Source organism: bacterium, assembly GCA_023382385.1.
Classification (GTDB): domain Bacteria; phylum Electryoneota; class RPQS01; order RPQS01; family RPQS01; genus JABWCQ01.
Genome location: JAHDVH010000001.1, coordinates 487,282 through 544,952, shown reverse-complemented (window position 1 = coordinate 544,952; position 57,671 = coordinate 487,282). Strand labels below are relative to the sequence as shown.

The following is a 57,671-nucleotide window of genomic DNA, read 5'->3' as shown; positions in this document are numbered from 1 at the left end:
GTTAAGTCAAGTTGGTAAGCAAGAGTACTCATGCCGACGACCGATCCCATAGCTGATTTTCTGACGCGCGTCCGTAACGCGATTCGCGCGCGCAAAACGATGGTGGATATTCCCTACTCGCGGATGAAGGCCGACCTCGCCCGAGTTCTGATGGAAGCATATTATATCCGCGACTTTGTTCAGGTGGACGAAGGTCCGCAGGGATTTCTGCGTATCTACCTGAAATACACAAACGGCAAGCCCGCGATTCAAGGGTTGCGCCGTGTCTCAAGCCCGGGTCTGCGACGCTATGTGAACCGCAACCAAATTCCTCGTGTGATGAATGGATTGGGTACTGCGATTCTGACGACGCCGCAGGGATTGTTAACGGGTAATCAGGCGCAACGCGCCGGTGTGGGCGGCGAAATCGTCGCGGAAATCTGGTAAATCTGTAGCTGAACGGAGAAGATAGACGTGTCACGCGTAGGACGCGCCCCCATTAAAGTGCCGAAAGGTGTCGACGTAAAGATCAACGGCTCTGACGTTACTGTCAAAGGCCCGAAAGGTGAGCTTGCGCGCACGTTTCCTCAGGATATCGAGATTAAACTCGAAGACGGCACCCTGACCTGTCACCGTCCGAGCGACCGCAAGGATCATCGCGAAAAGCATGGTCTGGCGCGAGCTCTGCTCAACAACATGGTTGTGGGCGTCACGGACGGTTTCAAGAAAGAACTGCAAATCGTAGGCGTCGGTTTTAAGGCGGAAGCCAAGAAGCGCGGCGTGTTGCTCAACGTCGGCTACAGTCATCCGGTACTCATCGTCGCTCCTCCGGGCGTAAATACTGAAGTCACCGGACCGACGACCGTGTTAGTCAGCGGAACGGACAAGGAAATGGTCGGCCAAGTGGCCGCCACAATCCGTGCAGTTCGCAAGCCCGAACCTTACAAGGGCAAGGGTATCATGTATACCGGCGAGCGGATTCACCGCAAGGCCGGAAAGACTGGCAAGTAATCATTAAGCTGGCAAGATAGCCGTACCTTCCGTGTCCAGAAAAATCGCAATACGCAAACGCGCACGTGTACGCCGCAAGCTGCACATCCGCAAAGTCGTCAACGGCACCGCCGACCGCCCTCGTCTTGTTGTCTATCGCAGCGTCGCGCATATGTATGCGCAGCTGGTGGACGATGTGGCCGGCCGCACGCTGCTCGGTGTCTCGTCTCTATCACCAGAGTTGAAAGATCAACTGTCCGGCAAGAAGCCGTCGGAAGTTGCAGAGTTAGTAGGCGGGTTGTGCGCGAAGAAGGCGCGTGAGCACTCTATTGAAGCTGTCGTCTTCGACCGTAACGGCTTCCCGTATCATGGCCGAGTGAAGGCCATTGCCGAAGGCGCGCGCAAGGGCGGCTTGAAATTCTAAGCATAAGTACGAAATGAACGGAAACAATCCACGCCGCGGCCGTGACCGCGAAGATCGTCAGTCCGAGTACTCGGGCGGCGAGGCCTTGCTCGAAAAACTCGTCGCGGTCAATCGTGTAGCCAAAGTCGTCAAGGGTGGCCGCAACTTCTCGTTTAACGCGATCGTGATCGTCGGTGACGGTCATGGACGCGCAGGCTTCGGTCTGGGCAAAGCCAATGAAGTCTCTGACGCCATTCGCAAAGGCACCGAAGCGGCCAAGCGCGCAATGAAGCGCTATCCAATTTTAGGAACGACTCTGCCGCATTCCGTGCATGGTAAATTCGGAGCGGGCAAGGTTTTTCTACGCCCTGCGTCTGCAGGTACCGGAGTCATCGCGGGTGGTTCCGTGCGCATGATCATGGAGTGCCTGGGCGTGCGTGACGTATTGACTAAAGTCATGGGCACCAACAATCCGCACAACGTTGTCAAAGCCGTATTTCGCGCGCTGGAAGAGATGAGCGATGCCCGCATGGTCGCGGCCCGTCGCGGTATTACGGTTCAGGAAGTCTTTACACTCTAAGCAAGTCCGAAACGCACGAGAGTGCATTCTCGAATAGTGAGTCATGGCAAAGCTTGAAGTAACATTAACACGCAGTACTGCTTCCCGCCCGCACTTCCATCGTAAGATTGTCGAAGCGCTCGGGTTTCATCGCTTGCACGAAACACGCATTCTGCCCGATAACGCAGCGACGCGTGGCATGCTCGCGAAGATCCCGCACATGGTCACCTGGAAGCAGCATGACGAAGGAGCCAAGAGCTAATGGGTCTGGATCGTCTTACACCGGCAGCAGGTTCCACTCGTACCAAAAGACGCCTCGGTCGCGGCCCGGGTTCGGGCACCGGTGGAACGGCCGGACGAGGTGAAAAGGGCTACTACTCGCGTTCAGGGTCCGTGCATAAGCGCGGCTTTGAGGGTGGTCAGATGCCGCTTCACCGCCGTCTGCCCAAGCGCGGTTTCACCAACGTGTGGGCCGAAGGCAATGAAGTTGTCAACCTGCGCGATCTCAAGAAACTATCTGAGACGACCGTCACTCCGGAGACTCTGAAGGCTGCCGGGTTGATTCGTCACAGTCATTCATCGGTGAAAATTCTGGGTATGGGCGAAGCTGATCGCGCGTACGAGATCTCGATGTGTGCTGTGTCCGAATCTGCGGCGGCGAAGATTACCGCCGCCGGCGGCAAAGTGGTCTCCGCCTGATGCTCGATCGTTTCGCAAACATTTTCAAAATCCCTGAGCTTCGTGACAGAATTCTGTTTACGCTGCTCATTCTGTTCGTGTATCGCATCGGCGGTCACGTTCCGCTGGCCGGCATAAATGCCAGCGCCCTGGGCGAGTTCATGGATCAGAACCGAACAACCCTGTTCGGGATGTATGACATGTTCGTCGGCGGTGCCTTTGAGCGCGCTACGATCTTCGCTCTGGGAATCATGCCGTATATTTCGGCCTCCATTATCTTCCAGCTGATGGGATCGGTGGTACCTTACTTCCAGAAGCTCCAGAAGGAAGGTGAGGAGGGCCGCAAGAAGATTACGCAGTTGACCCGTTACGGAACCGTGATCCTCGCCGCGCTGCAGGCCGGTGGTGTGTCGGTGTTCCTGACCAGACTCGTCGCTGCTTCGGGAACTCCCGTTGTGCCGAACCCCGGATTGGGCTTCAACCTGCTGACGATGATCACACTTGCCGCAGGAACCACTTTCATCATGTGGTTGGGCGAGCAGATCACTGAGCGAGGAATCGGCAACGGTATTTCCCTGATTATTATGGTCGGCATCATCAACACGCTGCCGTCCGCAATCATCGAAGAATACACGATGGTATCAACCGGTACGCGGCACATCGTGATGGAAGCCGTGTTTGCCGTGATGCTGTTTGCGATTACGGCATTCGTCGTCGTGTTGACGCAGGGTGTCCGGAAGATTCCGGTTCAATACGCTAAGCGAAACGTCGGCAGAAAACAGTACGGCGGCGTGTCGACGCATATTCCGCTGCGTGTGAATTCCGCAGGCGTGATGCCGATCATCTTCGCGCAGTCGATTATGTTCATCCCATCGTCAGTCGCGACGTTCCTTCCCGAGGGCGGGTTCCGCGATGCGCTGACGCAAGCATTTGGAGTGGAGAGCTTCGTCTACTCGACGATGACCTTCCTGCTGATCGTCTTCTTCACGTACTTCTACACGGCCATTATTCTGAACCCGGTGGATCTGGCCGACAATATGAAGAAGAACGGCGGCTTCATTCCGGGAATTCGACCGGGCAAGCAGACGTCCGATTTCATTGACAACATCCTGTCGAAAGTGACTCTGCCGGGTGCCATTGCACTTGGCTTGATCGCCATGATGCCGACGATCGTGATTCGGCAATTCGGCGTGTCTTACAATGTTGCCCAGTTCTTTGGCGGAACCGGCCTGCTGATTATCGTCGGCGTCGCGCTGGATACGCTTCAACAGATTGAATCGCACCTTGTTATGCGGCACTATGACGGCTTGATGAAGTCAGGCCGAATTCGGGGCCGCCGCAGAATGTAAGCATTGTGTGTCCCGGACTCGCCGTAACCCGCTATTCGATCGTCCTGCTCGGCGCGGTGGGGGTAGGGAAGGGCACGCAGGCTAAGAAGCTTGCCGAGGCTCTGAAGATTCCGCAAATCAGTACCGGAGACATCCTGCGTGCCGAGATTGCGGCGGGAACGGAGTTAGGGAATCAGGTGCGGGAGACGATGGACAGGGGCGAGTTGGTCTCGGACGACTTGCTCATTGAATTGGTCCGCGGTAGGCTTGACAAACCAGATACGGCACGCGGGGCTGTCCTGGACGGATTTCCTCGAACGATCCCGCAGGCGGACGCACTGGAGAAGTTGCTGGCCGAGTTCGATTTGCCACCGCCATTGGTGATATCAATCGACGTTCCTGATGCGCTGATAGTAGAGCGCTTGGCTTCCCGGCGGGTTTGCACCACTTGCGGTGCGACGTTCAATCTCAATCTTGACAAGAACGCGCTCACGGCGCATCAATGTCCCGACGGCAAAACTCCGAATGTCGTGCTGCGGGAGGATGACCATCCCGAAACGGTACAGAGACGGTTAGCCATCTATCGCGAGAAGACTTCACCTCTTCTTGAGTACTATCGGCGGAAGCGCGCGTTGAAGACCGTTTCCGGCGTCGGTACAACCAATGAAGTTTATGCTCGGATCGCCATCGAGCTTGACAGCGCAACAGAATGATTCATATTAAGTCGGAAGCGGAACTGCGCTTGATGCGCAAGGCCGGAAAGATACTGGCTGGCGCATTTGAAGCTGCGGAACCGTTGATGCGCGAAGGGACGAATGCCGATGAGGTGGATCGTGTTGTCGAAGAGACGATTCGTTCGCAGGGTGCGATTCCCGCGTTCAAGAACCACCCCAATGCGGACGGAGCGCGATTTCCATACTCAGTTTGTTTCTCAATAGACGCGGAAATCGTTCACGGAATGCCGCGCGGACGTACGATTGAGAGCGGGCAGATTATCGGCCTCGATATCGGCGTGATTTATCAAGGGTATTATTCCGACAGTGCCCGCAGTTACGCAATTGGTAATGTTGAGCCGCGCGGACTGGAACTGGTTCGCATCACGCGCGAGTGTCTGGATCTGGCGATTGCCGAGGTGAAAGCCGGCGCGAGACTCTCCAACATAGGGCATGCGGTTCAGACGCACGCGGAGAAACACGGATTTTCGGTGATTCGTGAGCTTGTAGGTCACGGCATTGGAAAGAGCCTGTGGGAAGATCCGCAGGTTCCGAATTACGGTGCTCCGGGAAGAGGCCCGGTTCTCAGAAAGAACATGGTTTTGGCGATCGAACCGATGATCGCAATGGGCGGCCCGGAAGTGGATATGATTGGCGACTGGGATGTGCTGACTCGCGACCGCAAGCCGGCGGCACACTTTGAGCACACGCTGGTCGTGACCGACGGCACCGCTGAAGTATTGACAGTTTTATAGATCAGAGGTTTCGCATTTCTAAAGAACAATCCATTAAGGTTGACGGTGTGATTGAGGAATGCCTGCCCAACGCTACATTCCGTGTGGTATTGGAAAACGGGCACAAAGTTCTCTGTCACATTTCGGGCAAAATGCGCATGCATTTTATCAAGATTCTGCCCGGTGACAAGGTCAGCGTGGAATTGTCTCCTTATGATCTCAACCGCGGGCGAATCACGTACCGCTACAAATAACCCGGCGACAGATTCAATATCATGAAAGTCCGTACGTCCGTCAAGAAGATTTGCGAGCATTGCAAGATCGTCCGCCGTCGCGGCCGCATCTACGTCGTGTGCTCCCGTATTAAGAAACACAAGCAGCGTCAGGGCTAACGCCCGCGCCCTAACCCCGGAATTCGTTCATGGCTCGTTTTGCAGGCGTAGATGTCCCGCGCGACAAGCGCATCGAAATCGCCCTAACCTATGTTTTCGGTATCGGCCGGCCGACGGCGCAGCGTATTCTCACGCAGTGCAATGTTGACTGGAATAAGCGCACGCACCAGTTAAGCGACGATGAGCTCGCCGCAATTCGCGCGGTTATCGCCGAGCTTAAGCTGGAAGGTCCGCTGCGCTCGGAAATCCAGATGAGTATTAAGCGCCTGATGGACGTCGGCTGCTATCGCGGCCTGCGCCATCGCAAGGGCCTCCCTGTGCGCGGTCAGAATACGAAGAATAACTCGCGTACGCGCAAGGGCCGCAAGAAGAACCTGATGGTCAAGAAGAAGGGCAAGTAGGCCGCCCTCGTCCAGTCGAACTTAAGATTTCCTTACGGAGCATAAAGCTTGGCAACATCGAAGAAGAAGGGTAAGCGTAAGAAGGAACGTGTTGAAGACACGGGCGTCGTGCACGTCAAGTCTTCATTCAATAACACGCTGATTACGGTTACGGACAACTACGGCAACACGATTTCCTGGGCTTCGGCCGGCAAGATGGGCTTGCGCGGCTCGCGCAAGAACACGCCGTTTGCCGCGCAGCTTGCTACCGACAACGCGGTCAAAGCCGCGATGGCGCTCGGTCTAAAAAAGGTTTCTGTCGAAGTGCGCGGTCCGGGCGGTGGACGCGATGGTGCCGTCCGCGCGATCGCCGCATCGGGTTTATCCATTTCTACAATTCGCGACGTGACGCCGTTGCCGCATAACGGTTGTCGTCCGCCCAAGCGCCGCCGCGTATAATCGGTTGTTTTCAAATCTCTAAACTCATAAACTTTTCAATCTATGGCAAGAAATCGCGGTCCCACGGATAAGATCTGTCGCCGCGTTGGCGCGCAGTTGTATCTTAAGGGTCAACGTGTGCGCAACGGTAAGTCGGCGTTCGATAAGAAGGGCTATCCTCCCGGGATGCACGGTCGTAACCGTCGCGCAAAAATTTCGGAATACGGTCGGCAGTTGCTCGAAAAGCAGAAGATCCGTGAATCATACGGATTGCTTGAGCGGCAGTTCCACCGTTTCTTCACGGTTGCGCAACGGCAGAAAGGTGTTACCGGCGAAAACTTGATGGGAATGCTCGAAAGCAGACTCGACAATGTTGTCTACCGTCTGGGTTTCGCAGCGACGCGCCGTCAGGCTCGCCAGCTCGTGGTTCACGCACATTTTCAGGTGAATGGCAAGAAAGTCAATATTCCCTCGTACATCCTCAAGGCAAACGATCGCATCAAAGTACGTGAACGTTCCCGCAAGATGGAAGCGATTCACTCTGCGATGCAGCTCGCGGCACACGGCAAAATGATGCCGAATTTGGAAGTCGATCGCGCGAAAATGGAAGGTCTCTTCCTCGGTCCGCCGGCGCGCAACGACATTCCGTTCGAAGCCAACGAACAGTTGGTTGTCGAACTCTACTCGCGTTAATTTTTCCTCGAGGAGACCCATGAACGGTTTGAACTTCCAGATGCCGGAAGCGGTGGAGATTGATGAATCTACCCATACAGATACCTATGGCAAATTCATCGTCCAGCCTCTTGAGCGTGGCTATGGAGTCACGATTGGCAACAGCCTCCGTCGGGTTCTGATTTCATCATTGCAGGGTGCGGCTATCGTCACCCTTAAGATTGACGGCGTGCTGCACGAGTTTTCGACGATCCACGGCATTTCCGAGGACGTCACCGAGATGATTCTGAATCTGAAGGGTGTGCGCTTCAAGCTCCTGAACAAGAAGCCTGACAAGATTTTTGTTCATCTGAAGGGCCCAAAGGAGTTTTCGGCTCGCGACCTGCAGATCGGCAATAACGATTTCGAAATTCTGAATCCCGATCATCACATCGCCACACTGAACAGTGAAGCAGAGGTGAAGGTCGAGCTGACGATCAAGAAGGGTCGCGGCTACGTGCCCGCTGAAGAAAATCGCCCCTCCGACGCACCGATTGGAACGATTCCGCTCGACGCGATCTATTCGCCGATTCGGAACGTGACCTACACGATCGAAAATACGCGCGTCGGGCAGCGCACGGACTACGAGAAGCTGATCCTTGAAATCTGGACCGACGGTTCGATTACGCCGGAAGATGCGCTGTCGAGTGCTGGCCGCATCATGCGCGACCATATTCAACTCTTCATCAACTTCGACATGAAGCCTGAGAAGGACGACGACGAAGATATCGACGAAGAGACGTTGCAGATTCGGAAACTGCTCCGCAAGCCGGTTGAAGATCTTGAGCTTTCGGTGCGCAGTGCGAACTGTCTGAAGGAAGCGAAGATCCGCACGATTGCCGATCTTGTGCGTCGCGATGAAAATGAAATGCTGCGTTTCAAGAATTTCGGCCGCAAGTCGCTGATCGAATTGAACGAAATTTTGAAGACCAAGTCCCTGCACTTCGGCATGGACGTTGATAAGTATCTCTCTCCTGAACTCGAAAAGAAATGAGACATCTCAATAAGGGCCGTCAGCTCTCGCGTTCGTCCAGCCACAAGAAGGCGCTGCTGGGCAATTTGACGCAGGAGCTGTTTGAGCATAAACGAATCAAGACGACTTTGGGCAAGGCGCGGGAACTCCGGCCGTTTGCCGAGAAGTTGATTACCAAAGCCAAGTCGGGCACGCTGGCGGCGCGTCGTGACGTGGCACGCTTCTGCTCGCGGAAGTCTGCTATTTCGACGCTGTTTGACGATATCGCGCCGAAGATGGCGGATCGTCCGGGCGGCTACACGCGGATTATCAAGCTTGGGCCGCGTCTGGGTGATGCCGCACCGTTGGCCATCATTGAATTGGTGGGTTATGAAGGTGCAGTGACGGCTCCGGCTCCTGCTGCAGAAGAGAAGAAGCCAGCGAAGAAGTCTAAGAAGTCCGCTGCTTAATCTTTGGATTGATTGATTTTAAGGCCCCCGCCGCTCGGCGGGGGTTTTTTTCTAAGGAGCGCAGAGTTGACAGGAAGTGAAGAGAAGGGGTTGCCTTTCATCTTTGATTTTGGCTACTTGTGTGAGACACATTTGAGGAATGATCGATGCGATACGCTGTTCTTTTGTTAGTTGGAGCCATCTTGATCGGCTGTGCGGGGTCGAAGCCGTACGTCTATCACCGCCAGACGCATGAGTTGCTGCACAGCGTGCTGTGGATGCAGCGATCTGCTGAATACTATGCCGCATGCGAAACGGTCTATCTCGGGGCTTTGGACGCCCTTGAGCGGGCATTGGCTGATACGGGGTGGACGGCTTCGGCAGAACAGAAACCGCCGTTCGGGATGAAGCCGCCTGCAATCATCGTTGACTGCGATGAGACGGTGCTTGACAATTCTGCTTACGAGGCCAGGCTGATTCTCGACAAGAAAAGTTATCCGGACGGATGGGATGAGTGGTGCTTTGAGGAGAAGGCTGTGGCAATGCCGGGCGCGCTTGAGTACCTGCGAGAGGCGGACCGGCGGGGCGTGGCTGTGTTCTACGTGACGAATCGGGACGTTAAACTCGATGACTGTACGTGGAGGAATCTTAGAGCGCAGGGTTTTCCGCAAACCGCGACGGCCGAACAGGTGCTTTCCAAAGGTGAGCGCGAGGGGTGGGGTTCAGACAAGAGCGCACGCCGTGAATACATTGCTCGTACGCATCGGATCGTGCAGATGGCGGGCGACAATCTTGGCGACTTCATCGGATACCAAGAGACTCCGGATGAGCGTGAACGGCTGGCCAAGGACTATATGGCATGGTGGGGGACGCGGTGGCTGATGCTTCCAAATCCGGCCTACGGATCATGGGAACGAGCGCTCTTGAACTTTGATAACTCCCTAAGCGACAGCGCGGCGCTGAAGAAGAAGTATGATGCGCTGAAGCCGGCAAGATAACAATGCTCACACCTGAACAGAAGGCCGAGTTACGTACGCTGATTGAAGCTCAGCTCGTAGAAATTGAGCAGGAGATCGCGCGATTAGAAGAGTTGGTCAAGCCTATTCCATTGGAGAATTCGATTGGCCGGATTTCGCGCATGGAAGCGATAAATAGCAAGAGCATCAATGAAGCGGGGTTGAGGATGGCCAAAGAGCGTCAGATTGATTTGCGGAACGCGCTCTCGCGGATGGAAGAGGAGAACTTCGGGCTTTGCGTCAGATGTGGCAATCCAATTCCGTTCAAGCGGATTCTCTTGATGCCAGAGACGAGAAATTGCGTGCACTGCGCGGCGTAGCGAAGCACAATGACTTACGCGACGGCGGCGGGCCTGTGCCCGCCGTTTTTGTTGACTTCCGGATACTCAGAATCGGGTTCGGTTGTGGGGATAGTAGGCTTCATGAAGCTTTAGTCAGGGACATGGCAGAGAAAAGGATTGTTCTTAATGTCATTCAAGATTCAAATCAATGGCGTTAATATAATACTAAGAATACGAAAAGTCAAGGAATCTGTGCCTTTTTTGTGTAATTATAAACATTTGTTCAAACTGAAATTCTGCAAAAAGGGATGAAATTCAAGAGGCTTTGCAGTGGCACGCGAGCGTGTTTAGTGCAAGTTCGGTTCGGGGGGATCAGCCAAGTGCGAGCGGCCTTATACAAAGGTTGTTTTTTGTAGATTTACTGCATATATTCTTTACTGGTCGAAAGCTGTTTCGACAAATTCACGTTATGCTTAAGTAAAGAATTATCTTATGTTTGAGATACCAAGAACTCCAATTGGGACGAAACTGACCTGTAAGGGCTGGCTACAAGAGGCTGCCTATCGCATGCTTCTGAACAACCTTGATCCAGCAGTGGCAGAAGATCGTGAGCAGCTTATTGTCTACGGCGGAACGGGGAAGGCTGCGCGGAATCACGAAGCCCTGCGGCTCATTCTTGACGCGTTGACCAAGCTCGAAGCTGACGAAACTCTACTGGTGCAATCCGGCAAGCCCGTCGGGGTTGTCAAGACACATGCCGATGCGCCGCGCGTCTTGATCGCGAATTCGAATCTGGTGCCGCAATGGGCAACGTGGGAGTATTTCCACGAACTCGAGGCGAAAGGTCTGATCATGTACGGTCAGATGACGGCAGGTTCGTGGATTTACATCGGCACGCAAGGGATCTTGCAGGGCACCTACGAGACATTTGCTGCTGCGGCTCGGCAGCACTTTCATGGCACACTCGCGGGGACGTGGACGCTTACCGGCGGTCTGGGTGGTATGGGCGGCGCGCAGCCGCTTGCTGTGACGCTGAATGGCGGGGCGGTGCTGTGCGTGGAAGCGGATCCTGCGCGTTTGAAGCGGAGAGTCGAAATCGGCTATTGCGATCGATCCACAGACTCTTTGGATGAAGCGCTGGAGCTTGTGACCAATGCCGCGCAATATGAAGAGGCTTTGTCGGCCGGACTACTCGGCAACTGCGCAGACGTTCTTCCGGAGCTTCTGCGGCGAGACAACTTGCCGCACATCGTGACGGATCAAACGTCGGCTCACGACGAGCTTAATGGTTACATCCCGCACGGCATTTCATTTTCAGATGCTTTAAGCTTGCGCAAGAGCGACCCGAAGGACTATATCCGGCGTTCGATGCACTCGATGGCAGTACATTGTCGCGCCATGAAAGAGATGCAGGATCGCGGTGTGATTGCGTTCGACTACGGGAACAATTTGCGCGGACAGGCGCTCAAGGCTGGCTATGCCGAAGCCTTCGCGTATCCCGGATTTGTCCCCGCATACGTTCGTCCGCTGTTCTGCGAAGGAAAAGGGCCGTTCCGCTGGGCTGCGCTATCGGGCGATCCGGAAGACATCTACACGATTGATCGCAAGGCTCTTGAGTTGTTCCCTGACGATGCAGGTCTGCAACGATGGATCAAACACGCCACGCCAAAGATTCCGTTTCAAGGTCTGCCAGCTCGAATCTGCTGGCTGGGGCAAGGTGACCGCGCGAAACTGGGCCTCGCGATGAACGAACTGGTGTGTTCAGGGGCGGTCACGGCTCCGATTGTCATCGGTCGCGATCACCTCGATTGCGGTTCTGTCGCATCACCCAATCGTGAAACCGAAGCGATGCTTGACGGTTCCGATGCAATTTCCGATTGGCCGCTGCTCAATGCACTTGTCAATACGGCGAGTGGAGCAACATGGGTGAGTTTTCATCACGGCGGCGGAGTGGGAATCGGTGCATCGCAACATGCCGGACAGGTCATAGTGGCTGATGGAACACCTGAGGCCGCCGCGCGAATACAGCGGGTGTTGACCAACGATCCCGCGATGGGAGTCTTCCGCCACCATGACGCGGGTTACGAGTTGGCGACACTGACCGCGAAATCTAAGAACGTCCATATACCGGGTCTTAACTTCTAATTATGACTTACGAAAACATCCTGTGGGAAGTCGAAGGCAATGTCGGCATTCTCACGATCAATCGACCGAAGGCACTCAATGCACTCAATGGTGCGACGCTCAATGACATTGAGGCGTGCCTGAATAATGAACTGGGCGACAGCGTCCGCGCAATTGTGATGACCGGCGCGGGGGAGAAGAGTTTTGTCGCAGGAGCCGACATCTCCGAAATCCATGAATTAAACGAGAAAACCGGCCTTACCTTCACTGAGCGAGGCAATCGGCTGTTTTCGCGCATAGAAGCACTGCCGATAACGGTAATCGCCGCAGTGGGGGGATTTGCACTTGGCGGAGGCTGCGAGTTAGCGATGGCATGTCATCTGCGCATCGCATCGGAAAAGGCGAAGTTCGGTCAGCCGGAGATTAAGCTTGGCATCATTCCGGGATACGGCGGGACCCAACGGCTCGCGCGGCTTGTCGGCACCGGTCGCGCTCTTGACTTGCTGCTTTCGGGACGAATGATTGACGCAAACACGGCGCTGCAATGGGGACTTGCCAACGAAGTCACCGCACCGGAGCAAACACTCCCGCGCGCAAAGGAGCTTGCGGCCCAATTAGCGACTGCTGCGCCACTTGCACGAAAGGCGATACTGGAAGCAGTCTATCAGGGCGCGGGACTTCGGCTTGCAGACGGCCTGAAAGTGGAAGAGAAGCTATTCGCACAGTGCTGCGGCACGTACGACAAGAATGAAGGCACGTCTGCCTTTCTGGAGAAACGTGAAGCAAACTTCAAGGGGCAGTGACCTTGGATTCTCTGCTTTTGCACAGTGTCGGCAGGCTTGTGACGCCGTTAGGTGTGGATCGGAATGATGCTGCACGTCCGCTGTTTGAGTTAGCCGACGCGGCCGTTTGGATTGAAGATGGGAAGTTCAAGCAGATCGGGAAGACTCGAGACTTGGAGAAGTCAGTTCCCGCCTCTATCGAGCGTGTCTCGGCGGGAGGAAAACTCATGGTGCCTGGGTTCATTGACTGCCACACGCATCCCGTATTCATGGGAAATCGCGCGTCGGAGTTTTACCTACGGAACCAAGGAGCAAGCTATTTGGATATCGCCGCGGCGGGAGGAGGTATCCACGCTTCCGCAGAGAAGATTGCGAAGGCACGGGTGGATCAGATTGTTCGTGAGTCGTTGCCTCGATTACAGCGATCACTCGAGTGCGGAGTGACTACCATTGAATGCAAGTCCGGATATGGCCTCACGTGGGAAGGTGAAGAGAAGTTGCTGATTGCGCTCAGAGAGATAGAGAAAATCAATCCTCAGCACATGAATAAGACGCTTCTGATACATGCGGTTCCGGCAAGTTGGCAGGACAGACGCGAAGAGTATGTGCGATGTGTGACGGAAGAAATGATTCCCGAAGTGGCGGCGCGCAGTTTGGCAGACTGCGTTGACGTTTTCTGCGAACAGGGCGCGTTCACAGTAGACGAGTCAAGACGCGTACTGATCGCGGGACAGGAATCCGGATTGTCCGCGAGAATTCACGCCAATCAATTTGGGCATTCCGGCGGTGCGCTGCTCGCAGCAGAACTAAGAGTAAGAAGCGCAGACCATCTCGAGTACTTGAGCGACGAAGAAATCAGTGCCTTGCGCGATGCAGACGTGATCGGAGTCGGGCTTCCGGCTTGCGTCTACTTCCTTGGGACGATCCCCTACCCGCCGTTGCGTAAGATGATTGACAGCGGAATGCGGGTCGCCTTGGCAACCGATATGAATCCCGGCACTTCAATGACAGAGTCGATTCCTTTCTGCATGACGACTGCCGCGATATACGGGAAAATGAGCAGCAACGAGTTACTGTGGGCAGTGACACTGGATGCCGCTAGAGTGCTTGGACGCGAAGAAAACACAGGCTCAATCGAGCAGGGCAAAGCCGCTGATTTCTCCCTCTGGAACATGCCTGACGCGTTGTCAATAGCCTACTTCTTTGGTCAGGCTGGCGCAGACGAAGTGTGGATCGGCGGTGAACAAGTTTATGAAACTCAAGCTGTCGTACGCAGATACTGAGATCAATGAATGAGCGAGACGATGGAGTGCGCATGAAGTCAGTTTTCGCAACACTGAGAGAAGACGGGCTCTATTCGGAGCTGCGAATCGTTCGGCTTTCTGGTGCGGAACTGCAGACGCTCGAGAGAGTTTTCGAGCAGGCAGGGATTGTCACGAGTTCTGCAATTTCGGGACATGCAAGTGTGAGAGCGCACTATCTTCGGGATGAAGGACTTTCTGTGCTGATCGAGGCGGAACCAATCAGTCCATCGCTATTCACAATTGAAGGTGAGCGGTTCACTGTCGGTTTCTCGAAGAGTGACCGGATTGCCAACTGGATAGCACGCAACTCGGACGGAATCGGCGGCGTGTCGGTCAAAACGTTTGGTGCAATCAGTGCCATTCTTGAGGCGTATTGGAAGTCGTGGGATATTTCCTGTAAGAGCAGAGCATTGGAATCTGTGCAGAGCGATTCACGCTTTGATCGAGAAGGCGCCGACTTCTTTGATGCGATTGAAGTGAGACTGAGACAACTCTTCTCACCGGATTATCTTGAAATTGCTCCACTGAGTCCCGGGAACTTCTGGGCAGACCGGCCAGACGGCTGGTCATGGATTTCAGCGACTCGTTCCGACTTTCATTGGCCGGTGCCACTGACCTCGGAGTTTGAAGCTCGACTGCTGAGTAAACCATTGCCGCACTTCCTGCACAGATTGGACGACCAACGTCTGCTTTTGCCGCCTCCGGGAGGAAACACTGGACTCTGCTGCGGTGTGATTTTCCCACTCGTAGTTAAGAACAGACGGCACGGAGTGCTAAAGCTGTTATTCGCTCGCGAGGTTGTCCCGACTGATTCCGAGAATGCCGCGTTACAAGTCGTGCAGAACGGATTCTCTGTAATCTTTGATCAGACGAGTGAACATCTCCGAACTCAAAGAATGGCGATGGTGGATGGTCTGACGAATCTCTTCAATCATCGCTTCTTTCTGTCACAGCTTAGAACGGAGTTTCAGAGAGCACTTAGGTACGGCGGCACGCTGACGCTATTGATGATTGACGTCGACGGGTTTAAATCTTACAACGACACCTACGGTCACCAGGCAGGAAATCGCGTGTTGACCTGGGTCGCGAGTCAGATTCGCCGCACGGTTCGTGACATAGATGTCGTCGCACGCTACGGTGGCGAGGAGTTCGCGTTGATCCTCCCCGAAGTGAAAGCCGAACAGGGGTTAATCGTCGCCGAGAAAATCAGAAAGGCAATTTCGCAAGGGGAGGTGTTGACTGATGAAGGAGATCGTCTCGCGGCGATTACTGTTTCGTGTGGTGTGGCAGATAGTCGCGGTTGCAAGGGACCGGAAGAGATGATTGACCGCGCTGACCGAGCACTCTATTGGGTAAAACGTAATGGCCGCAATCTGGTGAGGCTCGCGTCACTCGAAGGATGATTCAGCCTCCACTACGCATTCTTCACGTCTCATCGGAAGTCGCGCCTTTTTCGAAGTCTGGCGGTTTAGCCGATGTCAGTGCCTCGCTACCACAGGCCTTGGCCGATCTGGGACATGAGGTTGTTGTTGTTTCACCCAAGTACCAGACTCTTCGAGGCTTCAATGCGTCTGACGACTCGCTTTCGACCATAGTGTCTCTAAACCATCACACTTATGCACTGCGCTTCACCTATGACGAGCCAGTGCAGCCACGCCTGCGGTTTGCATTTGTGGAGTGTGACGCGCTGTTTGACCGCCCCGGCTATTATTACGATCCGGTGATCAAGCAAGACTATGAGGACAACGACGAGCGCTTTGCAATATTGTCGGTTGCGGCGCTGGCGTGGTGTAAAGAGAGTGCGTGGACTCCGGACATTGTTCACGGACATGATTGGCAAACCGGTCCTTTGCCCTTGTTCATGCGTTCTCCAAGGTTCGATAAGTTCTTTGATGAGAGCAGATTTGTCCTGACGATCCACAACATGGCTTTTCAGGGTCGTTTTCATGCGGGATCGCAGGTGTGGGTTGACCACGGTGCAGAGCATTTCTATCCGGGCGGACGTGCGGAGTTGCATGGATCCTTCTGCTATCTGAAGATTGGAATTGAGTTTGCAGACGCTATAAATACGGTTAGTCCAACGTACGCACACGAACTGCGAACGATTGATCATATGAGTTTTGGATTGGGGCAAGTACTTCAGGCAAGGCGAAAGCACTTTTCCGGAATACTGAATGGCATTGACTCAAATCTCTGGAATCCACAGACAGATCAGTTTCTGTCGCGAACCTTTACTCCGACTACCCTCGCTCTGCGTAATATTAACAAGCGTACATTGTGTGAACGAGTCGGCCTGCCATACGATCAACGGATTCCGCTTATCGGAATGGTCACGCGCATTTCGGAGCAAAAGGGTTTTAGCGTTTTACTGCCCGCAGTTGGAGAGTTGATAAGTTCGCCGGCTCAATTAGTGGTTCTGGGGAACGGAGATCCACGATTTGAGCAGGAGCTGCAGATGCTTGAATCAGTCTACCCTCAAAGGGTCCGCGTTATCACAGACTATAGCGAGCCACTTGCACATCTGATCTATGGCGGCGTGGACGTATTCTTGATGCCTTCCTTGTTTGAGCCCTGTGGATTGAGCCAAATGATGGCGTTGCGTTATGGTGCACCGGTTGTGGCACGTGAAACCGGAGGTTTAGCGGATACGGTTCAGGATGCTGATCGGGATCAAAAGTCCGGAACAGGTTTCTTGTTTCGTGAGTACGATTCGCGCGCGCTAATGAGCGCCATGCGGCGCGCACTTGGGGCATTTCGCAGAACGGAGAGATGGCGTTCGATTCAAAGGCACGGCATGAGACAGGATTTCTCGTGGCGACGATCGGCAAAAGTCTACGAAGAATTGTACCGTCGAGTGCTTTCACAGGATCGGGTGTTAGAGTGATACTCCTCGTTGTCTTGTTGCTAACGAGTACTGCTGCGCTTGGACAAGCCGGAGCGACGCTGAGTGTATTGGTGCCTCCGGAAGAGAGTCCCTTCAGGAGTCCGAAGGCCATACAGAGCGGCCTGCTTGACGTTCTTTACATTGTCGATACCGGACACAATAGATTGCTCGCATTGGATTCGAATGGAGCGATCACCTTTGAAAGCAGTCAGGGCAGCTCGGGTGGTGAGCTTCGCTGGCCTTCAGATCTCGCCATTGCACCCGGGGGCAAAGTTTTTGTTGCTGACGCCGGTAATCGGAGGATTATCGAGTATTCGAGATTGCTTGAATGGCGGGGAGTGCTTCAAGTCAGAAGCGAGTCTCAAGAGGATCTTGAACCGCGCCTGCTCTGCACGACCAGGCAAGGTGACTTGATAGTATACGAATCCGACTATGGACAACTGTTGCGTTACGATGCTTTTTATAAGATTTCTGGGCGCCTCGGAATGCGTTCCGGGCAGAATTTCGCGCATTCAATGTCCGCGTTGTCTTTTTCACAGGCGTATGGCGTCATGTGGATTGACCAGCGTGGCGGTCGGATCTACCATTGTGATCAATTCCTGAACGAGGCGAATTTGTGGTTACAAGCGCCGCAGACCAACCATTTTAATGCCTTAACCGCCGTTGACAGTTTTGTGTTTGTTACTGACGACGAGCACTTGTGGCGCATTTCGGCGGGCGTCCGCGATAGCTTAGGGATTCAGGAGTTGTTTGAGGGGACCGGCTCTTCGCGTGATCTGATCATGACGGCAAGCACTCCTGAACGTCTATATATGCTTAACCGCCGCAGTGGAGCGCTGTACAGACTAGATTGGCCTTAGTTGAGCCACGAATACTCAGGCTGCGCTCGGCGCACGGCTTCGTGTTTGCATTGCTGCTGCACGCGACCTTCCTGTCAGGAGAATCTTCCGAAGTGAAGACCAGTCTTCCGCAGCGAAGCGGGCATGCGGTGTTCTTCCCAGCAGATAGAGACACGCTCTTTGAATTGCCCCACAAATGGATCAATGTCGACTCACTGCGTGTCAAGAAGAACGGTTTTACTCTCGAGCCTTACAGGGACTATCGGATAACTGATCCCGGCCATTTCGTTTGGGTTTACACGCCGCTTGTATCCGGGGATACGTTGAATGTTGAATACTTCTATACGCCAATCCCGCTCCTTCGGAGCTATCTCCGTCGCTCCCTCCGTGAACTAACATACTATGAATCGAAGGGCGATTCGGCGTATCGTATTGTCGCGATCGAGCAGGAATCAGTCGGTTCATCCTGGTCGTCGTTGAGGCGCAGTGGGTCACTTGTGCGAAGCATTCAGATTGGGTCGAATCGAGATTTGACATTTGAATCCGCGCTTTCCTTGCAGGTTGAGGGGAAGGTCGGGAACAATGTAGACGTAATCGCTGCGCTCAGCGATCAGAATTTGCCGCTTCAGCCTGAAGGCACTACGGAATCGATAAGGGAACTGGACAAGGTGTTTGTCACAGCCCGCTCTCCGCATCTTGAGGCGACGATTGGTGATTATGAGCTTGAACTTGCAGGCAGACGCTACGACCGTTATACGCGTAAACTGTCGGGGTTGAAACTTAAGCAGTTTTCTTCAAAGACCGAGGCGGCATTCTCTGCGGCTGTGAGCAAGGGAGAGTTTCATTCCAACAGCTTCTTCGGCGTGGAGAGTGTTCAGGGTCCTTATCAACTGACAGGTAAGTCGGGAGAAACAGGAATAGTCGTGCTCGCAGGGACGGAGCAGGTGTGGATTGACGGTCTGGAAGTCCGGCGCGGCGAAAACAATGATTATACGATTGACTATGCCTCCGGACAAGTGACCTTTACGGCGCGCAGATTGATCACTTCGGATTCGCGGATTCTTGTTGAATTTGAATACGCCAATGAAGACTACGAGCGCCAGTTCTTGGCCACCCGTGCCGCACTGAAGTCTTCTAAGCTCAATGGTGGTGTGTACATCACCTACATTTCGGAAAGCGACGACCGAGAAAGACCTCTTGGACTTGCATTTGATGATGCCGATATTGAGCAATTACGATTTGCCGGTGACAGCCTTGTGTATGCGTCTTCGTCTTCCGCAGATTCAATCGGACCCAATGGAGGTGACTATGTGCGATCCGATACTCTGGTCAGCGATACATCGTACTCAATCTTCAAGTATATAGCGCCATCTCTGGAAGGTGAGCCGCAGGGCGAGTGGCGCGTGTTCTTTGATGACTTTGGTGCCGGTAACGGTGACTATGAAGCTGCCGGAGACTCTTTGGGAAGGACCTACTTTCGATGGATCGGAGTCAATGCCGGCAGGTATTTACCTTCAAGACGGCTGCCGCTTCCGACCCGTGCGGAGCTGGCAGTTGTGAGATTAGAGCAAAGCGGCGGATCAGGTATTCGAGCTACTGTTGAAGGAGCTTTCAGCGTGGCGGATCGCAATACGTACTCGAGTGCCGATGATGCGGACAATGATGGGTCTGCAGGATCTGTTGAGTTAGGTTATGACCGAGAAGAAATCTCGATCGGGAGCTACAGGCTTCGGAATTTCAGTGTGTCCTCGAGTGGGCGGATGCGCGGCAGGACGTTTCAAGACGTTTCGCGCAGTGATGTGATTGAGTTTGACCGCGAGTGGGCCGTTTCTACTGTGCGTCAGGCAAATGAGACTATAGGTGAAGCCGCTCTCGGGTTTTCTCCTTTGAAGCACTTGAGTCTGTCCGGAAGCGGCGGCGTGCTGTCGAGGGAAGATGTGATGGACAGCCGAAGGTACAGCATTTCCGGTACGCTTCAGCCAACACGAATCTCCAGAGTGCGAGGGACACACACTTCAATAAGCAGTGACGATAGTGCTAACGCGCTTAGTACGGACTGGACTCGTCAGCAACTTGATGCGTCGACTGAAGTGTTGACGTTCAAGCCAAGGGTTCGGATGAACAGAGAAAGGCAGTTTCGTACGTCGCGAAGTCTTAAGAGTGGATTCCGGTTTGTAGATTGGGCAATTGGTAGCTCTGTTCCGCTCTTTAGTAGTGTTTCGCTGGACGGCGAGGTTGGTAGGCGGACAGATGACTCGCAGAATCAGAGCAATGAGTTTGTGCGGGCGTCGCAATCAAACGTGTATACCGGCGATTTGCGCTGGCAACCACTCGACTTGGGGCGCGGTGTGTTCCGGTGGATTCATCGGGACAAGAACTTTGAAAGCGGGGATTCGGCGAACGTCTCATCTGATGCGGGCCGTTTTGAATTGTTGTTGACACCGCGAAACCGCGCTTTCGAAGTGAATTTCGTCTACGATGCTTTGAAGTCGCGGACTGAACAGCAGATTCAAGTCTTCTCTCCAGTTCAAGCCGGTACCGGAAACTACCGACTCGAAAATGGGGTGTATATCCCCGATGATCAAGGCGATTTCATCCTTGTCTCGCGAAACACCGGTGAATTTGAGCCATCGTCAGAGATTCGGACAAATGCGGTTGTGTGGCTGAAGCCGGATGAATTGAAGTCCAGTAATCCAAAACTATGGCAGCGGTTCGCACTCGAAACGGAGGCAATCGTCGAGGAGAGGACGCGACTTCCTCTGACACTTGGTTTGCTGATGCTTGATCCCGCGAAGCTGCGTGTAGAAGAGACGATTGACGGCAGATTCTCGTTTCGCCAAGACGTGCATTTCAATCGACTGTCGCGAGCCGCCTCATTCAGGCTACGGCTGCTGAATTCGGCTTCACAAGTGTCACGCTTCAGCAATGGAGCTCAAGAGACCATACGGCGCTTCGGAAGCCTGCGCGCGAGGTTACGATACCATTCGCAAGTGCGCGGCGAAACCGAGGTCTCGACGGAGATTGAGCAGTCAAGGTATGACGGTGTATTCATTGCAAGTCGCGATGTCGTGCGCGATAGATTCTCACAGGATGTGCTGTGGACGCTTTCTGAGAAGTGGGAGGCTGGAGTCACGCTCGCTGGCTCTGAAGCAAGTGACGAGAATAGTCGAACTCAAGCATCTGTGAGGGAAGTCGCTCCACGCATCGGTTACTCTCGTTACAATAAAGGAAGAGTGGATGCGGAGTTTCGCTGGGTCCACGCCTCCTCTAATCGCGGTATAATACCTCAGGAAGTTGGGGGAGGGGCAAATCGCGGAGAAAACTTCCGATGGTCACTGCGGGGAACGCTCGCCATGTCCGACACATTTTCCGGCTCCTTGAACTACACCGGAAGACTGGACGCAGGTGAGAATACTGTTCATATCGGCCGCGTTGAGGTGCGGGCAACATTTTGAGTCGATTGCTTGCGTTCACGGTTCTTGTCGCCGGTTTCTCCTATGCAGCGACAAACGAGCTTCCGGCCATTGTGAATCGATCAGTTTTGCCGATTCGTGTTATCAGAGAGGTCTTGGAGCAGGATTCATCTGTCGGACGTGATGATGCCATAATGGCGCTGCAGGATTCCTTGATTGCAAGAGGATTTTTCGGCGCGACTGTTGACATATCAGGTGAAACGCTCTATGTAGTGGCCGGGAACCGCTACGAGACTGCCGGCGTTCGCTGGTTGGGTGACTCATTGGTAATTGATCCGATGGCGTTCGCACGCGTTCCCCTGCAGACCGGAAGAGAGTTCGAGTTCTGGCAGGTAAGTGAGTCGGCAAATGGCCTGCTCGATTGGTGTGAGGAAAGTGGATTTCCCTTCGCGCGGGTGGAAGTAGACTCTTTTGAACTGGATCATATCTCAGGACATGTTACTCCACACTTGCGAATAGCTGCCGGTCCACGCATTGCAATTTCATTCGTGAACTTTAAAGGCAATACGATCAGTCAGAATTCGCTCCTCCTCCGCGAGAGCCGGTTGCGAATTGGGTCTTTGTATCGCGAATCTCGCATTGGTATGGCGAAGCGACGCTTGTCGCAGCTTGAATATCTGCGGCGAGTGAGCGATCCGAAGCTTGTGGTTGATGACCAAGGCCGAAGCGGGTTAGTAATTCCAGTTGAAGAGAGCAAGCTGTCGCGACTTGATGCGGTTGCTGGATTGGCACCGGCTGCAGAAGGCGAGTCACAAACGGTTACGGGACTCGTTGACCTGCAGCTTTTGAACCTGTTTGGAAGCGGACGCCGTGCAAAAGTCTTCTGGCGTCGGCCTTCAAGCAAAGTGCAAGAAATTGCACTTGCCTGGCGAGAAGTTTGGGTTGCGGGAACGCCCTTTTGGGCGGACATGTCTTTCGCACAGCGTGTAGAAGACACTTTGTACGTGACGAGACGATTCGGCGGCAAGGTTGGATATCCAATTTCAGCCAGTCTTGAAGTTTTTGGTGGAGTCGCGCGCGAGGAATTGCTTGCAGATTCGACGACCGCACGGCAGCTTGGACTTACGACGAGTGCTACGACACTTTGGGAATCCGGATTTGCGGTTGATACTCGCAATCACAGGTCGAATCCACGAAGCGGTGTCAAGTTCGAGACTTCCATTGCGAATGGAGTTCGCAGGACCGATGTGCCGCCACAAGGCAGTGACAAGAGGCGATTCACGCAACGACGTGTTTCAACTGATGTGGAGTTCAACAAGGAGGTCCGCCCGTACTGGATTGCACATGTCAGCGGCCACGGACGGGCGGTTTCTTCCGACGAACCGCAGGTGCCAACGCCCGATCTCGTCAGAGTTGGAGGGGCGAGAACCTTGCGGGGCTACCGAGAGGAACAGTTTCTGGGTTCGCAGGTGGCGTGGGGTACGCTCGAAGCTCGGTACTGGTTGGGGAATCTGTCTCGTGTCGCAATATTCGGCGATTTTGGTGCAATCTCGCGTGAGATGCGGCGCGAGGAGAGTAAAGCGTCTGTGACGACATTGAAAGCCGCGTACGGGTTCGGTTTGCGAATGGAGACGGGTTTGGGAGTTTGGGGAATTGACTACGGAATTGCAGGTGGAACGTCACCCTTGAACGGGCAACTTCACGTTTCGCTGTTAAGCTTATTTTGATGCCGGATTTCGGCATAAACCATCCTTGGAACGCGCAGGAAAATTGCGCGATTGCACATTGAAAAAAGAACTCATTATCAATTCGACGACGACGGAGACCAGGATTGCCATTGTTGAAGACGGGTCGCTTGTTAACTTGTTCGTCGAGTTCCCTGACGCCGAACGAAATGTCGGTGATATCTACAAAGCTACTGTCCGGAAAGTGTTGCCGGGGATGCAAGCTGCGTTCCTGGACATAGGTTGGGAGGTTGATGGATTCATTCACTTCTCCGACATGTATAAGAGTGCTGTTGAGCTTGCTGAAGGGACAGAAATCGAAGAAGTGTCTCTGCCTGAGAAGCGGGAAGGGAAGAAACGCCCGTGGAAACCACGTGCGGATCTGAAGTCCGGGCAGGAAATTCTGGTGCAAATTGTAAAAGAGCCGTTAGGCACAAAGGGCCCGAGGCTTACATCGCAGATCTCACTGCCCGGAAGATTCCTCGTCTTGGTGCCCGGGGATAACTTGGTTGGCGTCTCTAAGCGAATTCCGGAATTTAAGGAACGAAAGCGGCTGAAGACGATTCTGAAGCGGATAAAGCCTGACGGATTCGGTCTGATCTGCCGCACCATCGGCGAGGGTAAGACTGAAGCTGAAGTTGAGCATGATCTTAACACCCTGCTTCGCCTTTGGAGAATGATAGAGTCGAAGATTGATGATGCTCCCTCGCCGTCCCGGTTGCATAAAGAAGCGCCTTTGACATCAAGTATTATTCGCGACTTGTTCGGTCCTGACGTTGATCGGGTAATCATTGATGACAAACGGCTGTATCGCGAGATACGCGCTTACGTGCGCGCTGTTGCGATGCCGCTGCTGGAGCGGGTGCAGTTTCACGCAGGGCCAAGTCCGGTTTTTGATCTTTACAATATTGAACAGGAAATCGAGAAGGGGTTATCGCGCAAAGTCTGGTTCGGCGGAGGCAGCTACCTGATTATTGAGCAGACTGAAGCCGTCGTGACGATTGACGTTAATTCCGGGCGCTTTGTCGGAAAAGAAGAGCAAGAGGAGAATAATCTCCGAGTCAATCTGAAGGCCTGTCGCGAAATTGCACGGCAGATTCGACTGCGCGACCTCGGTGGGATTATCATCATTGACCTGATCGATATGTATAATGAGTCCAATCGCAAGAAGGTCTTTGACGCAATGCAGCAAGCGATGTCGAGCGACCGCGCGAAGTGGGATATCGCTCCGATCAGTCAGTTTGGAATAATGGAGATGACCCGGCAGCGCACAAAGTCTTCGCTAGTGCAAGCTTTCAACGAACCCTGCCCGACGTGCAACGGTTCCGGACTGATTGAATCAAAAGAGACCGTGGTTACTCGTCTGCAGTCTTGGGTTCGGCGTTTCCGGGCAATGAGTGGGGAGATGGGGGTGACAATTAAGGCACATCCAGTAATTGTTGAGTATATAACACAAGGCCTCCGTTCACATTTGCGCAGGATCATGTGGGATGCGCTCCTTTACATCAAACTTGAGCCTGATGCCACCTTAAAGATCGATGAATTCAAAGCTTACAGCTGGAAGCAAAAGCGGGATGTCACAATAGACTTCCAGGCAAGACCAGCGGAAAAGTCGGCCTCTTGACAGATACCGAGGATATGGTTATATTAACGTTCTACCAAAATTCTGGGTGAAAATGTACGCCATTTGTAATCTAAAGGGGCATCAGGTTAAAGTGCGCCCCGACGAAAAAGTCAAAGTTCAGTACCGCGCAGATGTGCAGCCCGGCGACTCGGTCGTGTTGGATGATATCCTCCTGCTGAACACCGGCAGCGAAATCAAGGTGGGGACCCCTACTGTTCCCGGTCGAGTTCATGCCAAGGTGCTGGAACACGGACGTTATGACAAAGTCATTGTCTTCCGGAAGAAACGCCGCACCGAGTACCGCAAGCACAAGGGCCACAAACAGTGGTATACCTTGCTGCACATTGAGAAGATTGAAACAAATTAACAGGAAGGCTTAGACTTCCATGGCACATAAAAAAGGACAAGGTTCCACACGAAACGGCCGGGACAGCCAGCCTAAGATGCTCGGCGTAAAGCGATTTGCCGGGCAATTCGTTCGCGCAGGTGAGATTATTGTTCGCCAGCGCGGTACGCGTATTCATCCTGGAAATCTCGTCGGGATGGGCCGCGATCATACGCTGTTCGCAAAGTCGGCAGGTGTCATCCAGTTTGTCGATGGCGGACGCTCTAACCGCAAGTTCGTCCACGTCCTCCCCGAAGCGGAATAAGCCCGCCGCACGGCAGTCAGTTCATTTGCTATTTGTTGGAGTGCGGCTTATTTTGAGCCGCACTCTGTTTTTTATCACCTCTTGTATATCTTAAACCCACCCACATCATGAAAGTAACGGTTATTGGCGGTGGCAACGTCGGCGCCACATGTGCTTACATTCTGTCCGACAAGAACATTTGCAAGGAAGTCGTTTTGCTAGATATCGTGGAAGGCATTCCTCAAGGCAAAGCGCTCGACATGAGAGAGGCAACTCCCATTGGCGGCACAAGCACGGCTGTCATCGGAACGAACGCATATGCCGATACCGCGAACTCCGATATCATCGTGATGACCGCGGGAAAACCGCGCACTCCGGGAATGTCACGTGACGACTTGCTCGCGGCAAACATTGAGATCATGCGCTCTGCGATCGGAGAAGCGGCCAAGGCTTCACCGAACGCGATTATCATCATCGTCTCCAATCCCTTGGACGCAATGTGCTACGCCGCGCTCAAACTGACAGGATTTCCGCACACCCGCGTTTTCGGAATGGCAGGTATTCTCGACACCGCTCGTTACCGTACGTTCATTTCAATGGAGCTCGGGGTATCGGTGAAAGACATATCTGCTGCGGTGCTCGGCGGACACGGTGACACAATGGTCCCACTTCCGCGCCTCACTACTGTGGGCGGTGTTCCGCTGACAGAGCTTGTATCCAAGGAACGAGTGGACGCCATTGTACAGCGTACGCGAGACGGAGGTGCTGAAATTGTCAAGCTGCTGAAAACCGGTTCGGCATACTATGCACCTGCGGCCGCCGCCGTTGAAATGGTAGAGTCCATCATTGTCGATCAGAAGCGGGTGCTGCCATGCGCAGCATGGCTGACGGGCGAGTACGGCTGCAAGGACATTTACATGGGTGTACCCGTCGTCATTGGTCGCAAAGGAGTAGAGAAGATACTTGAAATCAAGCTGACCGAGGAAGAGCGCAAGATGTTTGATCATTCCGCGGAAGCCGTACGTTCAGTTATTGCTGCGACGAAGCTCTAATCACTCCAAAGGAGACTGAAATGCCTAAAGTGGGCGTCGTGCTGTCCGGATGCGGATTCCTGGATGGCGCGGAGATCTACGAAGCAACTTTGACTCTCTTGGCTTTGGATCGTCGGGGAATCTCATATCAATGTCTCGCTCCTGACGTCCCTCAAATGCATGTGGTTAATCACAGGACGCGTGAGGCTACCGGCGATTCCCGCAATGTCTTAGTAGAGGCTGCGCGAATAGCAAGAGGCAAGATTGAACCTTTGACCGTAGACTGGATTGAGAAACTTGACGCTGTCATCTTCCCCGGCGGTTTTGGGGCAGCAAAAAATTTCTGCGATTTTGCTGTCAAGGGGACAGGCTGCAGCATTCACCCGCTTGTTGAAGAGTTTTTGCGAAAAGCTGTGGAGAGTAGACTGCCTGTTGGGGTCATTTGCATTTCGCCTATGGTTCTGGCTCGTGCCCTCAAGGGTGTGGACATTCATCCTCGATTGACCGTTGGAGCATCGTCCGATGCCTCCCGCGCCATTGAAGCATTCGGAAGCATGCACGAAACATGTTCAGTTACTGAATGTGTGGTGGACAAGACTCTGAGTATTGTATCGACTCCAGCCTTCATGTATGATGCACGGATTAGTGAAGTGGAGCAGGGGATTAACAAGCTGGTGGAGCAAATTGCCGCTTTGATGACCGTTGTTCATCAGGGAGAAGTTGCGTAGATTCGACATGCGGTTCAGCAGTACTGATGTTTAAGAGCACCCACGTCCTTCGAACTTCTTAACGTCTAAGAACACATAGGTATAGAGAGACCCGTCCGAAAAGGACGGGTCTCTTGTTTTGAAGGAGAATGTTCTCTCTGAGACCATGCAAATGGGCTTGTGCTTTGCTATATTGTCCGTGATTGATATCTCGAATCATACATGAACTTGGACACTAAGACACTTCTAATCGTTGCACAGCAGACCTCATTGCGAGATCGGCTTGAATCACACCTGTCGCAAAGCGGGTGGAGGTGTCTTCTGGCGAGTGATTTTGAAGAAGCACTCTCTTTTGACAATCTGTCAAGCGTTCAGATTGCTTTGATCCACGGAAGTTATGCGGCAATTGCCAGTCGCCTGCGAAATGTGGCGCCGGCTGCCCCCTTGCTCCTTTTTGATGCTGTCGACATTTCCAAAACAGAAGCAGAGCTACTATATGGTGTAATACCAAGTGACGCTCCTCTTTGGCAAGTCGATCTGTTAATACAACGTGCGGTCGAGAGTTCAAGTACGCGATCGTTATCCTCCAAAGTGGTTTCCGAATCGTTTCGCCAGCTCTTTCGTGCAAGCTTGGAAGTGGTTTCTATGGAAACCCTTCAAGATCTATTGAATGCCCTCTGCCGGAGCATTGCTGTGCACACCGGTCATCAGCGGGCAATCATTGTGATTGGCGATGAACGATTTCGCATCAGTCACGTCGGTGCTTCACTTTCTCCTTCTGGCGGAGTTGAGGCCTTAGAATCCTTGCGGGGCTTGCCGCTCTCACCGATTTTCCCGGAACGTCTATGGGCTGCGGTTGGCAAGGGCTTCATGGAGACCCCAGAAGTCTCACAGGCGCAACACAGTCCCTTAATCGTTCCACTAGAAAAGCGTGATGGAACAATTATTGGATTTCTCACTCTTGATCAGCCGATTGAAGCGAACTTGCCACTGGCCGATTTAAGCGAACCGATAGACCTCCTGTTAAAGCATGGCGTGCTTGCGATTGAAGCACAGTCCTTGCGTCGCGAGTACAAGCAATTGCGTGACTCGCGTGAGGACAGCGGCGCACTGCGATCGGTGGAGCTGCGACAAGCGCAGGAGAGACTTCTTAGGTTTGTTAACTTGACGGGCGATGTCGTATATGTGACAGACGGTGCCGGCAGAATAGCATATCTGAATGAGTCCTTTACAAAAGAACTCGGATACGCAAGGGAAAACTACATCGGTAAGCCGCTAACGGGAGTGCTTTCCGACATTGCAGTGGAAGGAGATGAAAACCTCTCTCTTGTCCGCTTGCTGTCCACAGTCACGACAGAGAAACTAAGCGGCAAAATAGAGCTATTCACGAAAGATGGTCATCGCCGATCGTTCAACTTGTCACATCAATGGATTCAACAGGGAGAGGAAGTTGTGGCAGGTCAGGGTGTCTTGCGTGATGTATCGGATGTGCAGCATCTTGTGCAGAGGTTAGCGGCGTCAGAGCGACTTGCGATTGCAGGCCGACTCGCGAGTGGAGTCGCACATGAAGTCAACAATCCTCTTCAAGCGATTTCCGCTCATCTGTCCGCACTCAGAAGCCGCATTGGTGAAGACGCGAAGGCTGTCGAAAGTATTGGCGTAGTTGCCGATTCGGTGGAGCGAATTCGATTGATTGTGCGTGGGATGCTTGACCTGCAACGAGTCGAGACTGCCCAACGCAGTGCAGTTAACGTTAATGATGTTGTGGTAAAGACTGTCGCACTCATGCAACCGTTGCTTAATCAAGCCGAGATTGATGTCAAGACTGACCTGAGCTCAGATATCCCGCCTGTACTGGCCTCCACTTCGGAACTCGGCCAGGTCCTAATCAATGTCATTCATAATGCTATTGAGGCGATGGAGCCGCACGGTTTGCTCAAGATCGCAACAATTGCATCCGGCGAGCGTGTTGAGGTCATGGTCACAGATAGCGGCAGGGGTATTCCAAGCGATGTTCTTCCCAAGCTCTTCGAGCCCCATGCGAGTTTTCGAGAGCGTGGTGGAGGCACCGGACTCGGACTCTTCATTTCGAAACATCTCATCACACAGCATGGCGGAGAACTGCGTGTCGCGTCGGAGGTAGGAGTAGGATCAACTTTTACTATTTCGTTGCCAAAGTTGCATCACCTCGGATGAAAGCGAAAGCGGCGCCGAAAGTGGCGCCGCTTCGATGCTGTGACGGTGGCGATCAGCTGATCGGAGAGTTATCGGGAGCTGATTCCGGTGGACTAAGGATCTCAAGGGAGTTATCCCATTTAACTGCCAGCAACATTCCCTCAGACATTTCTCCCCGCAGCTTTGCCGGTGCCAAATTGGCGACAACGACAATCTTCCTGCCGACCAGCTGCTCGGGTTCATAGTGCTCGGCTATACCCGCAACTATTTGCCTCCTGTCACTTCCAAGCTGCACCTGCAGTTTTAACAGCTTGTCTGATCCCTTCAGTTTCTCGGCCTCCAGTACAACCGCCGTGCGGAGTTGGATTTTGCGAAAGTCGTCAATCGTAATGTGATCGGTCTGGTCTGACTGTGGCATGCTGGCCTGCGCTCGCATGTCGGCGTTTGAATCCAGAAGGTCGGCGAATGCTGCGCGGACCGTCATCTCCTCGAGTCTCGGGAAGAGCGCGTCACCCTTGCTAATGTGAGCACCCGCACGAACATGTCCCCATCGTCCGTGCTCGTTTAACCGGAAATCTTGAACAGGTTCACCCATTCGCGTTAGCATGTCTGCCATCTTGCGAGGCATAATCGCGTACAGAAGTATCGCAGAAATTCGAAGTGCTTCGCAGCAATTGTTCAAGACAGTTCCGGCGGAAGTCTTGTCGCTCTTCACAAGTGCCCACGGTGCAGAAGACTCAAAATAGCGATTTGCGGCTCGAACGAGCTGCATTGTCTCTTCAATCAGTACATGCCATTTCATCTCAGCAATCCATTGTGGTGCACTTTCTACCAACTGTGAGGCGATTGCCACTAGCTCCGGTTCGCTTGAAGTTGCAGCGGGGATCCTACTTTCAAAGTGCTCTTCGATCAATTTGGCCACTCTCGAAAAGAGATTCCCGAGGTCATTTGCTAGATCACTGTTTGTGCGCTTAAGCATCGCTTCAATCGAAAATGATGCATCAAGTCCCACAACCATCTCGCGCATGACAAAGTACCTTACTGCATCAACACCAAATACTTGCATGAGTGGATCGACGGCGATAGGCTTGCCCGATGATTTGGAGATCTTTGCATCCCGAAAATTCCAATATCCGTGAACCGTCAGGTGGCGAAATACAGGCAAGCCTGCGGCGTGCAGCATTATCGGCCAATAGATGCCGTGCGGTTTGACAATGTCCTTGCCGATCAGGTGTTCACATGCGGACCATCGGTTCGACCACTCCGGATCCTGATCATAACCGATTCCGCTTAAGTAATTGAGCAATGCGTCAAACCACACGTAAGTGACGTACTCCCGGTCGAATGGCAACTCAATCCCCCAAGACAGTCTTGACTTCGGACGCGAAATACACAAGTCTTCCAGCGGCTCGCGCAAGTAACCAATAACCTCGTTCTTGTATCGTTCCGGTCTCACAACATCGGGATGGTGATCTATGTAACTGCGCCACCATTCCTGATACTTGCTCATTCGGAAGAAGTAGTTTGACTCTTTGATTCGTTCCGGAACAGTGCCATGGTCCGGACACTTGCCGTCAATTAGCTCCTTATCAGTTCTGAATCTCTCGCAACCTGTGCAATAGAGTCCTTCGTATTCACCAAAATAAGTATCACCTTGGTCGTGCAACTTCTGCAAAACCATCTGAACCACAGTTCGGTGATCCTCGTCGGTCGTCCGAATGAATCGATCGGGCGCAACGTCCAGTCGCGGCCAGAGCACTCTAAACTGTTCGCTTACCTCATCCACAAATTCCTTCGGCGACTTGCCTCGTGCGGCGGCGCTCTTTGCTATCTTGTCGCCATGTTCGTCGGTTCCGGTCAGAAAAAAGGTGCTTTCGCCGAGCATGCGCCGGAATCGCGCCGTGGCATCGGCCAATATCGTCGTATATGCCGTGCCAATATGTGGCGACGAATTGACATAGTAGATCGGCGTCGTTACATAGTAATTGCTCATGCGTCAGTCATTCTCACTCGATGATTCGGGAGTGCCTTGCGTTCCACCTCCTCTGCGCCTCCGCCCTCCGCGACGACGTCGTTTATGTGTCGCGGTGCCAAAACTCTCGCTTTGATTTTCCGTCGAAGATGCCTGATTGGACGATGATGGTACTGCTTCAATGGCAGCTTTTGGGCTGCCTGAAGTCTGCTCGGTTTGCTCTGGGACCGCCGGACGCTTTTTCTTGCGCTTGCGTTTTCGCTTCGTGGTCGGATCGATTTCGACGTTTACTTCTGTCGATACGTCAAGCGAGTCTTCTTCGTCCTCAAATTCTACACGGAACCCACCCTCTCCACGCAGCGTAATCTTATCTCCTCGTCCTGACTCACGTTGTGGTACCTGTGAAAGTTCGGAGTGCGGTTTCGAGGTTTGATCCGCGAGTTCAGTAGATCCGCCTTTTTTGCCGCAAGTACAGATGCATTCGTTTTTCGGCATTTGCGGCCGCCAGTTAGTGAGTTTCACAAACTGTTCCTTCGTGTAGCGGTCCATGACGCCATTGCCATATCGAACTTGAATCTGACCGCGAATGACGTCAAGCTTATCCACTTCACCCAACCCTTTTTCCTCATCCTTAATGGGATGGCCGACCTTGGGACACTCTCTTTGAAACTCGCGGTAAATGTCAAGCTCATATCGCAGACAGCATTTCAGTCTTCCACAGACACCCGAAAGCTTGGACGGATTGAGAGGCAGGAACTGATCACGCGGCATCTGGGTCGTGATCGGTTTGAATTCTGTCAGGAAGGATGCGCAGCATAGCGGTCTGCCGCAGATTCCGTAACCGGTAGTCTTCTTGGTTTCGTCCCGTGCGCCTATTTGCCTGAGGTCAATTCGCGTGCGAAATCTTGTTGCCAAATCGCGGACAAGCTCCCGAAAGTCAACGCGGCCCTCAGCAGTAAAGTAGAACGTCATCTTGCGGCCGTCCCACTGCAACTCGACATCCACCAACTTCATTTCCAGGTTGTGGCGTCTGATTTCGGTACGGGCAATCTTTTTCGCCTGTGCTTCGCGTTCGCGATTTTGCTGAAGTTTCTCAATGTCCGTCGTTTGGGCCTTTCGCAGGACTGTTAGACCAAGTTTCTCACCGATACTGTCTCCTGTGCGAATGCCGACGAATGAGATCTTGCCCAAGTCCTGCCCGCGGTCGGTCGTGACGATGGCCAAGTCGCCACGAACGAACGGGTATTGCTGCGGGTTTGCCGCATATTCCTTGCGACGTCCCTTGAATTCAAGTTCGAGAATTTCGTTCATATTCAGATAGGCTAAGCGCGGACTCTGGGACCAAGTGCACGATGCAGTTCGATTGCCATGGTCGTCAGTACGAGTGAAGGTGTATATCCCGCGGATCGGGATGAAGCAGCGCGATCCACTGCGGCGATCGCTTCGCCGAAATCCGCGTGCGGATATGTTGTTGCAAGCTTAATCACGCGAGTGCTTTGCGAGGGAAAGTGGAGCTGAGCATTGGCCAGCCCGACGGAACTTGCCGCAGCATCCGAGAGAAATAAGGTCATTAGCTCAAAAAACGCGTCGTCCACGAATCGAGCATCTTCGAGAAGTTTGTTCACATGCTCATGCAGCTTCTCCGGCCAGAGTTGGGCTGACGCCGCGAGAAACTCTACCGCAGCTTTCTCGAGTTCCTCCGGCTGCATCTCCGCGAAGCGCAACGCTTTTCGCATGTTTCCACTTGAGAGTGCCGCAGAGAGTTCTGCCTCCCTCGTTGTGAATCCTGCATCGCTCAGCCCACGCTGCACTTCCGCAGGCGACAACGCCAAGAGCCTGATCGACTGGCAGCGAGACCTAATGGTCGGCAGGAGGCGTTGAAGTTCGGACGCAGTGAGCAGAAATGTCGCGGAGGTCGGCGGTTCTTCTAAGACTTTGAGCAGGGCGCTCTGCGCGCCATCTCCGACCATATAATCCGCGTTCAAGATTACGAAAACAGATCGTTTTGCCTGAAACGGCTTCCGATACGCGGCGCTATGCAGCCAGCGTGAGTCTGCAACCCGCAGACTTGATCCGGTGGCAAGCTTTCGTGTTGAAGTCCCTTCGCTGTGCTCAAGTTCATCAAGATCGCAATGCGTGTAGGGATTGCGTGCGAGTTCCTCGCGCAGTTTAGCGTATTGTTTCGGGTAGGATTCAATTGAGGAAGTTTCGGAATCCTTCGGTCTTCCTGAAGGTGCCATCAAATGAAGGTCTGGATGCTGCAGCGTCCTGAGCATGACACATTGGTTGCACGTCCCGCAAGGCTGTGGTCCCTGCAAATCACAGAGCAGATGTCGTGCGAACTCGATTGCAACCCCTGCTTTGCCGATTCCTTCCGGGCCACCAATGAGATACGCATGAGCAGTTCTGCCGCTCGCAACTCCTGCTGCGAACTGTACGCGCGCGTCTGCGTGGCCTAGCCACGTAACTACTGGTGTCGATTTTCGGGTGCGAGCCAAGTTAATGGGTCTTGTTTTTCTTTGCCAGACCAGATTTCGAAGTGCAGGCCGTATGAGTCCCGCTCGGGATTATACCCAGGATAACCGATAATTGTAGACGGATCAATCATGTCGTCCTGGCGCACAAGGACTTGACCAAGCCGGGCATAGACAGTATGATGGTCACTGTCGTGGCGCACGATACAGACATTTCCGAATCCTCGCAGCCAGGTGACTGTGGTGACTTGTCCTGCGGCCACCGCTCGAATCGGGTTGCCTTCAGCCACTGTCAAATCGATGCCAGGATTCTCTGTAACGGTCTCTAAGCTGCGATGCCTTTTCTTGCCGAATCTCGAGGATATGGAACCTCTGGCAGGCCACGGAAGTTCCCCCTTAAGGGTGCTGAAGCTTATCTTCGATGATTCGAGCGTTGACGAGCTCCTGATGGCGAGCGCAACTGTGTCCAGCGTCGCGGTGGCCTGTCTTAGCTGCTCTTTTGCCAGTCCGGCGGAACTGTTTACGATTGCCTGCTTAGAAGCCAGCTCAAGTTTCTTCTGAAGTGCCCGCTCTCGATTTTGGAATAGTTCTTCTTCATGTGCGGCGATACTGGCGAGTAGTTCTGTTGTAGCTTGCCGTTGTGCTTGAAGCCTGGCTGTCTCGGTGAGACTTGCATCTTCAAGCGCTTCAATTTCTCGCAGGGCGAGAGCGCTTTCCTTCGCCCGATGCTGAACGGACTCTCTCAGTCGGGTCATTGCGGCTCTGCGACCGAGGAAGTCACTCGGGCTGCCGCTTCCAAGAAGCGCGTCCAGTACAGCCCATCGACTGAATCTGGTGTCGGCAAGCACCGCTCTGGTCAGAAGGCCGATTAGGGGTTGCCGTTCTGCTTCAAGAATCCGATATTGACTGTCGAGGCGTGCGACGATCACTTCCTGCCGGTCGAGTTCCAGCTTCACTGAACCCAAACTGTCTCGCAAGCTGTTGCTCGCCTCTTTGAGTCGTCTGATTTCCTCGTCAAGCCTGGTTAATTCCCGGCTCAAACTATCCATATCAGCGAGGATAGAACTCGAGTCAGACTGGGCAGCTTGAAGGCGAATTGCCCAAAAACTAAGACAAACTATTAATAATACTTGTCTTAACACAATGGCCCTTGCGATTCTGACACAAACTGTATAATAACAGGAAATTCGGCAAGGTGCAACACGTATCCCAGGTCGGATCGAAGCTGTCTCGGAGGATCAGCCATGTTTGCCGTGCTTCTGATTTGCTTTCCGCTGATGGGTCTTGCGCAATCCATGCCTCTCACAGACAAACCGTGTGGGCCGATTTGCGCGCACTCGAGGTCCGCAGAGCGCTGGACTCGAGCGACTCTCGATGCTGAGAGTCTGCATACATATGACCAGCTTTCCCTGATTCTGCAGGTTTCAGTTGAGGACGGGGACTTCCCAATGGTGGCAATTGCCACTATTGACTTGGTTGCGCGAGAAACGTTAGCCGCGATTCCATTCAATGCCGAAGGACTCAGTATTTCCGAAGTGACTGTCAACGGCCAAGTTACCGCCTATTCCCACGTGCTCGACACGTTGCATGTATTGCGCGGAGTAGCCCAGGCAGAGACCGTGACCGTGACGATTTCTTATTCAGCTTCGCCAAATCCTAACTGGTATGACACGGGCTTCCAGACGGCATGGGAGCATTGCTACACTTTCAGCGAACCTTATGGAGCGCGACGGTGGTATCCCTGTTGGGACCAACCATCAGACAAATTCTCTGAAATCACCATGGTTGTCGAGACGCCGGAACATTGGACTTTGGCCGCGAATGGATACTGGCAATCTACAACATTTCCGCACATGGGGAGGGTTACGCATACTTACTATCATGACCGGCCAATCTCCCCTTATCTGGTCATGTTTGCTGCGGGAAACTTTTCAAATCAGGTCTTCCTCCAGAACGGCATTGAGTACCGCTACTTTGCTTGGCCGCGCAGCGACTCGATGAAGGCGGCCTATGATTGGGAGCGGACACCGGAGATGGTTGAGTCATTCTCCGGTTTGTTCGGAGACTATCCGTTTGCTGAATATGGAATGGTGATGACGGATATTTTCGGCGGTTGGGGAGCAATGGAGCATCAGACATTTACGACCTATGGTTTCAACCTTGTAGATAGCCTCAGAACTTTCGAAGGGATCGTGGCACACGAGTTGGCGCATCAGTGGTTCGGCGATCACCTTAGTCCGGTCGATTTTCGCCACATGTGGTTGAATGAAGGTTTTGCGACGTACGGTGATGCACTTTGGAACGAGTATCTCATGGGAGATAGTGGGCTAAACAATTACATGGCGCAGGCCGCCACGTACTGCATCAACGAGGAACGCCATAATCCCCCCAGCTATCCCGTGTACGATCCGCCAGAAGAACGACTTTTCGGCACGAACGTATACTATAAAGGCGCCTGGGTCCTGCACATGCTTAGAAAACAGCTGTTGGGAGATTCTGTGTTCTTTGATGTTCTTCGAGATTACGTCGCCACTTTTGCAGGAGGCAATGTCAGCACGCAGGACTTCATTGACAAAGTCAATGAACACTATGCAGGTCCCGACGTAGGCTGGTTCTTTGACCAATGGGTATTCGGTCTAAGTTTGCCGGTACTGTATTTCAACTCAATGTATGACAACGTTGATCACTTACTTTGGGGCAGAGTTTCGCAACTTCAGAGCGGTCCGCCATACTTCACTTTCCCCGTCGTAATTCAACATGGGCAGAATTCCTTCACCGAAACAGACACGTTCTGGGTGGAAGCAGGACCGATCAGTGAGTTTATTATCAGTAGTCAGTCGAATCAAGCGCGGCTTGCACCTTATCCAAGTCAAATTACGCTCTATGAACCAGGAATTGTCAATGTTCCGGAGCCGCACGATCCTCTCCCTGCGGCGTTCGGTCTCTTGCCCGCATATCCGAACCCATTTAACCCGAGTGTCACTATCCCGTTCTCACTCGCCAGGATTGCAAATGTCAAGCTTGCCCTCTTCGATGTAACTGGAAGACGCATCACAACGATCTTTGAAGGATTCTTGAATCCAGGAGAACACAGGTTGCATTATGATGCGCCTGCATCGCTGGGCACCGGAGTGTATCTGCTGCGTGCTGAAAGTGGTGGAGTTACTATGACTCAGAAACTGCTTCTTTTAAAGTAATGAAACTCCAAGTTATCGCGGTCGGGAAACTTCGTGAAGCGTACTTCAGAGCCGCGTGCGAAGAGTATGCGAGCCGCATCAAGCACTTCCTGCCGTTTGAAGAATCAGAGGTGCCTGCAGTGTCCGATATGAGCGGGAACGGTTCCGGCAAGGGTGCCATGCATGTTGAAGCTGAGGCAATTATCAGGCAAATCCCTCAAGGAACTAAATTAGTCGCGCTTGACTCCTCTGGGAGGTCGTTTTCGAGTGAGCAATTCTCCGCGTTTCTTCAGGATGAGATGCTCGCCAGCACAAACCGACTGTGCTTCGTGATTGGCGGAGCTTGGGGCTTGGCCCCATCGCTTTTGGAGTCAGCTGCCTTTAAGTTAAGCCTTTCGGCAATGACATTTCCGCACGAGCTTGCCAGAGTTGTGCTTTATGAGCAGCTATACCGAGCGTTAAGCATCTGGAAAAATCTTCCATATCATAAGTAAATACAATATGTTGCCGTGTCCCTTGCTTCATGCAAAGAGATTTTGTAGCTTATTTGATTCCCAAGACTGGTCAAGACGTGATTACTCAAGAACAAGTCCACGAAGCCTTAAAGCAGGTTAAATTCCCGGGCCTCCCGCGTGACATCGTATCCTTTGGCATGGTCAAGGACATTGTTGTCAAAGGTGACACCGTGCACGTTCACATCTCTGTTGCCGCGCGTGATGAAACTGTCCCAGGTCAAATCGAAGAAGATGTTGCGACAACCGTCCGATCGCTTGATGGCGTCAACGAAGTGCATGTCCATATGAAGTGGACGCAGCCTGCTTCAGCTCCACATCAGCCGCACTCCCGTCCAGCTCCGGATGGCCCCGTTCTTGAAAGTGTGCGCACCAAAATCGCGGTCGCGTCAGGCAAAGGTGGAGTGGGGAAGAGCACTGTGGCGGCTGGGATTGCCTTGATGCTGCAACAAATGGGCTTCAGAGTCGGACTTGCGGACTTCGACATTTACGGCCCCTCTGTTCCGACTCTGTTTGGAATCCATGAACGGCCCCGAGTGATCGACAACATGATTCTCCCACTTGATCGGAACGGCATAAAGCTCATGTCGATAGGATTTCTTGTTGAACCCGAGACACCGATGATTTGGCGTGGTCCAATGGTACATCAGGCAGCTGATCAATTCTTGCGTGATGTTAACTGGGGAGAACTCGATTGTCTGGTCGTCGACCTTCCACCGGGAACAGGTGACGCTCAAATGACGTTGAGTCAGCGCATTCAGCTGGACGGAGCCGTCATAGTTTCTACGCCCCAAGACCTTGCACTCATTGATGCGCGCAAAGGTGTCGCGATGTTTCAGAAGCTGAATGTCCCGATCCTTGGTATCGTTGAGAACATGGCGAGCTATCGCTGCCCGCATTGCGGTGGCGAGTCGCATATTTTTGGATTTGGCGGAGCCGAAGAGGAAGCCGAACGACTCGGCTGTCCGTTACTCGGCAGACTGCCACTCGTCCCGCAACTCGTCGCTGCAGCAGACGCTGGTGACCCGATGCTCGCCATAGACGCAACTCCTGAACTTCGCGACGTCTTCCGTGGCATGGCGGAATCGGTTGCACAACAAGTTGGCTTAATGTCGGAACTCTCGAGGAAGTAGCATGCCTACTGAAGAACAAGTCTTTGATGCACTCGCAACTGTCTATGATCCAGAACTTCATCTGCCCATTACGGATCTGGGTTTAGTTTACGGAATCACCGTCGACGGGGGCAAAGTTGACGCAAAGATAACATTGACTTCGATGGGATGCCCGCTTGCCGGTACTATCGTCGACTTAGCGCGCGACGCGATCTTCCGCGTCGACGGTGTGGAAGAAGTCAGCGTCGATATTGTCTGGGACCCGCCTTGGTCTGTGGACATGATGAGCGATGAAGCTCGCATGCGTCTTGGAATGTGGTAGCGCAAGACGTGCAGGGCTAACGTCCCAACGAATTCTGACCCTTTAATTTGGCACCGAGAGGCCGATAAGGAATCCCCCCAAGAATCCATCGGTCTCAGTTCTGATGGATTTACTTTTCATTCTATATCCTACCCATGCAAACCAAAATCAAAGCAAAGTTGGTGGACGCCGCGGGGTTTTCTCGTACGATTACCCGAATCGCTCACGAAATCATTGAGCGAAATCGTGGTACTGAAAGTCTCGGCCTTGTCGGGATGCAGACACGCGGAGTATTTATCGCAAGACGTGTTGCTGCTAAGATCCGCGAAATCGAGAGTATTGATGTTCCGGTCGGTATACTGGATGCGACACTTTACCGCGATGACTATCGAACGTCGTTGCGTCAACCTTCCGTGCAGCAGACCGATATTCCTTTCGACTTGTATGACATGAATGTTGTGCTGGTGGATGATGTCCTGTACACCGGCCGGACTGTGCGCGCGGCGCTCGAAGCAATTATGGACAACGGCCGTCCCAAGCGAGTGCAGCTTGCGGTCATGGTGGATCGCGGCCACCGCGAGCTTCCCATCAAACCGGATTTCATAGGAAAAAATGTTCCAACAAGCATCAATGAAGAAGTGCAGGTCCGTATGACCGAAGTTGACGACGAGGATGCCATTTACCTTGTGGAGGTGGACAAGTGAGCTTGCTCTCGCAAAAGCATATGCTTGGCCTGGCAGACTACAGTTCCGATGAGATTCAGACGATCCTCGACACTTCTCTGCAAATGCGGGACATTCTGGATCGCCCTGTGAAAAAGGTCCCCACGCTACGCGGCGTGACGGTCGTAAATCTCTTCCTCGAGAATTCCACACGCACGCGAACGAGCTTTGAACTGGCCGAAAAGAGGCTTTCGGCAGATACTCTGAACTTCTCCGCATCCGGCAGTGCCCTTTCGAAGGGCGAAACAATGCTCGATACGGCACTGAACATCGAAGCCATGAAAGTGGATGTCGTCGTGATGCGACACAAATCGCCCGGCAGTCCGCATTTCCTCGCGCGGCACCTCGAATCGATCATCATCAATGCCGGCGATGGCCGACACGAACATCCGACGCAAGCCCTTCTCGACATGCTGACGCTTCGCGACAAGTATGGCTCGCTCAAGGGCTTGCGCGTCGCACTGGTCGGTGATATTCTGCACTCTCGAGTTGCAATGTCCAACATCATTGGCCTTAAGAGAATGGGAGCTGAAGTTATCGTCTGCGGACCTTCTACCCTGATCCCTCGAGGAATTGAACGCATGGGAGTTGAGATAACAAATCATCTCGATGACGCAATACAGCGCGCTGATGCGTTAAACATTCTGCGAATACAGCTTGAACGTCAAACTGCCGGACTGTTCCCGTCCTTACGTGAGTATCACAAGTACTTTGGTGTAACGCGTGCGAGACTGGAGAAGGCAAGCTCCCCTTTGACAATTCTGCATCCCGGTCCGATGAATCGCGGAATCGAGATTACTTCTGACGTTGCAGACAGCGAACACTCCGTCATACTGCAGCAGGTCACCAACGGTGTGGCGGTGCGTATGGCCGTCCTCTATCTGCTGGCAGGCGGACGTGCCGAGCCTGGCGCACAATAAATTTCAACTCAATATGACAAGCAAATACACAAGATTCGACAAACCTGCGAGAGCCGAGAATCTCTTTTTGCAGGGAGCGCGCGTCATCGATCCGCGGCGCGGCATTGATCAAATTATGAATCTGCACGTGCGAAACGGCGTGCTGCAGGGAATCACAAGCGAGGCGCCCGCAGGCTCCGATGTCATCGATCTGCGCGGCCATTGGATCACGCCCGGATGGTTTGACCTTCACGTGCACCTTAGGGAGCCGGGAAAAGAAGTTGCGGAAACGATTGCCACAGGATGTATGGCTGCAATGAACGGCGGCTTCACGGGAATCGCTTGCATGCCAAATACTGATCCACCGCTGGACGACGCCGCTACGGTCAAGTGGGTCCGGTCTCAAGGCAAGCCGTTTCCCGTTGAGGTTCATGTCATTGCAGCTGCGACCCGCGGACGGCAAGGAAAAGAGCTTGTTGAAATGACTGAAATTGTTGAAGAGGGTGTTCGTGCCTTCAGCGACGACGGTGGCCCAATCAAGAGCTCGGCCGTTCTCCGCCACGCCGTTGAGTATTCAAACATGCTTGGGGCGAGAATTTTTGAGCACGCCGAAGACGTCTACCTGGCCGAGGGCGGCTCGATGAACGAAGGGGAGTGGTCCACTCGACTCGGTGTTACAGGCATGCCGACAATTGCCGAAGCGATCGATGTCGCGCGGTGTGTCTTAATCTCAGAATATACTGGCGGTGCAGTCCACATTTGCCACGTTTCTGCGAAGGAATCTGTCGAATTGATTCGAAACGCAAAGCAAAAAGGCTTGCGTGTGACCGGAGAGGTCTGCCCGCATCACTTGCTGCTGACAGATGAATCCTGCAAGACGTTCGATACAAATTTTAAAATGAATCCCCCGTTGCGCAGTGAATCCGATCGTCAGGCTTGCTGGGAGGCGTTCCTCGATGGCACCTTGGATGTCTACTGTACTGATCATGCTCCCCACTCTTGGGAGGACAAGACTCAAGAGTTTGATATCGCGCCGTTCGGGATTGTTGGACTCGAAACGGCTTTGGGTCTGGCTCTGACATTCTTCATGGAGAAGGGCATGGGCTTGCATACTTTACTTGAGCGTGTGGTTTACGCTCCGCGCGAAATACTCACTCAACCATTGCCTTGCATTGGCGAAGGTGAAGCTGCGAATCTGACGATTATCGACCCCACTTGCAGATGGACTGTGTCACCTGACGACTTTAAGTCATTGTCCCGCAATACCCCTTTTGCAGGTTGGGAATTGACAGGTAAGTCGCGCGGCGTGATTCACCGTGGATTTGCAGTGATACAGACATTTTGATGATGCGGGAACATTCAATCGCTGGCGAGAGTTAAAGTCATGTGTCGACCTATTCTCCCGAAGCAACGTTCAGGAGCCGGAATGAAAGCTGGGATATGGATTGCATGCCTGAGTACGGTCATTTTGCTGATGATTGGATGTGGAGGAGCAGGCGTTGCGGAAGGCACAATCATCACAGTGTATTATTCGTCCGAGACGCGCGGAAAGATTGAAGGCTGCGGATGCAAGAAAAGCGGGGGAGGTATAACAAAACGCAGTGCGAAGATAAAAGAAGCCCGTGAGGCCGACTCCAAGATTCAATATTGTGATGCCGGTAACTTCCTAAGTGGAACTCCTGAAGTGGATAGTTCCAAAGGCGAAATTACGGTTGCCGCATACAATCATATGGGAGTCAGTGCGGTGAATGTTTCAGAGCGCGAGTTAGCATTGGGTTTGGATGCTTTTCGTGCTGCAAAGAAGAAAGCAGACTTTGAGTTCGTTTCGGCAAATGTCCGTGCGAATGGAAGTTTGTTGACGGATGAGTATGTCATCAAACGTGTAAAGGGAGCTCGTGTCGCTTATATCGGCCTGTGCGGCTCTAAAGACGTCATGCGGATCGACTCTACGAAGCTGCCAGCTGGTGTCTCGATTGATGACCCGATGACGGCAGCGCGTCGAGTGCTGCCAGGTATGCGGGATAAAGCCGATCTGATTCTTGTGTTGTCGACGTGCGGTGATCAAACGGATAGCCTAATCGCTAAGGAGTTCCCATTCGTCCATGCCATCATCGGAGGGAGAAGTTATCGTGCGAACGAGGACGCACCTTGGCAGTTAGGCGAGACTCGAGTTGTTCGCGCACAACGCGATGGTCGAACGATTGGCAGATTGGATTTCCAGTTCGGCCAGGACGCGGCCATTGCTAAAGTAGCTGCAAAACGGATAACCATGGAAACCACTGACCCTTCGGACGAAGAGATGCTTTCGCTGATTCGTGAAAGCATTCCTGAATTCGTAGACAATCCGCAGGACGGTGTGCGGATTAAGGATAGAGGTTCGGAAGTTCGCGGTTAGCCTGCTCACTGATGGAAAATGAAGCGGCGGCTCTTGGGAGCCGCCGCCTTAACTTGGTACATTGTGTGCAGAAGTCAACGATCGTCTTCGTGAGCAATCAGGCGTTGCCACTCATTGATGTCCAGTTCGCGGGAGTGCTCGATCAGCAAGTCAGGGAGTCCCTCGGATATTTGATACACCCTGCGCGTCGATCTGTCCGTTGAGACAAGTTGGTCTCCACGTTGTATGAGAGTCGCTTTGCTGAGTGGGCACGCAAGCATATTCAGAAATTGTGAGTCAAGCAAATTCATCAAGCGACAGTTATGCTCTGATCGAGATAGACGTCTTGAATTGCGTTCAGCAACGTAATTCCATCCTTCATAGGCTTCTGGAATGCCTTTCGCCCGCTGATCATACCCATCCCGCCCGCCCGTTTGTTGATGACGGCGGTCTTGACGGCATCTGCCAGATCATTCTTACCTGCGGCTCCACCCGAGTTGATCAGACCGCAACGCCCCATGTAGCAATTGACAACTTGCCAACGCGTCCAGTCAATCGGATGATCTTTGACTAATTTACCATAGACATCTTTGTGTGTTTTGCCGAAGTTGACGGCGTTATACCCGCCATTGTTCTCGGCCATCTTCTGTTTGATAATATCGGCCTCCAAAGTGACGCCAATGTGATTCGCCTGTCCGGTCAAGTCGGCCGACAGATGATAGTCAACGTCCTTTTTGAAAGCGGGATTACGGGTGTAGCACCACAGGACGGTGAACATCCCTAAGCGATGAGCTTCTTCGAACATCTTGCGCACTTCCTGAATCTGCCTGCCGCTCTCTTCCGCACCGAAATAGACCGTCGCGCCGACGCCTGCCGCACCCATGTCGAACGCCTGGCGAACCGTCGCAAACTCGATCTGATCAAACTTGTTCGGATACGTCAGAAACTCATTGTGGTTCAGTTTCACAATGAATGGAATCTTGTGCGCATACTTTCGGCTCACAATGCCCAGCACGCCAAGGGTCGACGCGACTCCATTGCAGCCGCCCTCGATGGCCATTTTGACGATGTTCTCGGGATCAAAGTAGAGCGGATTCGGCGCGAAAGACGCTGCCCCGCTGTGCTCTATACCTTGATCCACCGGGAAGAGTGATAGATAGCCTGTGCGGGCCAACCGTCCGGTATTGAACATGCGCTGCAAGTTATTCAGCACATTCATTGGTCGATCGCTGTTCGCCCAAACGCGATCCAGAAAATCCGGCCCGGGCAGGTGTAACTGATCGGCTGTAATACCTTCACTCTTGTACGTTAATAGTGACTGGGCATCTGCACCCAATAACTCCTCAATACGCGTGGCCATTCTTTTCCTCTTCGCTCTGAATGTATTTGATTCGGCGCAACCTTCGCGCCATTCGGACACTCGGACAATACAGGTCTTTGATCTGTTCTAACATCTGCCGTCGCCACGCGCTTCAGCGTGGAAGACCGGATCTAATAAGCGTAAGACCGGACGCCCGTTCTGAATATGCGAAGTCACAATCTCATCGACGTCTGTGACCGTAACGCCGGAATACCAAATCGCTTCTGGATAAACAACGACAGTTGCGCCCCGTGCGCAGTTGGCAAGGCAGCCTGAGCTATTTACACGTACCCTTGCTGCTAACCCAACTGCCTTGATCTTCTCACGAAGTTGCACGAGCACTTCATGGCTGCCCTTAGATGCACAACAACCTTTTGGGTCATCACTGGCTCGCTGGTTCTCACAAACGAAAATGTGGTGCTGGTAGCGGGACATCGCGTGATATGTTACAATTGTCGTAAGATACAACAACTTCCGAGAATTTCAAATCCCGTCGCCTGAGATCCCAGTGTCTCGGAACCGGCATCAGCTCTTGATCGTTAAGATACTGACGTTTATGGATAGCTGCGCAACGATGAACAATCAACCGAGTAGCAGGAGAAACCCAAGTGTTTAAGAAACTTATTTTTGCGTCCACGATTGCCCTCTTAGCACTCAACTCAGATTCAATTGCACGTGAACGAGATGGGTTTGGGATTGGCCCGTATCTCGGAGAGCCTACGGGCTTGAATATGCAGTTCTTCTGGGACAAGAGTTCCGCTGTGGACTTTAATGCGGCATGGTCCTGGGACGAGTGGCTTATGCTGTCAGCAGACTTCCAAATGTATGATTATTTGATGGATATGCCACGAGAGTGGAAGTGGTTCTATGGTGGAGGTGTCTACATGACTGTCGCAAATAATGGCGACGAGGACAACACTCTTGGCCTTCGAGTTCCGTTCGGACTTAAGTACCATATCCCCTATACCATCATGGATGTTTGGGCAGAAGTTGCCCCGGCACTGGAACTCGCACCTGACACGCAAGGGCGATTCCAGGGAGGTATTGGTCTGACGTTTTGGCTCTGGTGAGGTTGCCAGCCGTTCGAAAAAGACGTAAATTCAGGTTTGCTAAGATCAAAGTAGAGGACTTATGACCCCGCTGGAAAAACTGCTAAGTGCCAGAAGACGCTGGGAAATAGAATACGAGGGCAAGAAACCAAGGGACGGCTTGCGTAGATTTGTCACAACTTCGAGCATGGAAGTGCCTCCGCTTTGCTGGACTGAAGATCCTGCACAGGCGGAGGCTTACATGGAGAAATTGGGCTTTCCCGGCCAGTTCCCATACACACGCGGTGTGCATGCCTCTATGTACCGTGGTAAATGGTGGACCATGCGTCAATTCAGTGGCTTTGCAACGCCTGAAGAGACTAATCTACGGTACAAGTATCTGCTCGCTCAGGGCGGAGACGGGCTGTCTGTGGCGTTCGATTTGCCGACACTTATGGGGAGGGACCCTGACTCGCCTTGGTCGCTCGGCGAAGTTGGCAAGTGTGGCGTTTCCGTTGCATCTCTCGAAGACGCCGAAATCCTGTTCAAAGACATCCCGCTTGGCAAGATTACAACGTCGATGACCATCAACTCTCCGGCGGCGATCATCTGGGCATTTTACATCGCTGCGGCTGAGAAACAGGGATGGAAGCGCTCTGAGCTTGGCGGCACTCTGCAGAATGACATTCTGAAAGAATACATCGCTCAAAAAGAATTCATCTATCCCCCGCGTCCCTCGCTGAAATTGGTCGTGGACACCATCGAGTTCGCAACGCGTGAGATGCCCAAGTTTAATCCGGTCTCGATTTCCGGCTATCACATCCGCGAGGCCGGTTCGACTGCCGTGCAGGAACTTGCATTCACGTTGGCGGACGGTTTTACATATGTTGAGGCGGCTATGGAGCGCGGTTTGGACGTGGATGAGTTTGCTCCGCGACTGTCCCACTTCTTTAATTCGCATCTTGACTTTTTCGAGGAGATCGGCAAATTTCGTGCGGCGCGCAGGATTTGGGCAAAGCGGATGAAAGAGAAGTACGGTGCCCGGAATGAACGTTCATTGCTCTGCCGTTTCCATACTCAGACAGCCGGTTGCAGCCTGCAAGCCCAGCAGCCTGAAGTTAATCTTATTCGTACTGCAACTGAAGCCCTTGCTGCCGTATTGGGCGGAACCCAAAGTCTTCACACGAATTCTATGGATGAGACGCTTGCGTTGCCAAGCGAAAAGGCGGTGACACTTGCGATGCGCACGCAGCAAGTCCTGAAGCATGAAGTTTTGGCTGGAGCTCCGATTGATCCACTCGGAGGAAGCTATTTTGTGGAGTGGATGACCGACAAAATGGAAGACGGCGCCAATACGTATTTTGACAAGATCGACGCTATGGGTGGTGTCATTCGCGGGATTGAAAATGGGTTCTTTCAGCGTGAGCTTGCACGTGCCGCGCAAGTCTATCAGTCCGAATTCGATCGAGGCGAGCGCGTTTTAGTTGGGGTCAACCGTTACGTGCAGGAAGGTGAACAAATCGAGATTCCAATCCTCGATATCTCTGAAGAACACTGCAGGAAGACGCAGGTCGAAAAGCTGAATGATCTGCGCCGCCGCCGCGACGCAAAAGCGGTTCAAGAGTGCCTGGACAATATCAAGCAGGCCGCTCTGAATGAAGAAAATGTGATGCCACATCTGATAGCCGGAGCCCACGCCTACTGCACCCTTGGTGAAATGGTTGATTCACTGAAAGAGGTCTATTCCGAGTACGAGGAACCTGTCGCTTTCTGAAGTTTCGAATTATCAATGTGAAAGGCCGGGCAATGCTCGGCCTTTCTTGTGAGCAGTCGCCACAAAAATTGGAGCCGAAATTGCAATGTATCTTGGTCTAAGCAGGAGTTCGCATGAAATACATTGCCGCAGCATTTGCTATGGCGTCCATCGCCTTGATTTCCAGTTGCGACATGCCGGAACCACCCGCCATACGCATTGGAATATCCCAGTCTCCGGGATCGTCGGTCTTGTACTTGGCCGAAACCACCGGTCTGTTCAAAACCTACAAAGTGGACGTGAAGTTGGTCGAGCTGACCTGCAGCCATGAGTTGCGTGCAGCCTTTGCGTCCAACAAGCTGGACGCAGTTACTCTGCCTCACGATCAGTTTGAGCTGGCTGCAAAGGAATCGGGCTTGGAAGCCGGTGTCTTGCTCCTTGTTGCCGCTCCCGGTGACTTGGCCGTTTCCGAACACTTTGAGCATTGTGATTCGACTTGTCGTGATATGGAAGTCGAAGTTCTCGTTGGTCGGCGCGGTGACATCATGCTGCGTAGAAAAGACTGGCAAAAAGTGCTCCTTGCATATGAACACGCACGATTACTTATGGCCAGCGGCCACAATAAATACCTGTCTCTGCTCGCAGAACGTGAGCACAAGGACATCTCAAAGGTTAGCGAGGAGCTATCGCACTGGCAAGTCTTTGGTTCCATGCAGCAAGATTCGTTGCTCGGGAAGAAGGGACCGTTTGCAGGTCTGCAAGCGCGTTGGCAAGGGCAGGTGCACTTTTCCTCACTTGTCGCGTCTGAAGCTCAGCGACTTCTTGGGGAACGGCCGCATGCAGTGACGGGGGACAAGTGAGAATGCTTGCTTCGCTATTCAAAGATATCAGGTCTTCGCTTGCCTATAAACTTGTTGTTCCGCTCCTTACCATTGGCTTGTTACTCGCCGCGGCAGGCACAATTGGTATTCGAAAACTGTTTGAACGTCAATTGGCGCAGCAGCTTGAGTCACGATCGTCATTGGTTCATTCAATGATCGCGTCAGCGATGCAAACTGCAGATGCAGCAGAGATGGACAGACTTGTCAAGCTGCTTGGCTCTGAGCGAGATGTTCATCGAATATTTGTGGCCAGTGGAATTCCACGAGTGATCATCGCCTCCACAAAGAGCGTGCTTATCGGCCGCGAGCTTTCTTCATTGGATGAAACATACATCAGCACGCACCTATTGGGCCTGTTAAGCCGCGAGTCCGACGCCGCCATCAGCTATAATGGAAGCCGCTACTACGCTTCCCTCAGAAATCTTCAGGTCAACCACGCAGATCTTGGCAAGAAGGGTGTTGCGGTGGTCGCTCTTGATACCTCGGAAGTCCGGAAGATCATCTTCGAGGACACTGCACGGCTGATGCTTTTCCTCCTTGGCACTCTCGCAGTGCTGCTGGTTGTTGTCTACTCAATTCTCAATAACAACATCCTGAAACCGCTTGGATTGATCCGGCAGGCAATGACACAGCGTGCAGAAGGCAATCAACAAGCCATTGCAGTTGTTGATACCGAGGACGAGATCGGAGAGGTGGCGCGGTCTTTGAACTATATGCTACGTGCGCTGGAGGAAAGTGAAGGTCGGAGTCGAACCATCATTGAAGCCGCACCGATGGCAATCTGTGTGGTCGATGAATGGACTGGTGACCTTGTTTATGCGAGCAAGAATTTCCAGTCCTTTTTCGGCGTAAGCGACGAATGCAGAACTATCGACAAAATCTGGGAATTGCTTACACAGCGCGAAGATCGCACGCGACTTGAGAGCGCGATTCGACAAGGCGTTGCTCTCGAGAACTGGGAGGTTGCAATTAAGCGTCGAGGGATGATTGACCAGTGGTGCAGTCTGAGCCTGAGGGAGATACTTTGGGAGGCTCATCCGGCGATGCTTTGCGGATTCGTGGACATTACACAGCGGAGGGACCACGAAGAGCAGATTCGCAAGTCACATCAAGAGCTTGAAGTGATTAATCAGCAGCTTGAATCCGCAATCGTAAGAGCGAATGAACTCGCCAGACAGGCCGAATCTGCCAGCGTTGCGAAAAGTAACTTCCTCGCGAATATGTCGCACGAAATCCGAACCCCTATGAACGGAATTGTAGGATTCACGCGCTTGCTCACTCAGCAGCCATTAACGCCGGAGCAAGAAGACTATGCTCGCGCGGTGCAGGACTGTTCGGATTCGCTGCTAACTCTTATAAATGACATCCTTGACCTGTCAAAGATCGAGGCTAAGCAAATGGCGCTCGAATCGGTCGCCTTTGATCCGCGAGAACTTACGGAGAGCATTGTTCTGCTTTTCTCGCTTCAGGCAGCTGGCAAAGGGCTCGAAATCGGATGTCATGTCTCACCGAATGTCCCCTCACGAATTCTCGGTGATCCTACTCGTTATCGCCAGGTTATCTCAAACCTCGTAGGAAATGCCGTCAAGTTCACCAATTCGGGATATGTCTTTGTTCGTGTCGAGTCTGTCGAAGCGTCAGATCGGAACTTGTTGCGGTTCGAAGTGAGTGACACCGGAATCGGTATTGACGAGGAACGTCAGGAGAGTATCTTTGAGAATTTCACTCAGGCAGATTCATCCACGTCGCGCAATTACGGTGGAACGGGCTTGGGACTGTCCATCTCACGTAGTCTGGCAAGGCTGATGGGTGGAGATATCCTGGTGACGAGCGAAATCGGAATAGGAAGCACGTTTACGCTTGAAACTGAACTCATCCCTGCTGTGATGGAAGGCGGTGTGTGTGAAGACGCGCAGGTCGATAGCGGGACGGTCGTCATCTGGGAGACGCGCGAGTTGTTCCAAGCGTGGTTAGTTGCCATAGTCAAACAAGCTGGTGCAAATGCAATCCTTGTCAGTTCATCCATTGAACTGCTTGATGCCTTGCTCGAGCGGCGACGCGAGACCTGCCAGTTGCTTTTGGGCAGTGCGGTCCCATATGAAGAGGTCGTAGCCGCGCTGCATGCTGTGGATCGACATCCCGATGTCCGGCACACGAGAATAATCATACTTCGGCCCCTTCATGACAAAAGGCGCACAGAGGAGCTGCAACGTCTCGGCAAAGGTGCGGTCCTGGAGGTTCCCGTGCGTTCGGAGCATCTTCTGAGACTTCTGCGCGGACTGGAAACGATTCCAAAGCCTTTGATGGTGCAAGATGGTGGCACCCTGCGAGACAGCTATGAACTCAAAGTACTTTTGGCAGAAGACAATCCGCTCAACCAAAAGCTCGCAAGCAAAATGCTTGAAGCGATCGGTTGCGAAGTGATGATTGCAGATAACGGGCGCGAAGCTGTCAGAATGCACTGTGAACGCGAGTACGATGCAATCCTGATGGATATCCAAATGCCGGAAATGGATGGACTTGAAGCGACGAGGCAGATTAGAGCTTGCGACATAAGGCCACAAATTCCAATAATCGCCTTGACTGCGAATGCCCTTCAGGGTGATCGTGAGATGTGCATTGCCGCCGGGATGAATGAGTATCTGGCAAAGCCGTTTAAAGCCGAGCAAATACAAGAGGTTCTGAAGCACGTTGTGGAATCTGGTACTCGGCATCAAAGGCAAACACTGGCCTAGTTCCCTTAGCTATTGCACCAAACGAGTCATTTACCTATTTTGATTGAATTGAATACCATCCAGTATATGACCTCTCGCCTCCTCACCGTCATTTGCATACGTGCAATTACACCATTCATCATCCTGACATGTGGCGTTGCCCATCTGTATGCCGGTCTGAATGACATTCGTCCACGACCTCAGCAGATGGGGCTGCTCGCCGTGTCTCCGTTGGTTCTTGACGGCGCGTTTACTCTTGTCATGCCGGACAATCCAACTGCTATTGAGAGCTTTGTCAGGGATGAGGCGGTCGCTGAACTCACTGCCCTCATGGGAGTTCCACCTGTTTATACTCCTTTTTCCCAATGGACTGGGCAGGCAGGTGGGATACTCATCGGGACACCCGAACGATTCCCTGCGCTTGTGGATTCGTTGCTTGCTTCTGGAATTCCCGGATTGGGCGTGATCTCGCGCGATGAAGAATACCAATTGCTGGTTGGCAACCGCAACATTTTCCTTGCCGGCAAAGATCACCTTGGGATGGAGTGGGGTCTGTTTAGCCTTGTGGACTTAATGGGGCAAGTGAATGGTCAAACCACAGTGGACAGGGCCTACGTTCGGGACTGGCCGGATCTCCCAAAAAGAGTGTGCACAGTCAACACGTCTGTCAGAATACAATCACAGTTTGACTATGCAGATTCGCTATTCAACTTCGCGTATCATAGCAAAATGAACGAGATAGAGTGGAATGACCAGGATGGGGGCAATCCTGTTAGAAGTAACTTTGCAAACAGCAGTGCTCTGGAACTTCGTCAGAGAATTCGACGTCGTGGACAATTCTTGACGATGGGTGTGGATCGTACGGGCTTATGGGTTCCCCAGAGAAGCTGGCAGGAAGGCGTGCCGATTGTTAGCATGCCCATGACAGTCGGGAGTACTGGATTCACGGCTGTTAGTTACGGAATCAGCGCAACAAATGGGGGATTTGAAAGCTGGACCAATAACCGCCCGAATAGCTGGGAAATGTACCCAGAGTCCAACTATAGTCTCATCTCAAGGGATAATGTAACGCGACACTCAGGTAGCTCGTCGATCAAATGGGCAAACATGACTGCAGACTACCCGGGCGACCGCACGGTGAGGCAGAAGGTTCACTTCGGACCGTATCGTTTGATCAAAGCCAAGTTCTGGTACAAGACTTCGAATTTCAGCAGTCGCATACGAGTATTGATTCACGGCGATGATCCTGTCAACAATCACTTTGAAAACCAAAGAATAAGTGTGCCCGCCAACACCGACTGGACTCAACTTGAAGTCCTGTTCTCGGTATATCATAATGACTCCGCCGAAGTCTGGATTGGTCCAAATGAGTACTCGACCGGCACACTTTGGATTGATGACTTAACGTTTGAGAACGCTGGACTCACAAATATGATTCGGCGCGCCGATACTCCGCTCAGGGTGTATAAGCAGCCAGGGAACACTTTGATGACCGAAGGAGTAGACTACAGCGTCACAGAACTCTCTACCCCATTTGAAAACTTCGTTACGTCGCCAAAGCTCACTCGAATCAATGGCGGCGCATTGTCTGTCGGAAATCAGGTTACGGTAGACTGGTACACGGCCATCCTCTATCAGACCGGAAGAATGACCGTTTGCTGGAGCATGCTTGAACCACTGGAGTTCTATCAACAGCAAATTCGGAATTGTGACTCTTTGCTTGCACCGCATGGGTTCAAGATACACATCAATGAAGTCACGTTGGCAAACTACGATCAGAACTGCACCAGTCGCGGCATGACCCCGGGCCAGTTAGTTGGCGCATATGTAAATCAAATGTACAATATCATACAAGCTCGAAGACCTGGAGTTCATGTCAGAAGCTACGGTGATGCCTTTGATGTATGGGTCAAGGACAATCGATGTCAGCCGGTAACAACATCTCCTTGGACCGTTGGTGCGCTCCAGCAAGTCAATCCAAATGTCGAGATGATGGTCATGACGGACTACTCGCGCAACATGGATTCGAGCTGTGTTTACTTTAACGATAACGGGAGTCCGGTCATTATTGCATATTATGGAACCAACTCCTTCCAAAAAGCGGTGCAAGGGGCGGTGATAGCGCGACGCGCGGCCAACTGCACAGGAATGCAGATTTACGATTGGGACCTTGGAAAGTTCCAGAAGCTACCTGAGTTCGCAAGCCTCGGTTGGAACCTCGGACCCTTTTTCGTGCATACTCCGCCTGTCTATTCATCAAGACCGGATACAGTGTTTCTGACATGCGAGATGTGGACTGATTCCTTCACGCTTCAGGAACCGACCTCGATTACTTCTCGGCGACTCACGTACCGGTTCCTGCCCGGCGGAAACTGGACAACAATTACGCCTGCGCCGAGCGCTCCGCGGAGCTACTCGTCTGCCTTGATACCCCCGGGAAATGCAACTTCACTCGAATACTATTTCGTTGCGACTGACCATCGGGAACAGACAAGGAGTCTCCCCCCTGATGCGCCATCTGTAGTATACAGAGTGCAGATTCCTGAATCCGTTCCTAATAATGATCTCGACCTGCGCGAGTATAACCGCGGCACTGTTCCCCGAGTGAACGGACAACTGATTGAATGGGATCCTGTGAGTGGAGCGGAGGCATATGAGGTTCATTTGTCCAGCGAGTTTGAGCTGTGTCGCAGGGAGCAAACTCTGCTCGTCGTTGTTCCTGCGACCCAGACACAGTTCTATGTGGACGACTCAATCTTCAGAAAGATCAACACAAATGACCTCCGAATCTTGCCAATTGTGATTGCTCACAAGGTTCGCTGAACACCACTCAGATGCCTCGCGGATTGCTTTAAGTCTTTGATTTTAATCATCTTAAAAAATTAAGGACTAATCTCAGATTCGCTCACTGCCTGCTTGCTTTACCCCTTCTAAGTTTCTATATTCTCTGAGTTTCATTGACTTCCAACTAAGTACTCTTCCTTCCGGATACCCATTGCGAATCTCGGCAAGACGGCATCTATTCACTTTGATACCCATCGCCCTCTTCCTGCTGGGAGTGTATCTTGTCTCGCCTTGGGGTGAATACCCGTTGAATGACGACTGGAGTTATGCAAGAGTAGTAGAGGGGATCACCGAGCGAGGTGTCATTGATGTTGCGCAGGGTTGGGCGTCCATGACGCTGATGTCCATTGTTGCATGGGGTGCTGCGTTTTGTTCGACGTTCGGGTTCTCGCATGCCGTCTTGAGAGTTTCAAGTATCGTTGCTGCGCTAATCACAATGGCCTTCCTTCCGAAGTTGCTTCGCCACGATGAGAAGAGTGGCTACTTCGCCGGAATCTCTGTTCTGCTTTTGGCCTCGAATCCGATCTTTTTCAATCTGAGCATGACATTCATGACAGACGTCACGTATCTCATGTTCGTCATTTTGACCGTCCTGGCAGTCAAGCGAGTGTTGAGCGAATCACGAAGCGGTGACTACCTGCTGTTCTGCGTGCTACTGTCAATTTGCATGTTTGCCCGCCAGTTCGCGGCACTGATTGCCGTCGCCTTTGCGTTTTCGTATGTGCTGCGTTACGGCTTCGATCCGCGTTCGTTGCGCCGAGCGATACTGCCTTCCCTGATCTGCATCGTAATCTACTTTGTACATCAGTATGTGCTCTATCCAAGATTTGGATTTCCCGATCTGCGAAGTATTTATTCGGATCGCATGTTCGCGCGGTTCGATGAACCTATTCATCTCTTCATTCTTCTTTGGGCGAGAAGTATAGTTGGTCTGGTGCTGACACTTGGGTTGTTCTTGTCGCCGCTCCTACTACTTCGGTTTCAGGGATTACAAGACTTCGTCGGCTACAGGGTGCGGCATATGTTCGTCGCTGGAATCTGGTATGTTGTGGCGGTCGCAGTGACGCTGCAGGCGAACAAAATAATGCCACTCTTGAGAAATATCGTGTATGACTTCGGTTCCGGTCCTCCGCGGTTGAAAGATGTCGTGGCTTTGAATGATGGACATGTGCCCGCTGACGCACCAACCTGGTTCTGGGTCGTAATAACTGTAATCTGTGTATTGCTGGGCGGCCTGCTGGTCCAGGAGTTGCTTAAGTCTGCGGAAAGGATCGTGACTGTTTCTCTTAAGCCGTCTGCCGAAGATGCGTTCTTCGTGTTTGCAATCGCGTTTTCCGTATTGTATGTGGTGGTGATTATTTTTGCCGGTTTCTTTGATCGCTTCATGCTTCAACTGCTGCCATTTATCTTGATAATCTTCTCAATAACTTTCAGTGACTCAAGGAGGCCGACTTACTCACGCTTTAGGGTCCCTGCAGCTGTCGCTGCCTGCTTTGTCTTGTTGACGTTCTCTGTGGCATCCACGCACGACTATCATTCGTGGAACGATGCACGCTGGGAAGCCCTCGATAGATTAGCCAGGATGGGGATAACGCCTGACGTGATTGACGGTGGTATTGAATACAATGGTATGCACTTTTTTGACCGCGAATTTGAGCATAAGGACGGAAAGAGCTGGTGGTGGGTGCGTGATGACTTGTACGCGGTCACTTTTAGGCCTCTAAAGGGTTTTGAGGTCATTGATGAAGTCAAGTTCGCCACTTGGCTGCCCTGGACGGCCACTAATTCAATTAAGATTCTAAGGCGACAAGCTTAGCAGAATAGTGGGCAATTGCATTGGAGAAATTCGCTGCTGGGTAGTGACGAACCCCCAAACGCCTTGGTGCGCAGGAAGAATTTAACTAACGACTATTGACTGAAATATGAGGAAGACTGAGTTCAAACGAGTCGCACGAACCTGGGACGAGTACTGGGCGGAATTCTGGCGAATTCGGCTGGTTGGTGGCGACGATGCCGCCGAGTTCAAGAGTGAGCAGGTTGTGGACTTCTGCTGGAAAGTTCTCGGGATTAAGAAGGGTCAGAAAGTTCTGGATCTCGCATGTGGTGCTGGATTTCAAGCCGTTCTCTTAGCTGAGCGCGGTGCGAATGTGCATGGTGTTGACATTACACCTGTTCTCATCAAGCACGCAAAAAAACTTGCCAAGCAGCGGGGTGTGGCGGCGACGTTCGAGGTTCAGGATATGCGGACGCTGACTGTACATGAGAAATTCGATCATGTCGTTGTGCTCGGCATGAGCTTCGGCTTTGGGACAGATGAAGAAAACGTCCAAAGCTTGCATCGCATGTTTGATGCCTTAGAGTCCGGCGGCAAGCTGCTGCTTACTGGACAGCATCCGTACTCACTGACAAACCACCTGGGACCAGAGTGGCTTGAATGTGATGAAGGCATCCTCTTACATCGCGCTGACTTCGATCCCGAGCGCTGCAGATTGGGTGGCTCGTGGGAACTCGCCTGTCCGGACGGAACCATCATTATGGAAGGCGAGAACCCTGAGCAGGACGGGATACGCTGCTATACGATGCCCGAGATCAAGTCATTACTTGAAATGGTTGGATTCGAGGATGTGCAGGCTTACGGCGCGTGGTACACTCCACCGCAACCGCTGCAGTGGTTTTCGATGGAAATGATAGTCACAGCCTACAAACCCAAGTAATTCGTTTGAACGAGAGTACCAGCCAAAGTGCACTTTCCCAATCGCTAACGACTCAACTCGGGCCGATACGGCTTGAGCGTCCCGTTGTGCTTGCACCATTGGCAGGATGGACGGATACTGCGATGAGACGAATTTCGCGTCGCTTTGGTGCGAGTGTCGTCTTCTCGGAAATGCTCTCCGGTGAAGGAGTTCGGCGCAAGAATGAGAAAACCCGCAAGATGGCGGGCTTTTCCAAGGAAGAGCGTCCCTATTTCATTCAGTATTTCGCAACTTCACCTGAACAGGCCGCTGATGCTGCGAGGCTCTTAAGAGAACTCGACCCCGATGGACTTGACCTCAATTTCGGATGTCCCGTCAAGAAAGTAATTTTGAATCAAGGCGGTGCGGCACTTTTGAAAGATGTGAGCCTGCTGGCTCGTATTGTTGAAGCGGCTGCCAAGGCTGTTGACATCCCCGTATCCGTGAAGATTCGATCCGGCTGGGACCGCCGTTCTCTGAACGCTGTCGAAGTTGCGCGTGCCGTGGAAAACGCAGGAGCTGCTTGGGTGACGGTTCACGCGCGGACGCGTAACGAGTTCTTTCAAGGGCGCGCGCATTGGGAGTGGATCGGGGAGGTCAAGAACGTGGTGCGAATCCCCGTCATTGGCAACGGCGATGTGCGGAGAGCCGAAGACGTCAAGGAATTGATCGATGCGACTGGTTGCGATGCTGTGATGATCGGACGCGGTGCTATGGGCTATCCATTTATCTTTCGCGAGGTTGATCAACTGTTGCGACTTGGTGTTCCATGCGACCCCCCGACGCCGCGCGAGAGACTGGTTGCGGCAGAACAGCATCTGCGATGGATGATCGAGTTCTTCCCGGAACCCCGACGGGCTGTCTTGGAGTTCAGGAAGCACCTGCTTGCCTACGCAAAGGGCCTGCATGCTTCCGCCCGTTTCAAAAAGAGAGCGATGTCACTTCTCGATCCTGCAGAAGTGTTCGCCGAGATGCACGAGTATTTCGAATCCCTGCCTGATCTACCCGTGGAGCGGCCGCTGTCGGCTTTCGACGAAGCCCCTGTCTGGTGCTAACTTTCGAGATCCAGTTCGCGTCGCACAATCTCGCTCAATTCGGCGCGCATCTTGTCGCGTAACTCGGCAAAAACGAGATTGGGGTCCTCGCCCGGACTTAAGTAGTACGGGTCATGGTAAGGCTGATGTACGGTTCGCTTCGCACCCGGCAAGTTTGGGCAGTTCTCTCTCGCGCTGTCGCAGACGGTTATAACTAAGTCGATCTGCGTGTGAATGAATTCATTGACACTCTTGGAACGTTGACGGCTAATGTCGATACCTACTTCGGCAAGTGCGGAGATTGCATTTTCGTGTACGTAGCTTGGGTGTGTCCCTGCGGAGTGAACTTCGATGCGGTCACCTAAGTCGTGACGGAGTAGTCCTTCCGCCATTTGACTGCGCATCGAATTGCCGGTGCATAGTACGAGAACTACTGGCTTGTGTGTCATCTGTTCCTTTGAGTTAGTCTTGGCTCGTCTACAGCCATAAGCGGCTGGGCGGCTTCTGAAAATGCTTGAATTAGAAAGTCGCTAAACAGGATTCC

At 52.8% G+C, this 57,671-nt stretch carries 57 protein-coding genes (2 of these 57 only partly in view); 49 read left to right on the top strand and 8 right to left on the bottom strand.

The window, feature by feature from the left end; translation table 11 throughout:
- The 33 genes from KJZ99_02525 to KJZ99_02365 all read left to right on the top strand — a co-directional run.
- On the top strand, window positions 1–18 hold the 3' portion of the coding sequence (locus KJZ99_02525) for a type Z 30S ribosomal protein S14 (protein ID MCL4304765.1). It extends 168 nt beyond the left edge of the window; only the last 18 of its 186 coding nucleotides appear in the window; the start codon falls outside the window, past its left edge; its stop codon occupies window positions 16–18.
- A 12-nt stretch (window positions 19–30) separates the two neighbouring features.
- Entirely contained in the window at window positions 31–426 is a 396-nt protein-coding gene (rpsH, locus tag KJZ99_02520) for a 30S ribosomal protein S8 (protein ID MCL4304764.1), read from the top strand.
- Window positions 427–453: 27 nt separating this feature from the next.
- Window positions 454–990 carry a 50S ribosomal protein L6 gene (gene rplF, locus KJZ99_02515; protein MCL4304763.1) on the top strand — a complete coding sequence of 179 codons (537 nt, stop codon included), beginning with the start codon at window positions 454–456 and terminating at the stop codon, window positions 988–990.
- Between the two features lie 31 nt (window positions 991–1,021).
- Window positions 1,022–1,393, top strand: a complete 372-nt coding sequence (gene rplR / locus KJZ99_02510; GenBank protein MCL4304762.1) for a 50S ribosomal protein L18 — start codon at window positions 1,022–1,024, stop codon at window positions 1,391–1,393.
- 13 nt (window positions 1,394–1,406) lie between these two features.
- Window positions 1,407–1,952, top strand: coding sequence for a 30S ribosomal protein S5 (rpsE, locus tag KJZ99_02505; GenBank protein MCL4304761.1), 546 nt, complete (start codon window positions 1,407–1,409; stop codon window positions 1,950–1,952).
- 43 nt (window positions 1,953–1,995) lie between these two features.
- Window positions 1,996–2,193: a 50S ribosomal protein L30 gene (rpmD, locus tag KJZ99_02500; GenBank protein MCL4304760.1), complete on the top strand. Its 198-nt coding sequence runs from the start codon at window positions 1,996–1,998 to the stop codon at window positions 2,191–2,193.
- Window positions 2,193–2,630 carry a 50S ribosomal protein L15 gene (gene rplO, locus KJZ99_02495; protein ID MCL4304759.1) on the top strand — a complete coding sequence of 146 codons (438 nt, stop codon included), beginning with the start codon at window positions 2,193–2,195 and terminating at the stop codon, window positions 2,628–2,630. Before rpmD ends, rplO begins: the two co-directional genes overlap by 1 nt.
- A complete protein-coding gene (gene secY, locus KJZ99_02490; protein MCL4304758.1) occupies window positions 2,630–3,958 on the top strand; it encodes a preprotein translocase subunit SecY in 1,329 nt (442 codons plus the stop codon). The genes rplO and secY overlap by 1 nt, the downstream gene beginning before the upstream one ends.
- A gap of 38 nt (window positions 3,959–3,996) precedes the next feature.
- Complete coding sequence (locus KJZ99_02485; protein MCL4304757.1) at window positions 3,997–4,650, top strand: adenylate kinase; 654 nt, start codon at window positions 3,997–3,999, stop codon at window positions 4,648–4,650.
- Window positions 4,647–5,405, top strand: a complete 759-nt coding sequence (map, locus tag KJZ99_02480) for a type I methionyl aminopeptidase (protein MCL4304756.1) — start codon at window positions 4,647–4,649, stop codon at window positions 5,403–5,405. The genes KJZ99_02485 and map overlap by 4 nt, the downstream gene beginning before the upstream one ends.
- 14 nt (window positions 5,406–5,419) lie before the next feature.
- Window positions 5,420–5,638: a translation initiation factor IF-1 gene (infA, locus tag KJZ99_02475; protein MCL4304755.1), complete on the top strand. Its 219-nt coding sequence runs from the start codon at window positions 5,420–5,422 to the stop codon at window positions 5,636–5,638.
- Window positions 5,639–5,659: 21 nt separating this feature from the next.
- Window positions 5,660–5,776 carry a 50S ribosomal protein L36 gene (rpmJ, locus tag KJZ99_02470; protein MCL4304754.1) on the top strand — a complete coding sequence of 39 codons (117 nt, stop codon included), beginning with the start codon at window positions 5,660–5,662 and terminating at the stop codon, window positions 5,774–5,776.
- Between the two features lie 29 nt (window positions 5,777–5,805).
- Window positions 5,806–6,177, top strand: a complete 372-nt coding sequence (gene rpsM / locus KJZ99_02465) for a 30S ribosomal protein S13 (protein ID MCL4304753.1) — start codon at window positions 5,806–5,808, stop codon at window positions 6,175–6,177.
- Window positions 6,178–6,225: 48 nt separating this feature from the next.
- Window positions 6,226–6,615, top strand: a complete 390-nt coding sequence (gene rpsK / locus KJZ99_02460; protein ID MCL4304752.1) for a 30S ribosomal protein S11 — start codon at window positions 6,226–6,228, stop codon at window positions 6,613–6,615.
- A gap of 42 nt (window positions 6,616–6,657) precedes the next feature.
- Window positions 6,658–7,287: a 30S ribosomal protein S4 gene (rpsD, locus tag KJZ99_02455; protein MCL4304751.1), complete on the top strand. Its 630-nt coding sequence runs from the start codon at window positions 6,658–6,660 to the stop codon at window positions 7,285–7,287.
- 19 nt (window positions 7,288–7,306) lie between these two features.
- Entirely contained in the window at window positions 7,307–8,299 is a 993-nt protein-coding gene (locus KJZ99_02450) for a DNA-directed RNA polymerase subunit alpha (protein MCL4304750.1), read from the top strand.
- Window positions 8,296–8,727, top strand: coding sequence for a 50S ribosomal protein L17 (rplQ, locus tag KJZ99_02445; GenBank protein ID MCL4304749.1), 432 nt, complete (start codon window positions 8,296–8,298; stop codon window positions 8,725–8,727). The genes KJZ99_02450 and rplQ overlap by 4 nt, the downstream gene beginning before the upstream one ends.
- Before the next feature lie 146 nt (window positions 8,728–8,873).
- Window positions 8,874–9,704, top strand: a complete 831-nt coding sequence (locus KJZ99_02440; protein MCL4304748.1) for a 5'-nucleotidase, lipoprotein e(P4) family — start codon at window positions 8,874–8,876, stop codon at window positions 9,702–9,704.
- Window positions 9,705–9,706: 2 nt separating this feature from the next.
- Complete coding sequence (locus KJZ99_02435; GenBank protein ID MCL4304747.1) at window positions 9,707–10,042, top strand: TraR/DksA C4-type zinc finger protein; 336 nt, start codon at window positions 9,707–9,709, stop codon at window positions 10,040–10,042.
- A 453-nt stretch (window positions 10,043–10,495) separates the two neighbouring features.
- Window positions 10,496–12,148, top strand: a complete 1,653-nt coding sequence (gene hutU, locus KJZ99_02430; GenBank protein MCL4304746.1) for a urocanate hydratase — start codon at window positions 10,496–10,498, stop codon at window positions 12,146–12,148.
- A gap of 2 nt (window positions 12,149–12,150) precedes the next feature.
- Window positions 12,151–12,930, top strand: coding sequence for an enoyl-CoA hydratase/isomerase family protein (locus KJZ99_02425; protein ID MCL4304745.1), 780 nt, complete (start codon window positions 12,151–12,153; stop codon window positions 12,928–12,930).
- A 2-nt stretch (window positions 12,931–12,932) separates the two neighbouring features.
- Window positions 12,933–14,192, top strand: a complete 1,260-nt coding sequence (gene hutI / locus KJZ99_02420; GenBank protein MCL4304744.1) for an imidazolonepropionase — start codon at window positions 12,933–12,935, stop codon at window positions 14,190–14,192.
- A 32-nt stretch (window positions 14,193–14,224) separates the two neighbouring features.
- On the top strand, window positions 14,225–15,616 hold the full coding sequence (locus KJZ99_02415; GenBank protein ID MCL4304743.1) for a diguanylate cyclase: 1,392 nt from the start codon (window positions 14,225–14,227) through the stop codon (window positions 15,614–15,616).
- The gene (locus tag KJZ99_02410) at window positions 15,613–17,097 is read left to right on the top strand and encodes a glycogen synthase (protein ID MCL4304742.1); all 1,485 of its coding nucleotides are present in this window, start codon (window positions 15,613–15,615) and stop codon (window positions 17,095–17,097) included. Before KJZ99_02415 ends, KJZ99_02410 begins: the two co-directional genes overlap by 4 nt.
- Entirely contained in the window at window positions 17,094–17,957 is an 864-nt protein-coding gene (locus tag KJZ99_02405; GenBank protein MCL4304741.1) for a hypothetical protein, read from the top strand. Before KJZ99_02410 ends, KJZ99_02405 begins: the two co-directional genes overlap by 4 nt.
- Window positions 17,948–21,391 carry a hypothetical protein gene (locus tag KJZ99_02400; GenBank protein MCL4304740.1) on the top strand — a complete coding sequence of 1,148 codons (3,444 nt, stop codon included), beginning with the start codon at window positions 17,948–17,950 and terminating at the stop codon, window positions 21,389–21,391. The genes KJZ99_02405 and KJZ99_02400 overlap by 10 nt, the downstream gene beginning before the upstream one ends.
- Window positions 21,388–23,076, top strand: coding sequence for a BamA/TamA family outer membrane protein (locus KJZ99_02395; GenBank protein MCL4304739.1), 1,689 nt, complete (start codon window positions 21,388–21,390; stop codon window positions 23,074–23,076). Before KJZ99_02400 ends, KJZ99_02395 begins: the two co-directional genes overlap by 4 nt.
- Before the next feature lie 58 nt (window positions 23,077–23,134).
- Window positions 23,135–24,697: an Rne/Rng family ribonuclease gene (locus KJZ99_02390; protein MCL4304738.1), complete on the top strand. Its 1,563-nt coding sequence runs from the start codon at window positions 23,135–23,137 to the stop codon at window positions 24,695–24,697.
- 52 nt (window positions 24,698–24,749) lie between these two features.
- On the top strand, window positions 24,750–25,064 hold the full coding sequence (gene rplU, locus KJZ99_02385) for a 50S ribosomal protein L21 (protein MCL4304737.1): 315 nt from the start codon (window positions 24,750–24,752) through the stop codon (window positions 25,062–25,064).
- Window positions 25,065–25,083: 19 nt separating this feature from the next.
- Window positions 25,084–25,347, top strand: a complete 264-nt coding sequence (rpmA, locus tag KJZ99_02380) for a 50S ribosomal protein L27 (protein ID MCL4304736.1) — start codon at window positions 25,084–25,086, stop codon at window positions 25,345–25,347.
- A gap of 107 nt (window positions 25,348–25,454) precedes the next feature.
- A complete protein-coding gene (gene mdh, locus KJZ99_02375; protein MCL4304735.1) occupies window positions 25,455–26,378 on the top strand; it encodes a malate dehydrogenase in 924 nt (307 codons plus the stop codon).
- 20 nt (window positions 26,379–26,398) lie between these two features.
- The gene (gene elbB, locus KJZ99_02370) at window positions 26,399–27,085 is read left to right on the top strand and encodes an isoprenoid biosynthesis glyoxalase ElbB (protein ID MCL4304734.1); all 687 of its coding nucleotides are present in this window, start codon (window positions 26,399–26,401) and stop codon (window positions 27,083–27,085) included.
- Window positions 27,086–27,709: 624 nt separating this feature from the next.
- The gene (locus KJZ99_02365; protein MCL4304733.1) at window positions 27,710–29,260 is read left to right on the top strand and encodes a PAS domain S-box protein; all 1,551 of its coding nucleotides are present in this window, start codon (window positions 27,710–27,712) and stop codon (window positions 29,258–29,260) included.
- Window positions 29,261–29,312: 52 nt separating this feature from the next.
- On the opposite strand, the gene metG is transcribed toward KJZ99_02365, so the two are convergent.
- The 4 genes from metG to KJZ99_02345 are packed head-to-tail and all read right to left on the bottom strand — an operon-like array spanning window position 29,313 to window position 34,725.
- A complete protein-coding gene (gene metG / locus KJZ99_02360; GenBank protein MCL4304732.1) occupies window positions 29,313–31,232 on the bottom strand; it encodes a methionine--tRNA ligase in 1,920 nt (639 codons plus the stop codon).
- A 3-nt stretch (window positions 31,233–31,235) separates the two neighbouring features.
- Window positions 31,236–32,522 carry a hypothetical protein gene (locus tag KJZ99_02355; protein MCL4304731.1) on the bottom strand — a complete coding sequence of 429 codons (1,287 nt, stop codon included), beginning with the start codon at window positions 32,520–32,522 and terminating at the stop codon, window positions 31,236–31,238.
- A gap of 11 nt (window positions 32,523–32,533) precedes the next feature.
- The gene (locus KJZ99_02350) at window positions 32,534–33,709 is read right to left on the bottom strand and encodes a hypothetical protein (GenBank protein ID MCL4304730.1); all 1,176 of its coding nucleotides are present in this window, start codon (window positions 33,707–33,709) and stop codon (window positions 32,534–32,536) included.
- Window positions 33,679–34,725 carry a peptidoglycan DD-metalloendopeptidase family protein gene (locus KJZ99_02345; protein ID MCL4304729.1) on the bottom strand — a complete coding sequence of 349 codons (1,047 nt, stop codon included), beginning with the start codon at window positions 34,723–34,725 and terminating at the stop codon, window positions 33,679–33,681. The genes KJZ99_02350 and KJZ99_02345 overlap by 31 nt, the downstream gene beginning before the upstream one ends.
- Window positions 34,726–34,929: 204 nt before the next feature.
- Here KJZ99_02345 and KJZ99_02340 point away from each other — a divergent pair, with 204 nt between their 5' ends.
- The 8 genes from KJZ99_02340 to KJZ99_02305 all read left to right on the top strand — a co-directional run bounded on the left by KJZ99_02340 (window position 34,930) and on the right by KJZ99_02305 (window position 42,802).
- A complete protein-coding gene (locus KJZ99_02340) occupies window positions 34,930–36,882 on the top strand; it encodes a T9SS type A sorting domain-containing protein (GenBank protein MCL4304728.1) in 1,953 nt (650 codons plus the stop codon).
- The gene (locus KJZ99_02335) at window positions 36,882–37,355 is read left to right on the top strand and encodes a 23S rRNA (pseudouridine(1915)-N(3))-methyltransferase RlmH (protein MCL4304727.1); all 474 of its coding nucleotides are present in this window, start codon (window positions 36,882–36,884) and stop codon (window positions 37,353–37,355) included. Before KJZ99_02340 ends, KJZ99_02335 begins: the two co-directional genes overlap by 1 nt.
- A 29-nt stretch (window positions 37,356–37,384) precedes the next feature.
- A complete protein-coding gene (locus tag KJZ99_02330; protein ID MCL4304726.1) occupies window positions 37,385–38,506 on the top strand; it encodes an ATP-binding protein in 1,122 nt (373 codons plus the stop codon).
- Between the two features lies 1 nt (window position 38,507).
- Window positions 38,508–38,807: a DUF59 domain-containing protein gene (locus KJZ99_02325; GenBank protein MCL4304725.1), complete on the top strand. Its 300-nt coding sequence runs from the start codon at window positions 38,508–38,510 to the stop codon at window positions 38,805–38,807.
- Between the two features lie 134 nt (window positions 38,808–38,941).
- The gene (gene pyrR, locus KJZ99_02320) at window positions 38,942–39,490 is read left to right on the top strand and encodes a bifunctional pyr operon transcriptional regulator/uracil phosphoribosyltransferase PyrR (GenBank protein ID MCL4304724.1); all 549 of its coding nucleotides are present in this window, start codon (window positions 38,942–38,944) and stop codon (window positions 39,488–39,490) included.
- 20 nt (window positions 39,491–39,510) lie between these two features.
- Window positions 39,511–40,428 carry an aspartate carbamoyltransferase catalytic subunit gene (locus KJZ99_02315; protein ID MCL4304723.1) on the top strand — a complete coding sequence of 306 codons (918 nt, stop codon included), beginning with the start codon at window positions 39,511–39,513 and terminating at the stop codon, window positions 40,426–40,428.
- Window positions 40,429–40,441: 13 nt separating this feature from the next.
- On the top strand, window positions 40,442–41,752 hold the full coding sequence (locus KJZ99_02310; GenBank protein ID MCL4304722.1) for a dihydroorotase: 1,311 nt from the start codon (window positions 40,442–40,444) through the stop codon (window positions 41,750–41,752).
- 81 nt (window positions 41,753–41,833) lie between these two features.
- Complete coding sequence (locus KJZ99_02305; protein ID MCL4304721.1) at window positions 41,834–42,802, top strand: hypothetical protein; 969 nt, start codon at window positions 41,834–41,836, stop codon at window positions 42,800–42,802.
- A 289-nt stretch (window positions 42,803–43,091) separates the two neighbouring features.
- Here the strand turns inward: KJZ99_02305 and KJZ99_02300 are convergent, their stop codons facing one another.
- Both KJZ99_02300 and KJZ99_02295 read right to left on the bottom strand, forming a co-directional pair.
- A complete protein-coding gene (locus tag KJZ99_02300; GenBank protein MCL4304720.1) occupies window positions 43,092–44,141 on the bottom strand; it encodes a class I fructose-bisphosphate aldolase in 1,050 nt (349 codons plus the stop codon).
- Window positions 44,142–44,228: 87 nt separating this feature from the next.
- Window positions 44,229–44,576 carry a (2Fe-2S) ferredoxin domain-containing protein gene (locus KJZ99_02295; GenBank protein ID MCL4304719.1) on the bottom strand — a complete coding sequence of 116 codons (348 nt, stop codon included), beginning with the start codon at window positions 44,574–44,576 and terminating at the stop codon, window positions 44,229–44,231.
- A 173-nt stretch (window positions 44,577–44,749) separates the two neighbouring features.
- Between KJZ99_02295 and KJZ99_02290 the strand changes: the two genes are divergently transcribed.
- The 8 genes from KJZ99_02290 (at window position 44,750) to dusB (ending at window position 57,148) form a co-directional block, all read left to right on the top strand.
- A complete protein-coding gene (locus KJZ99_02290) occupies window positions 44,750–45,211 on the top strand; it encodes a hypothetical protein (protein MCL4304718.1) in 462 nt (153 codons plus the stop codon).
- 61 nt (window positions 45,212–45,272) lie between these two features.
- A complete protein-coding gene (locus KJZ99_02285; GenBank protein ID MCL4304717.1) occupies window positions 45,273–46,943 on the top strand; it encodes a methylmalonyl-CoA mutase in 1,671 nt (556 codons plus the stop codon).
- 113 nt (window positions 46,944–47,056) lie between these two features.
- The gene (locus KJZ99_02280) at window positions 47,057–47,782 is read left to right on the top strand and encodes a hypothetical protein (protein ID MCL4304716.1); all 726 of its coding nucleotides are present in this window, start codon (window positions 47,057–47,059) and stop codon (window positions 47,780–47,782) included.
- Between the two features lie 2 nt (window positions 47,783–47,784).
- Window positions 47,785–50,538, top strand: a complete 2,754-nt coding sequence (locus tag KJZ99_02275; protein ID MCL4304715.1) for a response regulator — start codon at window positions 47,785–47,787, stop codon at window positions 50,536–50,538.
- 66 nt (window positions 50,539–50,604) lie between these two features.
- On the top strand, window positions 50,605–53,340 hold the full coding sequence (locus KJZ99_02270) for a hypothetical protein (GenBank protein MCL4304714.1): 2,736 nt from the start codon (window positions 50,605–50,607) through the stop codon (window positions 53,338–53,340).
- 172 nt (window positions 53,341–53,512) lie between these two features.
- The gene (locus KJZ99_02265; protein ID MCL4304713.1) at window positions 53,513–55,177 is read left to right on the top strand and encodes a glycosyltransferase family 39 protein; all 1,665 of its coding nucleotides are present in this window, start codon (window positions 53,513–53,515) and stop codon (window positions 55,175–55,177) included.
- Window positions 55,178–55,283: 106 nt separating this feature from the next.
- Window positions 55,284–56,075, top strand: coding sequence for a methyltransferase domain-containing protein (locus KJZ99_02260; protein ID MCL4304712.1), 792 nt, complete (start codon window positions 55,284–55,286; stop codon window positions 56,073–56,075).
- 86 nt (window positions 56,076–56,161) lie between these two features.
- Window positions 56,162–57,148 (top strand): tRNA dihydrouridine synthase DusB, encoded by a 987-nt coding sequence (gene dusB, locus KJZ99_02255; GenBank protein ID MCL4304711.1) that lies wholly within the window; start codon window positions 56,162–56,164, stop codon window positions 57,146–57,148.
- Here the strand turns inward: dusB and KJZ99_02250 are convergent.
- Together KJZ99_02250 and KJZ99_02245 are read right to left on the bottom strand one after the other, a co-directional pair.
- On the bottom strand, window positions 57,145–57,576 hold the full coding sequence (locus KJZ99_02250; GenBank protein ID MCL4304710.1) for an arsenate reductase ArsC: 432 nt from the start codon (window positions 57,574–57,576) through the stop codon (window positions 57,145–57,147). The genes dusB and KJZ99_02250 overlap by 4 nt on opposite strands.
- On the bottom strand, window positions 57,573–57,671 hold the end of the coding sequence (locus tag KJZ99_02245) for a bifunctional metallophosphatase/5'-nucleotidase (GenBank protein ID MCL4304709.1). It continues 1,395 nt past the right edge of the window; only the last 99 of its 1,494 coding nucleotides appear in the window; its start codon lies off the right edge, out of view; the stop codon is at window positions 57,573–57,575. Before KJZ99_02245 ends, KJZ99_02250 begins: the two co-directional genes overlap by 4 nt.

Bases quoted from the DNA above. Each gene is read 5' to 3' on its own strand.
- rpsH (MCL4304764.1), top strand. From the start codon at position 31: ATGCCGACGACCGATCCCATAGCTGATTTTCTGACGCGCGTCCGTAAC.
- rpsE (MCL4304761.1), top strand. From the start codon at position 1,407: ATGAACGGAAACAATCCACGCCGCGGCCGTGACCGCGAAGATCGTCAG.
- rpmD (MCL4304760.1), top strand. From the start codon at position 1,996: ATGGCAAAGCTTGAAGTAACATTAACACGCAGTACTGCTTCCCGCCCG.
- rplO (MCL4304759.1), top strand. From the start codon at position 2,193: ATGGGTCTGGATCGTCTTACACCGGCAGCAGGTTCCACTCGTACCAAA.
- secY (MCL4304758.1), top strand. From the start codon at position 2,630: ATGCTCGATCGTTTCGCAAACATTTTCAAAATCCCTGAGCTTCGTGAC.
- map (MCL4304756.1), top strand. From the start codon at position 4,647: ATGATTCATATTAAGTCGGAAGCGGAACTGCGCTTGATGCGCAAGGCC.
- rpmJ (MCL4304754.1), top strand. From the start codon at position 5,660: ATGAAAGTCCGTACGTCCGTCAAGAAGATTTGCGAGCATTGCAAGATC.
- rpsM (MCL4304753.1), top strand. From the start codon at position 5,806: ATGGCTCGTTTTGCAGGCGTAGATGTCCCGCGCGACAAGCGCATCGAA.
- rpsD (MCL4304751.1), top strand. From the start codon at position 6,658: ATGGCAAGAAATCGCGGTCCCACGGATAAGATCTGTCGCCGCGTTGGC.
- KJZ99_02450 (MCL4304750.1), top strand. From the start codon at position 7,307: ATGAACGGTTTGAACTTCCAGATGCCGGAAGCGGTGGAGATTGATGAA.
- rplQ (MCL4304749.1), top strand. From the start codon at position 8,296: ATGAGACATCTCAATAAGGGCCGTCAGCTCTCGCGTTCGTCCAGCCAC.
- KJZ99_02440 (MCL4304748.1), top strand. From the start codon at position 8,874: ATGCGATACGCTGTTCTTTTGTTAGTTGGAGCCATCTTGATCGGCTGT.
- KJZ99_02435 (MCL4304747.1), top strand. From the start codon at position 9,707: ATGCTCACACCTGAACAGAAGGCCGAGTTACGTACGCTGATTGAAGCT.
- hutU (MCL4304746.1), top strand. From the start codon at position 10,496: ATGTTTGAGATACCAAGAACTCCAATTGGGACGAAACTGACCTGTAAG.
- KJZ99_02425 (MCL4304745.1), top strand. From the start codon at position 12,151: ATGACTTACGAAAACATCCTGTGGGAAGTCGAAGGCAATGTCGGCATT.
- KJZ99_02415 (MCL4304743.1), top strand. From the start codon at position 14,225: ATGAAGTCAGTTTTCGCAACACTGAGAGAAGACGGGCTCTATTCGGAG.
- KJZ99_02410 (MCL4304742.1), top strand. From the start codon at position 15,613: ATGATTCAGCCTCCACTACGCATTCTTCACGTCTCATCGGAAGTCGCG.
- rplU (MCL4304737.1), top strand. From the start codon at position 24,750: ATGTACGCCATTTGTAATCTAAAGGGGCATCAGGTTAAAGTGCGCCCC.
- rpmA (MCL4304736.1), top strand. From the start codon at position 25,084: ATGGCACATAAAAAAGGACAAGGTTCCACACGAAACGGCCGGGACAGC.
- mdh (MCL4304735.1), top strand. From the start codon at position 25,455: ATGAAAGTAACGGTTATTGGCGGTGGCAACGTCGGCGCCACATGTGCT.
- elbB (MCL4304734.1), top strand. From the start codon at position 26,399: ATGCCTAAAGTGGGCGTCGTGCTGTCCGGATGCGGATTCCTGGATGGC.
- KJZ99_02365 (MCL4304733.1), top strand. From the start codon at position 27,710: ATGGAAACCCTTCAAGATCTATTGAATGCCCTCTGCCGGAGCATTGCT.
- metG (MCL4304732.1), bottom strand. From the start codon at position 31,232: ATGAGCAATTACTATGTAACGACGCCGATCTACTATGTCAATTCGTCG.
- KJZ99_02355 (MCL4304731.1), bottom strand. From the start codon at position 32,522: ATGAACGAAATTCTCGAACTTGAATTCAAGGGACGTCGCAAGGAATAT.
- KJZ99_02340 (MCL4304728.1), top strand. From the start codon at position 34,930: ATGTTTGCCGTGCTTCTGATTTGCTTTCCGCTGATGGGTCTTGCGCAA.
- KJZ99_02335 (MCL4304727.1), top strand. From the start codon at position 36,882: ATGAAACTCCAAGTTATCGCGGTCGGGAAACTTCGTGAAGCGTACTTC.
- KJZ99_02330 (MCL4304726.1), top strand. From the start codon at position 37,385: ATGCAAAGAGATTTTGTAGCTTATTTGATTCCCAAGACTGGTCAAGAC.
- KJZ99_02325 (MCL4304725.1), top strand. From the start codon at position 38,508: ATGCCTACTGAAGAACAAGTCTTTGATGCACTCGCAACTGTCTATGAT.
- pyrR (MCL4304724.1), top strand. From the start codon at position 38,942: ATGCAAACCAAAATCAAAGCAAAGTTGGTGGACGCCGCGGGGTTTTCT.
- KJZ99_02315 (MCL4304723.1), top strand. From the start codon at position 39,511: ATGCTTGGCCTGGCAGACTACAGTTCCGATGAGATTCAGACGATCCTC.
- KJZ99_02310 (MCL4304722.1), top strand. From the start codon at position 40,442: ATGACAAGCAAATACACAAGATTCGACAAACCTGCGAGAGCCGAGAAT.
- KJZ99_02305 (MCL4304721.1), top strand. From the start codon at position 41,834: ATGAAAGCTGGGATATGGATTGCATGCCTGAGTACGGTCATTTTGCTG.
- KJZ99_02300 (MCL4304720.1), bottom strand. From the start codon at position 44,141: ATGGCCACGCGTATTGAGGAGTTATTGGGTGCAGATGCCCAGTCACTA.
- KJZ99_02295 (MCL4304719.1), bottom strand. From the start codon at position 44,576: ATGTCCCGCTACCAGCACCACATTTTCGTTTGTGAGAACCAGCGAGCC.
- KJZ99_02285 (MCL4304717.1), top strand. From the start codon at position 45,273: ATGACCCCGCTGGAAAAACTGCTAAGTGCCAGAAGACGCTGGGAAATA.
- KJZ99_02280 (MCL4304716.1), top strand. From the start codon at position 47,057: ATGAAATACATTGCCGCAGCATTTGCTATGGCGTCCATCGCCTTGATT.
- KJZ99_02275 (MCL4304715.1), top strand. From the start codon at position 47,785: ATGCTTGCTTCGCTATTCAAAGATATCAGGTCTTCGCTTGCCTATAAA.
- KJZ99_02270 (MCL4304714.1), top strand. From the start codon at position 50,605: ATGACCTCTCGCCTCCTCACCGTCATTTGCATACGTGCAATTACACCA.
- KJZ99_02260 (MCL4304712.1), top strand. From the start codon at position 55,284: ATGAGGAAGACTGAGTTCAAACGAGTCGCACGAACCTGGGACGAGTAC.
- KJZ99_02250 (MCL4304710.1), bottom strand. From the start codon at position 57,576: ATGACACACAAGCCAGTAGTTCTCGTACTATGCACCGGCAATTCGATG.